This is a genomic window from Halalkalicoccus subterraneus (assembly GCF_003697815.1).
GTDB classification, from domain to species: Archaea; Halobacteriota; Halobacteria; order Halobacteriales; family Halalkalicoccaceae; genus Halalkalicoccus; species Halalkalicoccus subterraneus.
Window position 1 is genome coordinate 55783 of record NZ_RDQG01000025.1, and the last position, 56506, is coordinate 112288.

The following is a 56506-nucleotide window of genomic DNA, read 5'->3' on the forward strand; positions in this document are numbered from 1 at the left end:
CGGTACTCGTAATCGGTGATCCCACCCCAGTCGAAACAGCGGTCCCCGTACAGGAAGCGGATCTGACCGTTGATTAGGTGACCGTCCATGAGTGCGAGTTCGACCACCATGTGCTCGCCGAGAGCGTCCCAGAGACGGACGAAAAACGAGAACGAATGGGGGGGACTACCGAAATCTCGCATGTTCTCCAGATAGAGGTCGTAGTACCGCCGTAGATCCGTCTTCGAGGTCGCCCGCCGATACTCGACTCCGTTCTTTCGAGCCTTCCGGATATGGGTACGGTTCGAGCCGTCGAGCGAGTCCCACACCGCCTCCGCGCCGTCCGTCAACGGAATCTCGAACGTGACGAACCGGTTTTCCTTCTCGAAGCCGGGCGGATCGCCGAGGTCCCGCCCCCGAAGGCTGACGAACTCGACACCGAGTTCGTCGGCGAGGTCACGAACCGGTTCGAGCAGGAGGTGAATGGCGTCTTCGGGTGTGTCCCGAGCGCTCACGACCGATCCATACGCACTGTATGGCATCGAAACGAGTTGATCACCGAACAATCGACTCCTCATGTAGACGAGGGGAAGACAGGCGAGCAACTCCCCGTTCTCTTCGACCCCGAGGAAGTAGGTCCGGTGACCACAGGACTCACACAGTTTTCCCCACGCCCAACTGTCGAACACCGGTCCGCCGTTTCCTTCCACGAACGTTTCCCATCGATCCGTATCTGTCACTCTAACGACCTTCATCGTCTTTGGAATGTACTGTCCTCGTATAAATACGCTATTGTTGTCAGTTCTCTCATCAGTCTCTCCATCAGGTCAGCGTCTGAAGCCCGTCTTCAAGCGTGATCGTCGGCTCGTACCCCAGCCGACTACGAGCCTTCTCGGTTTTCGCACAACTACGGTCAATATCCCCGGTTCGACCCTCGATGTGGACGATCTCCGAGTCCGAGCCGGTGACGCTTTTGATCGTGTGGGCGAGTTCGGTTATCGTGACGGTTTTGCCCGTGGCGACGTTGTAGGCTTCGCCGACCGCGTCGGTCTCCATCGCTCGGAGATTCGCCTGCACGACGTCCGAGACGTGGACGAAATCCCGCGTCTGAGTCCCGTCACCGTGGACCGTGATCGGTTCGTCGTTTCGTGCCTGTTCGAGAAACGTGCTGATGACGCCGCTGTAGTCGCCGGCCGTCTGTCGCGGGCCGTAGACGTTGAAATATCGGAGCGCGACCGTCGGCAGGTCGTAGAGGTCGTTGTAGACGCGGGCGTACTGGTCGATGCTCAGTTTCTCGACGCCGTAGGGCGATTCGGGTGTTTTCGGTGCCGATTCCTCGATCGGCACCGACTCGGGCTGGCCGTAGATCGCCGCGCTCGAAGCGAGAACACACCGAGTGTCGTGTTGCCGTGCGGCCTCCAGCAGCGAGAGGGTCCCGTCGACGTTGACCGCGTGACTTCCGATCGGGTCCTCGATCGAGCGGTCGACGCTGACGCTCGCGGCCTCGTGGAAGACCACGTCGGCGGTCCCAACGGCCTTTTTGAGACGGCGCTCGTCACGGATGTTCCCCTCAATAACGGTCGCGGAGGAATGGACGTTCGAACGACGGCCGCTCGAGAAGTCATCGAGGACGGCGACGTCGTGCTCCGTGGCGAGCGCGTCGACAAGGTGGCTCCCGATGAACCCGGCTCCCCCAGTAACAAGTACGTTCACGGACGGATAATAACGTCAGCAAAGAAAAAACTATGTATTGTTGATGGATATGTACTGAACTGGTGTTGAAAAATCATACTCTTGGTATTAAACTAACAGTATCGGATGAGGACACCGGGCGAACCAACAGCGGCCGACACGTCCAGAAACGATCCGGGTTTTGAGCCGTCAGTCGTCGAAGACGGTCGTAACGAACACGTCGTCGTCCTCGCGGACGAGCCGCTCGGTTCCGTCGTGATCGGTGAGATCGCCCGCCGCGAGTTCCTCGTGGCGCTGTTCGATCACTTCGGGGGCGACCTTCTCGGTCACCTCGAACGTCGCGACCGGGCTGACGATACCCCACAGCGCCCCGATCGAATGGGCCACGAACGCGATCGGCGTCGCGACGACGAAGACGGGCCACAGGATCGGGTGTTTGCGGTAGCCGAGCAGACCGACACCCATGTAGACGAACAGCATGCCGAACAGTGCCAGCGAGATCGGACGGTACCACCCCATCGTCGGGACCGTCGCCGGGAACAGCGCCGCAGCGAACACGAGAAGCGGGACCAGCGGCGAGAACGCCCACGCGATGATGCGGGTGAAATACAGCGGCCGGTATCGCAGCGGGAGCAGCCCGCCGTCGGCGAGCGTCCCGGAGATCCAGCGACGGCGCTGTCTGATCATCGCCCGGATGGAAGGGGGTGCCTGGTTTCTGAACCGCGAGTCGACGACGGCAAAGGAGATCGACTCGGCGTCGGCCGCACGCCAGATGAAGTTCGTGTCCTCGGTGATCGTCGAGACGTCCCAGGTCACCCGCTCTTCGAGGGAGGCACGGACCGCGACGCCGCCGCCCCACGCGTACAGCGGGTATCGCAGCCGGTGAAAGCCGAACTGCTCGAACTGGTAGCCGACGCGAAACACCTCACAGAGATACGTCACCCGCGAGCCGGTGTAGATCGGCTTCTCGGTGAACTGGATCACGTCCGCGTCGGGAAGCCCCGAAAAGCCGGCCATAACGGTGTCCTCGTCCAGATACAGCACGTACTCCCTGCTGCAGGGGACCGTTTGACGCGCCCACTCGACGGCCCGACCCTTGTTAGTTGCGTCACACTCGAACCCGTCGGGGACGACGTGGACGGCGGCCCCGTCGATCGAGATCGGCGCCTCGGCGATCACGTGGACGTCATCGATGGCCTCAGGGACGGCGTTGACGGTCGCCTGGACCACGGACTCGGCGTCGATAGTCAGGATCCGCACCTGGATCTCATCGAACCCTCACTCGGCCTCGTCGGGATCGACGGCATACCCGCGCGCGAGGACGACCGTCTCGACGAGCCACCAGACCGCAGAGAGCCCGTACAGCGCCAGCGCGATCCACAGCGAGAGGACGACCAACGCGAGGACCGGAGCCCCGAGGAAGAAATCAGTCATTAACGTGACGTGTTAGTTTCGATCTATATAAAAATTCGTGTGGGCTTCGAGGAGGATCGTCGCCCGGTGAACGGACCGACGGGGAGACACCCTTTTGAGGCGAGATCCCGTCGGGGCGGACAACGTCGATCGATGTGGAGTTCCCGGCGGCGCGCGCTTCGGACGATGGGGATCGTCGCAAGCAGCGGCCTCGCCGGCTGTCAGGGGTTCGGGCGGGATCACAGGATGCTCGTCGGCGTCTTCCCCGGCGAAGGGGACCCCCAAGAGCAGATCCGCTCGCTCGGCCGTCACGAGGAGTGGCTCTCGATGCGGCCCCCAGTCGTGACGCTGTTTACCGGGACGGACCTCACTGAGCGATGGACCCGCGAGCGGATCGAGCGGGCGATGACCGCCGTCTGGGAACGTGGACAGATCCCCCTGCTCACGTGGGAGCCGTTCGTGTCGGACGGCCCAGAGGGTCCCCTCGAACGGCGAATCCACGAGGGACGCTACGACGGCCTGCTCGGAGAGTGGACGGACCTGCTCGAGTCGTGGGTCTTTTCCGGCGACCAGCGGCGGCGCTTTTACTTCCGACCAGCCCACGAGATGAACGGCGACTGGTATCCGTGGGCGACCGTCCACCCCGACGCCACTCCGGAAGACTACGTGCGGATGTGGCGGACGCTCCACGATCGGCTGGGCGAGACGGCCCTGAAGCCGACGCACGTTCAGTGGATCTGGTCGCCCAACTGGGAGGACGTCGGCGGCCACGCCGCCGAGGAGTACTACCCCGGCGACGAGTACGTCGACTGGCTCGGCGTCGACGGCTACAACTGGGGGGCCAGCCAGGAGTGGTCCACGTGGCGATCAGCCCGGGAGGTCTTCGAGCCGATGATCGACCGGTTGCGGGCGCTCGCCGGCAACGACGCCCCGCTTTCGATCCCCGAATACGGGAGTTCCTCGGCGGTCGAAGGCGGGTTCGACCCCGAGCGAAAGGACGAGTGGATCGCCGAGACGTTCGACTTCTTCGCCGACGCGGACGTCCGGATGGCGAACTGGTTCGACTTCGACAAGGAGACGGACTGGGCGGTGTTCGACGGCGTGCGCGGGACGGCGACCGTACGGATCGACGGCGAGGACCGGCCGACGTACGACGGCTACCGGAACGCAGTCACGGAGTCGATCGACACGACCGAGCCCGAGGACCCGCGGGTGCTCACCGACGACCAGTTCGCGGGTCGGCGGTAGTCGGCATTCTCCTTCGAGGTGGTGATCTGAATGGCGTATCCAAATACTGATTACAATCAAGGAAGAGGACCATCACAATGAACATCGCAGTCGTCGGCAGCGGCTACGTCGGGACGACGATCGCCGCCTGTTTCGCCGATCTGGGCCATCAGGTGACGGCGCTCGACATCGACGAGGAGGTCGTCGAGCGGCTCAACAGGGGGGAGGCACCGATACACGAACCGGGGCTGGAGGAACTCCTCGAGGAGTACGCCGGCAAACGTCTGCAAGCGACCACCGACTACGAAGCGATTCGGGAGTGTGACGTGATCTTCCTCGCGTTGCCGACGCCTTCTCGGGAGGACGGATCGATCGACGCTTCAATCATCGAAACGGGGGCGCGCTCGGTCGGAAAAGCGCTCGCGGGCGGCGATCGCGAACACCTCGTCGTCGTCAAGAGTACGGTCATTCCCGGAACCACGGAGGAAACGCTGATCCCGGCGATCGAGGACGGCGCCGGCGAGGCCGTCGGCGAGCGGATCCGGATCGGGATGAACCCCGAGTTCCTCCGGGAGGGCTCGGCGGTGACGGACTTCCTCGAACCGGACAAGGTGGTGCTCGGCGCCGCCGACGAGTGGGGCCGCGAGCGGCTCTTCGAGGTGTTCGAGCCCCTGATCGAGCGGGCCGACCCGGCCGTCGTCGAGGCCACGATCCGGGAGGCGGAGATGATCAAGTACGCGAACAACGCGTTTCTGGCCTCGAAGATCAGCCTGATCAACGAGATCGGGAACATCTGCAAGGAGTTCGGGATCGACGCCTATCGGGTCGCCGACGCGATCGGGCTCGACGACCGAATCGGCGAGCAGTTCCTCCGCTCGGGCGTCGGCTGGGGTGGCTCGTGTTTCCCCAAGGACGTCGATGCCCTGCGCGCTGCGGCCCGGCAGGTCGGCTACGAGCCCGAACTGCTCGATTCAGTCGTCGCAGTCAACGACCACCAACCCGAGCGGATGCTCGAACTGCTCGATCGACACGTCGACGTCGAGGGCGCGCGGATCGCCGTCCTCGGGCTGGCGTTCAAACCCGGCACCGACGACATCCGCAACTCGCGGGCGATCCCCGTCATTGAAGGGCTGGCAGAACGCGGGGCCGAGGTCGTCGCCTACGACCCGGTCGCGACCGGGAACATGCGCGAACGGTTCCCCGAGGTCGAGTACGCCGACTCAGCCGCCGAGGCGCTGTCGGACGCCGACGGCACGCTCGTCGTGACCGACTGGGACGAGTTCGCCGCCCTCGAAGAGGCGTTCGAGACGATGGCCACGCCGGTCGTCATCGACGGCCGGCGGATCGTCGAGCCGACCCCGGCGATCACCTACGAGGGGCTGACCTGGTAAGCGCCGGTAGAGAAATGTAATTGGTTGTAAATTCTGAATGGAATATAAATAGCGGCGGGGTTCGCAAGTGAAGGGATCATAGGGATCGCGTTCATACTCGTAGGGGTGGGTCGAGAGTACGTCTGCACGGAGTGTAAGTGGTCGGCGCGGGAAGGGACGATCGACTCGCGCTCGCCGATGGAACGGGCGATCGATCACCACATCGAATCCGACCACCACGTCGAGCGGGTCGGGAACGTGGCCGACTTCCGCGTGCGGGGATCGAGGTTTCACAGGTAGGGACCACAGCGAACCCGCGCCAACGAGGTCTATATCCGTCTTCGGGTACAACCGGGGCCCATGGCTACTATCGCCGAAATTCGTATCCCGGCAGACGAATTCGCACTGAGTTATACGCTCGATACGCTCGACGAGGTCAACTTCGAGATCGAGCGGATCGTTGCCCACGATCCCGAGCACATCATGCCGTACGTCTGGTCGACGGGCGCGGATCCCGACACGCTCGAAGCGACGCTGGAGGACGATCCCAGCATCGACACGGTCGAGCAGATCGCCGACCTGGGCGAAGAAGCGCTCTACCAGATGGAGTGGATCGACTCCATCGAGACGCTGATCCACATCCTCATCGAGGAGGAGGGGACGATCCTCGCGTCCGAGGGACGACAGGACGGCTGGTTCATACGGATCCTCTTTCCCGACCGGGATGCCCTCTCGCGGACCTACGATTTCTGCGAGGAGAACGACCTCTCGATCGACATCCAGCGGATCTACAACGTCGACCGGGGCAAGCAGGGCCGGTTCGGGCTGACCGACGAGCAGGAGAACACGATCGCGGCGGCCTACGAGTACGGCTACTACGACGTCCCGCGGAACGTCTCGCTGTCGGACTTCGCGAGCGAACTCGACATCTCACATCAGGCACTCTCCGAACGGCTGCGTCGCGGGCATAAGACCCTGGTCGAGAACACAGTCATCGTCGGCCGGGGCGGCGAGGAGGGATGAGGACCGTCCGGATGGTGATCGACCGAACGGGCAAACGGCCATTTAAGTGGTTCTCGCGATAAGGAGTAGATACGACGGGAAGCCCGGTTCTGCCGACGGTGTCACAGCGTTCAGCCGTGGCTCTCGCCCTCGAATCCGGGATCGACTTCGTCCAGTCGCCGTGACAGGTGGTCGAGGGATTGAACTACGGTCGGCTCCAACGGGACGGCAATGGGCTCCGACGCCGACCCCGAACCCGAACCGTCCGCGGAACACGGGTGGGAAAGCGGGTTCGACGGCGCGGAGTGGATCGATACCCGGTCGGGATCGGGATCGTTGACGCGCGCGGAAGCACAGCGGGACGGACTCGTCCGCCGCTGGGACGTCCTGACGCCGAGCGCGACGATCATCGGGCGCGCCGACTCGCCCGAAAACGACCTCTCGGAGAACGTCCGGCGACTCCACGACGAACAACACCCGGCGACGAAGGGCCATAGCACCCGCACGCACTACCTCGACCGACTGCGAACGACCCATGCACTCTGTAACGCGCTCGATCTCACGCCCTGGCAGCGCGACCGTGCCCTCGGCGTGATGGAGGACCTCGACCTCACCGCCTTCGGGAGCCAGCGGGCGATCCCGAAGGTCGCGCTCGTGGTGATCCGCCATATCGTCGACGTCGAACGCCGGAGCTACCTCGGGCTGGACGACCTCGACGCGAGGGCGATCACCGAATCGCGCCTCGAGGAGCTGTTCGGCCAGTACAAGGCAAACGACATCACTGACGAGCCGGCGTTCCGCCGACTCGCGGCCCAGCACGACCTCGATACGACGAGCCTCAACCGGCTCAGGCGCACGTTGAAGACGCAACTCGGGGAAGGGATCGGCGCGACTCCCTACGGCCGCAACCCGCATCGAGATCCCAACCTGCCGAGCGTGCGGGACGCGAACGAGACGCCGGACGAACCCAACGAACGAAACCCAAACGAGTAGCGCCCGTCAAACGAACGGCATTCGGCGACCCGGTGCGGTGTTGCAGACCGCTCCAATGGCAGGGGAACCGTTCAAGCGCGAACGGGATCGAATTCGTCCGTCATCCCTCGAAATCGTCTTCAACGGCGTTAGATGCGTCGGCCCAGCGACCCCGCTCATCGCGAAGTGAGAAACGTGTGATGGCCGCGGCGGGCCAGGACGGACAGTCCGGGCTCGCCACGGCCATAAAGTGGGAGCGGGCCGTTCGGTGGGTGGTTCGGACCCGAACGGCCTGAGCCATGGAAGTTGACAACCACAATACCCTCATACTGTACCACCCGGAGGGTACCGTAACCGACGGAGCGTTGTTGTATAGTTATTGATGCGTTAACCGATTTCGGATCGGGTCACGGGTGGAGTGAGGGAATCGCATCACCCCGATCGCTCGTCGAGCAGCCGAACGATCCCCGCGACAGCGCCCGCAACGAGTGCCGGCCAGCGGTCGGTACTCAGGTAGAGGCTCGGCGTCGGCGGCGCGTACTGGGTCAGCGGCCAGAGGATCGAATACGAGTGCCCCGAGAGGCTGACGAGAAAGAGGTCGATAGCGTGGTGGGTCGCCACCCCCAGAGCCAGCACCGAGAACACCCGGGTGCGATAGCGCGGGGCGACCAGCAGCGAGCCGATCGCGACGGCGAGGAGCGAACCGCTGAGAAAGTGCAGCGGGCTCCACGAGAAGGGGATTCCGAGAAGGGCTTCGACGGTGTGTTCGCTGATGAGGAGCTCGAACCGGTTGAGATCGGGGACGAACGATCCGATCATGGCGAGCGTCTTGTACTGTGGCGTGATCCACGACCAGCGCCACGAGAGCAGCGTCGCGAGCGCGTAGGCGATCAGTACGTGGGAGAGCCACTCGGCCATCAGTTCCACCCCCGAAGTCCCAGCGGAGTTTTCCGCTGGACGAACGCCCACTCGTCGGTGTCGATGCGCCAGCCACGGATGAAGCGGACGAGCGTCCACGTACCGCCGAGCAACGAGACGACGTACATGTAGCTCGATTCCCAGGGTTCACGAACCAGCGTCCGCTGGGCGGCGATCGACGTATCGGACTCGACGGTACCGAAAACCCGCAACTCTTCACCCTCGGCGACCGGCTCGTTGACGTTCGTGACCCGGAGTTCGAGCGGGTCACCGGTCGGGTTCTCGACGGCGATCACGACGGGATCGACGGCGACGACCGCGCCGGAGAGTTCGACCTGCTGGCCAATGGCATCGTCCGGGTCCTCGATCAGGAGCCGTTCGTTCGGGTAGTCGTTTCGCGTCGGGTCGGCCGTCGTCGCACCGTAACCGACGAAGAGGGCTCCGAGCACACAACAGAGGGTGATCACGGCGAGCACCCGTGCGGGCGGCGAATCGAGCATCAGTACAGTCGAATCCGGCCGGACGGGAGAACGTTCCGCTTGGCCCGAAGCGCGTTCCCGTCGCGCTGGTAGACGAATGGTGGTATGACTACCATACGCGAAATTCAACGAGCGCCTTTCCTGCAGTGAACGTCTCCATCCCGATGTTCGGAATTGGATATATATCAGAGCATATTGTATTAATTTCAACCACACGAAGACGATCTACATCAACATGGGACTCGTGACGGTGCTGTACACGCTAAGACAGGGACGCCGTACCCACGCGACGACCAGCCCGAGCGTGCCGACGGCAGTTATCTCGACGACGAGTACCCGGGTCAGTTCGAGTTCACCGATGCCGATCCCGGAGTCGACGGTGTCGACGCGGTTCGTGGTTGGCCGTGCGTCCGACCGGTGTTAGACCCCTAGGCACTCGATTCACGGGCGAAACGCCGACGGAATCGAGAGACGGGAGGTCACTCCTCGTGGGGCAGGCGAAGCGTGAGCAGCGTGATGAGGGCAACGAGCCCCGCGAGGACGGCGTAACCCTCGTCGAAGTATCCTCGCTGGGCCACGGCGCCGAACAGCACCGGCCCCATCGCCCCCATCATCGAGGCGAACGACCGAACCGCGCCGAGTCCGGTGCCCTGGATCTCCTCGGGGATCGTATCCGAGAGGTACGACTGGGTGATCGCCCCCGAGCCGAGCATCGTACTGACGAGTACGGTGACGACGACCAGCGAAGCGATGCTCTCGACGACCGGCAGCAGCGAGAACCCGACGATCGCCCCGGCGAGGACGACCGGCAGCGAGCGGCGGATCCCGATCCGATCGTAGGCCGTGCCGGCCGCGGGTTTGGCGACGATCCCGACCGCGAAAAACAGACCGAACAGCGTGCTCGAAACCGCCGGAGAGAGCCCCTTCTCCTGGATCAAATAGGTGGGATAGAACGCCGAGAACGTCTGGAGGATCCCGATATAGAGAAAGAGGATCACGGCCATGAACAGCAGTGTTGGGTCGCGAAGCTCCGCGAGCACGCTCCGCGCGCCGGCGATCGAGAACCCGCCGTTTTCCTCGGTCGCGCCGTCCGCGGCCGCCGGCAGGGTCAGCCAGATGGTAACGCCGACCGCCACCAGAACGGGAATGACCAACCCGAGGCCGACCTGCCAAGTCAGCACGCCCGCGATCGCGCCGGCGACCGGCGGGAGGACCGTCTGGCCGGTGTCGCCCGCCGCCATCGTGATGCCCAGTGCCCGCCCGATCCGCTTTGGATACAGCTCCGAGAGGGCGGTGATCCGGGCGACGGGGTACAGCGACAGCCCCAGCCCGAACAGCCCGGTCGCGGCGAACAGCGCGACCGCCGTGGGGGCGAGGACGACCAGGAGCAGGCCGGTCGTGGCGATTCCCACGCTCGCGGTCATCACCGCCCGCTCGCCGCGCCGGTCGGCCAACACGCCCCCGGGAACCTGGCCGATCGCGTAGCCGAGCCAGATGAGCGTCACCAGAAAGCCGGCGGTGGTGAGCGTCAGGTCGAAGTCCGCGCTGAGCGACGGGAGCAACACCGGGAAGATCATCCGCGTGCCGTTGAGCAGTCCCCACCCGAGCGCGATTACGATCAGCAGCTTGCCCCTGCCGCCCGCCCAGAGCCCGCTTGCCTCCCGCCGGAGGGATGCCAGTCGATCCATCGCGAGTCCCTAGGCGGGAGTCGAGTCGGGGGGAATAACCCTTTCCTGTCCACCCTCGTCTGCCGGTTTCTCAGCCCAGATACCGCCATCCAGGGCGTCCCATAGCGGTACGGCTTCCCACCCCTCTCCCTTGTTTAGGTCTGCCTAATAATCGAAACGACTTTATATATTTAGGCAAGCCTAAATCCATGGAATGCAAACTGGCGTGCCCCGGAGGAACGACGCGGCGTGAGTACCTGGCGTACGGCGGCGCGGTCGTCGGTGGCAGTCTGCTCGCGGGCTGTATGGGCGAAACGAGCGAGGCGGACGAGGGGTCCGCAGGAAGCACCGGGAACGGGGATTCGTACACGGTGACGATGTCTCCCACCGGCGAGGTCACGTTCGACGCACCGCCCGAGAGCGTGTTCACGCGGCTGACCCACCATGCCGGCATGGCGTTCGCCCTCGGGCGCGGCAACGGGGTTAACGCGATGCACGCGCCTGCACACTACGACGCGCTGTGGAACCAGTTCGTCGAGCGCCTCCCCGGCGTCTCGCTCGACTGGTCGGGGGTGTACTCCTCGTGGGAGCCCGAAAAGGAAGCGCTGTACGAACTCGACAGTGACGTTCATCTCGCGGATCCAGCGGGGGTCGCGCGGGACACCGGCTGGAGCCGGGACGACTTCGACGAGATCGCCGAGAACGTCGGCCCCTGGTTCGGCAACTCGCTGAGCGATCTCCACCAGGAGCCTCCCGAGGAGTGGGCGGACGGCTACGAGTACTACACGCTGTGGGAGCAGTTCGAGCTCGTCGCGGAGGCGTTTCAGGAGCAGGCCCGATACCGGGAGCTCGCGGCGATCCGCGAGGAGGTGCTCGGGGCCGTCGAGGCGGATCTCCCGCTGGCCGACGAGCGCCCGACGCTCGCGCTGGTCGGCCTGAGCGATATCGAGGAGATCTACGTCTACGCCACCGATGCGCCCGGGTTTCTGTCGTCTCACCTCCGTCCGTTCGAGCCCGACGACGCGTTCGACGGTGCGGTCACCACCAACGCCCAAGTGGACATGGAGGCGCTGCTGGAGGCGGATCCCGACGTGATCCTCGCGCTCGGTGGGATGGCTCCGGAGACGGAGATGGCGACGATCCGGGACGACCTGCGTGATCACCCGGTCGCCCGCGAGATCGCCGCGGTCGAGAACGACCGCATCTACGCCCAGGGCGCACGGTACCAGGGCCCGGTTCTCAACCTGTTTCAGATCGAGATGGTCGCGAAACAGCTCTACCCCGAGCGGTTCGGCGCGTGGCCGGTCTACGAGAGCGGTCCCTACCCCGAGATCCCACGTGACGAACAGCTGTTCGACCGTGAGCGAGTCGCGGAGATCATCAACGGGGAGATCTGATGGCTGGCGAAGTCCACATCCGATGCGGGTCGCCGACACGGCGCGAGTACATGGTATACGGTAGTGCAGTCGTCGGCAGTGGTTTGCTTGCGGGGTGTACGAGCGATACGGACGGAAGTACGACCGCGAGCGGTGACGGGGGGACGGACGATTCCTCGTACTCGGTGACGATGGAGCCGGTCGGGACCGTCGAGTTCGACTCCGTTCCCGAAACGTGGATCCCCTACACCGGGGACTACGCCGACATGGGCGTCGCGCTCGGGCAGGGCGACGGCCTGTCGGCCATCGGCGTCAGTGCCCGGTTCGGCTCGCACCTCTACGAGGAGCTACCCGGCGTTTCGGTCGATCAGGACGGGATCACGGAGCTGTATCAGGACGGTACGGGCAAGGAGATATTCTACGAACTCGACGCCGACGTCCACGTCATCGACCCGAACTTCATGGTCAACCGGCTGCAGTGGGACGAGGCGGACGTCGAGGAGATCCGCGAGAACGTCGCCCCGTTTTTCGGCAACACGGTCTTCTCGCAGGTGTACGACTGGCACGACTACGAGTACTACACGCTCTACGAGGCCTTCGAGAAGCTCGCGGCGGTGTTCCAGCAACGGGAACGCTACACGGCCTTCGAGGAGTATCACGACGAAGTGCTCGCCGATGTCCAGTCACGCCTCCCCGATGAGACGCCGAATATCGCGGTGCTGTACCCCGAGGGTGTCCCGCCGGAGGCGTTCTACCCGTATCTGATCGGATCGGGAACACAGTCGAAACACTGGAACGACCTGAACGTCGGGGACGCGCTGGCACAACACGACATCACGGACGCGCAGGCCGGCAACGGCGGCACCATCGATTACGAGACCCTCTTGGAGATCGATCCGGACGTCCTCGCGATCAGACTGCAGGGCGAGATCACCGACGAGTACTTCGAAGAAGAGATCGCCTCACACCTCCGAAACCACGACGTCGCGAGCGATCTGCAGGCGGTCGAAAACGACCGTATCGTCTACGGTGGGTTGACCTACCAAGGTCCGATCATCCACCTCTTCCAGCTCGAACGGGCTGCACAAGGACTTTATCCCGAGGAATTCGCCGGAAGCGAGTTGTTCGATCGCCAGCGGGTCGCCGACATCGTCACGGGGAAGTTCTGACCGTGAGCGAACACGACGTCACCCCTCGGACATCGGGCGACGGAGCGTCGAACCGGGCGTCCCCCGTGCCCTCCACGGGAATGGGCGCCAGAGTGTGGGCCATCGCGTATCGCTACCGCGACCCGGCGGATTACGGAATCCCGACGCTTCCGGGGTGGACGGTCAGCCGGACGGAAAACGGCGGTATCGCGTTCCACGCCACCGACGGAGAGCCGTTTATCCGAGCCGACAGACCGGTATCGATCCGACGATGAGTAGTACCGACGCCACCGCAGAGCGCACCGCGTTCGAGTACGACGTCGTCATCGTCGGCGGCGGTCCTGCGGGCTGTTCGGCGGGCGTGTTTACCGCCCGATACGGGCTCGAAACGGCGATCTTCGACCGTGGGAACTCCTCGATTCGACGATGTGCGCACCTCGGGAACTACCTCGGCTTCCCCGCGGGGATCGATGTCGAGACCTTCTACGGGCTGATCCACGATCACGCCGAGGAAGCCGGCTGTACGGTCATCGCGGACATGGTCGAGTCCGTCGAGCGAACCGACGGCGGCGGATTCCTGATCGAGACACAGGACGGCAGAACGGTCAGGACCGAACGCGTCGTCGCGGCCGCGAGATACGACGCGGAGTACCTCCGACCGCTCGGCGACGGGAAAGCGATGTTCGAGACGCACGAGCACGGCGGGGAGACACACGAACAGTTCGACCGCGAGTATCCGAACGAGGACGGAACGACGCCGATCGACGGAGTGTACGTGGCAGCACCGGCGACGGACGCGGAAGCGCAAGCGATCACGTCGGCTGGTCACGGTGCGCGCGTCGGCAGGACGGTTCTCGCGGACGTCAGACGTGATCGCGGGTTCCCCGACACCATCGCCGAACAGTACGACTGGATCCGCAGGGAGTCGGACCTGAGTGGCGAGTGGGCCGACCGGGGGCGGTGGCGCGAGTGGTTCGACGAACGGGTTCCGGACGATCACGACCTCGACGAGGAACGGTTCCTCGACCTCCGCGAGCGGGAACTCGACCGGAAGTTCGACGCCTATCTCTCCACTAGCGAGATCGAACGACGGACCGAGCGCGCTCAGAGACGGCTCCTCGACCATCTCGATGACGAGCTCGTTCTCGAAACCGCGCGCGAAATCGAAGCCGAACGGGAGAGACGGGAAGCGAACGAATAACTCCCCAGCGGGAGTCAAAGAGCAGTAGTTGTCTCCACGGGCCACGAACAGTGGACAGCAACCCGTATCTGTGGTCTTTTCCGTCTTCGGGGGCTACGGATCGCTATGGGAATCGAACCCGGCGATCAGGCGACGATCGAGTACACCGGACGACTGACTGACGAGGAGGGGACGGTCTTCGATACGTCCCACGAGGAAGTCGCCGAGGAATCCGGGCTGGCCGAATCCCAGCCCGAGCGAGAGTACGAACCACTGACCGTCGAGCCCGGCGCGGGCCAGCTCATCGAAGGGTTCGACGAGGGGCTTATCGGGCTCGAGGAGGGCGACACCGAGACGATCACCGTTCCCCCGGAGAAGGGCTACGGCGCGGAGGACGAGGAGCAGGTCATCGAACAGGAGCGCGACGGGTTCGACGAGATGCTCGGCCAGCCCCCCGAGGAGGGGATGATGATCCAGACCGAACAACAGCAGGTCGGGGAGATCGTCGACGTCACCGAGGACGTCGTCCGGATCGACTTCAACCACGAGCTCGCCGGCGAGACCCTCGAGTTCGACGTCGAAGTCGTCTCGATCGACTGAGAGCGAGCCACACGACGTGAACGGCGGAACCGGAACGGTCGGTTTTTACCTCGCTACGGGCAGAGGTGAAGTATGAACGACGCACCCGAGCTCGGCGAGCTCGTTCCGCCGGATCGAACGCTGATGGGTCCCGGTCCAAGCGACGTCCACCCGCGCGTGCTCCGCTCGATGGCGACGCCGCTGGTGGGGTATCTCGACGACTACTGCGTCGAGATCATGAACGACATCCAGGAGGGGCTTCGCTATCTCTTCGAAACCGACAACGAACACACGCTGGCGGTCAGCGGCACCGGTTCGGCCGCGATGGAGACCGCCTTCGCGAACCTCGTCGAACCCGGTGAGACGGTTCTGGTCCCCGATAACGGCTACTTCGGGGCGCGCATGGGCGAGATCGCGGAGCGCGCCGGCGGCGAGATCCACACGGTAAGCGCGCCGTGGGGCGAGCCGCTGGATCCCGCGGACGTCGAGGCGGCCTTCGACGAACACTCCCCGACCGTCTTCGGGTTCGTCCACGGCGAGACCTCGACGGGTGTCCGACAGACGAACGTCCCGGAGCTGACCGAGATCGCCCACGCGAACGACGCCTACACGATCGCGGATACCGTCGCCTCGCTCGGTGGCGTGGAGTTCCGGACCGACGGGTGGGACGTCGACGTCGTGTATTCGGGCTCCCAGAAGTGTCTCTCGGCGCCACCGGGTGCCAGCCCGATCACGTTCACCGATCGCGCGATGGAGAAGGTTCACGCCCGCGAGGAGCCCGTCCGGTCGTGGTATCTCGACCTCGAAGGCGTCTGGGAGTACTGGGGCGACGAGCGAAACTACCATCACACCGCCCCAGTTTCGACGCTGTACGCGCTGCGCGAGGCGCTGCGACTGCTCGCCGAGGAGGGGCTCGAAGCGACGTGGGACCGCCACGAGCGCGTCGCGGGCGCGCTCGCGTCGGGCGTCGACGCGATGGGCGTCGGCCTGAACGTCGCCGAGGAGCACTGGCTGCCGACGCTCAACCCCGTTCGTGTTCCAAACGGCATCGACGAGGGCGAGGTCATCGACCGGCTCGTGGACGAACACGGGATCGAGATCGTCGGCGGGCTCGGCGCGCTCGACGGCGAGATCTTCCGCGTCGGCTGCATGGGCCACTCGGCCCGACCGGCGAACGTCACGCAGTTCATCGCCGCCTTCGGGTCGGTGTTGGCCGAAGAAGGAGCGGACGTCGACCCCGAGGCCGGGGCCGGAGCCGCGGCGAGCGCGCTCGGGCCGGACGCACTCGAAGAGACGATCTAAGGGACCGAACAGGGAGTCCGCACTTAGGCGGCGCTCGCGGCGGCGAGTACGGCGCTGATCAACAGTGCGATCGAGCTCCATGCGAACCCGATCGCCCCGAGTACCGCTCCGATTCCGACCGGGGAAACCGGTGAAGTCCACGGGGTCACCACACCGATCAAGACGCCCGCGAACAGGGCACTCCCCGCGGCGGCGAGAGCCAGCGCACGCGCTACCCGGATCGCACACGCTCGATCCTCGGCGAACGGCTCGCGACGCCCGTAACCGGAGAGTATCGACATGATTTTATTACTTTTACTTAGTAAAGATAGTATATAATAAACTTTCTGCTGATATCGGAACGGTGGGAACGACCGATGCCGGAGGGGCAACGGGGTGATCGGAACACCGATGAGTCGACGAACGGAGGATTGATGCCGACCCGATCGGAGGGGAAGCCATGATCGAGCGGGCACGAACGCGGATGTTGGCCGTCGTCAGTAGCGCGCTCTTTCTGTCCGTTCTCGTCTGGTTCAACTACTCGGCGGTGCTTCCCGCGATCGTCGCCGACTGGGGGCTTTCAGGGACACATGCCGGGATCGTCTTCGCCGCGTTTCAGGCGGGCTACCTCGCCGCGATCGTCCCCATCGGGATGCTCGTCGACCGACGCTCGCCGCGAGGGGTAATCGCCATCGGCGCGACGGTGACGGGCGGGGCGAGCCTGTTGTTCGCGCTGTTCGCGACGGGCGTGATCAGCGGGACTGCCCTCCGATTCATCGCCGGCGTCGGTATGGCAGGGGTATACGTCCCCGGGATGCGGTTCGTCGCCGAGTGGTACGTCGAAGCCGATCGCGGGACGGCGATGGGCGTCTACGTCGGAACCTTCTCCGCGGGCAGCGGGTTGTCGTTCCTGTTCGCGGGGACGATCGCGGCGGCCCTCGACTGGCGGACGGCGATCGCCGCGACGAGTATCGGAGCCCTCGGGGTCGCCCCCGTGATCCTCGGCTTAGGACGGGATGCTCCCGGCGTGGACCGAGCGGAGGGTGGCTTCGACCTCGGTGTCCTTCGGAACCGTGCATACCTCGCCGCTGTCGGCGTCTACTCGTGGCATAACTGGGAGCTCTTCGGGATGCGAAACTGGCTACCGGCGTTTCTCGTGACGGTGCCGGCCATCGCCGCGACCGAATCGCCGGCGTTCACCGCGAGCACGCTCGTCGGAACAGCCGTCGCGCTCGGAGGACCCGGTAACCTCGTCGGCGGCGCACTCAGCGATCGGGTAGGACGAATTAGAGTGATCGCGATCGCGTTAGTAGTAAGCGGGCTGATCAGCGCTACTCTCGGGTTGCTGGGCGGACTCCCGATCGCGCTGCTGGTGGCGGTCGTGCTCGTCTACGGGATCGCGATCACGATGGACAGCGCGCCGACCTCGACGACCGTGACCGAAGTCGTCGCCCCCGAACGGATGGGGACGGCGCTGTCAGTCCAGTCGTTCATCGGATTCAGCACGACGGTCGTCTCGCCGGTCGTCTTCGGCTGGGCGCTCGATCGGGGCGGCTACGAGCTCGCGTTTCCGACGCTTGCGGCCGGTGCGGCCGCGGGACTCGTCTGCGTCGGTACGTTGTGGGCCGCCGCTCGATAATGTGGTGCCGTGCGCGAATCCGGTCCACGTCGCGACCGTCACTCGATGTCGTACCCGAGCTCGCGAGTGGTGATCTCGATCCGTTCGCCCGCGAGGACGTCCTCGTCGTATCTCACCATCACATCGCCGCTGTCCGCATCGGTTTCGACGCCCATCACGCCGTCGAGCTCCCCCAGCTCGTCGGTGATCGCTCGGCTGTTCTCGGAGTCGAGGTCGACAACGGTGAAGCTCACAGTGCTCTGTGCCATAGGCAGATGTAGCACGGCGAAACGGAAGACACTGCTGGCGCGGAGCTCACCGGTCACTCGGCTCCGTCCCGCGATACCGCTCTCTTACGGCTCATCGGGGGAATCGACGCCGACACCGGGATCGGCGTCCGAACTCGTGGCACTACGATAGCGATCGCTCGCGGTTCGGATCCGCTCGTCGTACTCCTCGCGGGTGATCTCGTCGGTCGCGAGCTTCGCCTGTGCGGTCTCGACGGCATCGATGAACGCCGCCTCGGCGGGAGGGAGTTCAGGGTCGTCCGATCCGAGTTCCGCAGCGAGGTGAGTGGTGTCCATAGGTGTTCTAGAGCCGTCAGGGGTAAAGGCGCGCGTTCGTCGGCAGAATAGGAGGAACATTCCGGGAGCCCGCCTGTAGGAGGAGAACCACGAAACGGGTCGGCTCAGGCAACGAGGGAGACTGTCTCGCCGGTGCGCGTGACCAGCCCCTCGCTTTCGAGCGTCCGAAGGACGGGAAACAGCGAGAGCTGTTTCATATCCAGCGTCGACCGAAGCTCGGTAACGGTCGCCTCCTCGCGGGTGCTCATGTAAAGGTAGACGAGCTTCGAGTTGCTCGACTCGAGAGATGTCGGGAGTGGGTCGGTGGTTGTGCCGTGATCGTAGTTGGATCGGGTCGTGCTCATCGTCCTGTCTGTAACGAACCCGTTCTGGTGTATAAACGCCACCCATATATAGTTCGATTAGATAGTATGTCATAATATGTCCCTAATATAGATCTGTCAGGACGCCGCGCCCACGAGGGACAACGGGAGTACGAACGGGGACCGGAGCGCGATCAGGCACTCACGGCGAGCGACGGCTGTTCGTCCTCGGTTCCGGTCTCGAACGTCACCGACTGGGTCGCCGTCGTTTCGTTGTCGAAGACGAACGTTTCGGATCTATCGTCGTACTCGACGGTCACTTCGGTCTCCTCGGCGTAGTGGAACTGGCGATCGTAGAGCGCGGTGCCGTTCTCGTCCGTCGGGGTGGCCTGCCCGTTGAACGTCACCGTCTCGCCTTCGACGGGATCGCCGCTCCCGTCGACCACGGTTGCTTCGACGGTCGCCCAGTAGACGTGAAAGCGGTCGACTTCGACGGTGTGCTCGAGGTCGTCGCCGTCGATAGCGATCGTCTCGCTGTAGCCCCAATCGCCGCCCGTTTGGTAGACCAGCAGTTCGTACTCGCCGTCTTCGAGGCCTTCGAACGTGGCCATCTCGCCGGAGCGGTCCTCGCCGATGGTCTCGTTGTCCTGCTGAAGGCGGTAGGTGGCGTCAGTCGCGGGCTCGCCGGTCACGACGTCCTCTGCGTATACCGTGAGCGTGTGTGTCTCGTCACCGGAGACGGTGACCGTCTCGGTCGACTCGCCTTCCTCGAGGAAGACCGATCGCTCCTCGTCGCCGACCTGGACGATCATCTCGATCACGTCCGTCGGATCGGAGCTCTGTCCCTCGAGGACGACCCGGCCGTCCTCGTCGGTGGTGTACTCGTCGGCGGTATCGGTCGCGCCAACGGCCCACGCGGTGATGGTCTCGCCCTCGATCGGGTTGCCGTCCTCGTCGACGACTTCGATGGTAGTTTGAAGGGAGTGCATCTCGGTGCCGTCGTCCCCGCTCCCCTCGTCGGATCGAACGTCTTCGTCGCCGTCGTCTGTCGTGTCGTTCCCGTCCGTCTCGTCGGTCCCATCGGAACCGTCCTCGCCGGCATCGCTGTCGTCGGTATCGTTCTGTTCGCCACCGTTCCGGGACTCGTCGGTCCCACCGTCCGCATCGGTGCTGACGTCGCTCGACGTCGCTTCGTCGTCCGAATTGTCGACAGCCGATTCGGACGATCCCTCGTCGTCGGAGGTCTCATCGGACGCGTCGTTGCCGGTGGTATCGGTCCCCGACTCGCCGGTACCAGCACTACCGTTCGAGGAGGATCCCTCACCGTCCGCCCCGTCCGCACCCGCTACGACGCCGGCCCCGGCCTGGTCGTCTCCGCTGTCAGCGTCTTCGAGTTCCCCCTCCCCATCGGAGGCGGGATCGTCAGTATCGGCTGGTCCGTCCGTCCCCCAGCCGGCACAACCGGCCATCAGTACGGTGAAACAGACGAGAAGGAGTATAATCGTGTGTCGTGATCGTCCCATGAGATATTACTTGCATGTTTTTATTTTCGTAACTAAATAGGTGTTACTTCAATAAATCGAGAGGAACGCATCGCAACGAGGTAGGTCGGTCTCGACTGGAGAGACGAGGCGGCCACGAGGGGCCCAGTCACGACCGCCTCACGCAAGCGCTCAAGGCCAGTCGGGTTCGATCCCGACGATGTCGGCGCTGACGCGCCAGAGGCGCTCTCGGAACTCGGGCTCGGATGCGACCGGTGCCGGATCCGTCGGTCCGTCGTCGCTGACGTACTGGCCCGAGCGTTCCGCGTACTCCGTACCGGTTGCGAGTTCGACGAGTCGGTCGGCCCCCGCCTCGACCGTCGTGCCGATACCGGGAGCGAGCGACGCGAGGCGGACGAACAACCGCGTGGGGAGCGACGCGCCCCGAAACAGTCCCGTCGAAGGGATGAATCCCGGATGAAAACAGTTCGCGACGATGGCGTCATCGACGGTTTCGAGGCGATCGGCGAGTTCGAGAGTGAACGCGACGTTCGCCAGTTTCGAGCGGGCATAGGCGTCGATCGCGCTGTAGTCGCGCTCCAGTCGGAGATCCTCGAAATCCAGTTCCCCGCGGGAATGGACTCCGGAGGCGGTTATGACGACACGCGCACGGTCGCTCTCGCGGAGCAGGTCCATGAAATCGTGCGTGAGCAGGTACGGCGCGAGGTGGTTGACCGCGAACGTCAGTTCGACGCCGTCGTCGGTGATGGTGCGGTCCGGCGTCGAGAGTCCGGCGTTGTGGGCGAGCACGTCGAGGTGGTCATACGCGCGTGTGATCTCGGCCGCCAGTTCCCGGACCGCGTCCTGGGTCGCGAGGTCGGCCCGATGGAACGCGACCGACCCGGTCGTCGATTCCGAGAGGTCCTCGGCGAGTCGGTTCCCCCGGTCGGCATCTCGTCCGACGATCGCGACGGTCGCCCCCCGTGATGCGAGTTTGCGGGCCGAAACGGCACCGATCCCGCTCGTGGCGCCGGTCAGAAGCACCGTCGAGTCGCCGTCGATGAACTGGCTCATACGTCGTCTTCGTCGAGCAGCTACAAAACGAACGAGGAATCGTACGGGCCACCGTATCCGAGGGAGACGTTCGGTTCGTCGACTCGTTTCGAGCCGACGCTACGGTCGAAACCGACGATAGCGCTCAGGACCTCGTGAGGACGACGTCGCCGGGATCTGATTCCTCGACCGGAAGCCAGTCGAGCCGCGGCGGTCGATGGTGGGAGACCGTTCCCGTGACGAGTGCTTGGCGGGCACAGTCCGCAACCGAGTTCCGCTGTTCCGGGAGACACGCCAGTCGTGACTCGGCGTCGTACTCGATGGCCCCGCAGTCGGCCAGCGCCGGAAGGTCGCGCTCCCGGATCGTCTCCGCGACAGTCGCTGGATCGCCACCCACCCGCGGGGCGATTCGCTCGGCGAGTTCGTCGACGGAGGCGGGGTAGGTACAGGCACCGAGGTATCGAAGCACGTACCAGCGATGACGGTTCGGTTCCGGTGGAACGGGGTGGGAAACGATCGCGCCGCATCCCGGGTCGGATTTGGACATGCTATATCACGACATTGACGCCGAAGTATATAGTAGTTTGGGCACTAATAGATCGTAATTGGTAGTAATAGGAAGATAATTGGACTTATTATAGGATGTTCGTTTTCTACTTCGGATGGAAACTAGATGTTCCTCGGAAAGAATTGGACTCAGTCCGGTGGTTCGCAACGGGATACTCGGCTCGTCGTTTCGCGCAGTATATACTGTACACGCACGTGGAACGATCCATGCGCCCGGACGATGTTCGTCAGGATTGGGCCGACCGATCCGGACGGTTCTCACCGGAGTACTACGCCCAGCTCGGACCGAACGAGGTGAGCGAGACGCTCGCTGACGTGCTCACACACTACGTGGATGACTCCGCCGCGATCCTCGAAGTGGGATGCGGGTCGGGCCGCCATTTGGCGTACCTGCTGGAGCGGGGCTTCGGGAACCTCACTGGGATCGACATCAACGGCGACTCGTTTTCAGTGATGGCCGAACAGTACCCACGCCTCGCGAACGCGGGGACGTTTCATACTGGCGCCATCGAAACCCACCTTCCGGAGTTCGACGACGACGCGTTCGACGTCGTCTACTCGGTCGAGACGCTCCAGCACATCCACCCGGACGACGAGTGGGTGTTCGAGGAGTTCGCCCGCATCACGGACGACCTGCTCGTGACAGCGGAAAACGAGGGGAACGGACCGACGCGCGGTCGGGCGGAGACGCCCGTCAGCTACGTCGACGACGAGTTCCCCCTGTATCACCGCGACTGGAAGACGGTCTTTACCAATCGGGGGTTCGTCCAGTTGATACGCGAGCCCACGTCACGGGACACGATACGCGTGTTTCGCGTGATGTAACTCCCCGATGGTCCGCGTTCGGAGAACGTCGCTCCTCAACAGGCGCGTCACACGTGAACGGACCAGCGAAATAGCGAGTCTACACACGTAGCTTCTCGGGAAGGATAAAAAAACGGAATGCGAATCACGGGGAACGGAACGTCCCGACTTCAGAGGTCCTCTTCGGAGTCGTTCTCCATCTCGGAGTCGTTGCCGAGGCCCTCGGAATCGTTCTCGGAGTCGTTCTCCATCTCGGAGTCGTTGCCGAGGCCCTCGGAATCGTTCTCGGAGTCGTTCTCCATCTCGGAATCGTTCTCCATCTCGGAACCGTTCTCCTCACCGAGGCCTTCGGAGTCGTTCTCGGAGTCGTTCTCCTCACCGTCTCCGTTACCCTCGGAGTCGTTGTTTGTACAACCGGCGAGCGCGAAGACGCTCGCTGCACCTGCCGCTTCAACAAACCGTCGTCGACTGAGTTTCTTCTGCATAGCTGAGTGCCTCATTCCGTCTGGACGCCCTTGGCGCTTTACTACCCGCAGTCTAAACCGTTGATTTTGATTTCACGTCTGAATATGATTCTGAAAACGTCTGAATACGGCCGAATACATAATATTACTTATGTATGTATTTTACTCTGATTGGACTTCAGTAACGGGCTTTCGTATCTCGTTATTGCTATTATATAAGTAATCAGTATTAAATTTGTATAATATATTGTATTTTCTGATCAGGGATGATTCTATCGGCATATGAACGGGGTACGGAAGAGTCAGTGCCCGAGGATCGAAGGAGTATCCGACGGATCCGAAAGGTCGATAGTCGAAAGGGGGCTTCGTTGAGGAGATGGGGGGTCGTATCTACAGCATCGACTCGATGCGGATCGTCGCGATGGCGTTCATCGTCATGATCCACACGGATCCGTTCAGAGGCGTCGGCGCGTACGGCAACGTCGTCAATTTCGTCATCGATACCTCCGCGCGGTTCGCGGTGCCGTTCTTTTTCGTGACCGCCGGCTATTTCTTCGCGCTCAAGATCGCTGAGCGCGATCCAACGCGGTATCTCGCCCGACGAATAGCGACCATCTCGTCGTTTTACGTGTTCGGGTTGCTGCTCTCGGTTCCGGTATTTCTCACGAGAACGGCTGTTCGTGCCAGCGTCGACGGGGAGAGCCTCGTATCGAACGTCGCCGCCCGGTCGGTCGAGTTCGTATCGCCACTCGAATTGGTATACTACGGTGATTCCGTCTCCGAGATCCTCTGGTTTCTCCCGGCGCTCGCGTTCTCGCTTGCGCTCATCTACGTCTTCGTGGAAGTCGGCGCGGATGGATACGTCCTGCCGGTGGCACTCGTCCTCCACGTCGTCGGCCTGCTTGGGACGAGCTACACGATGTTCGTCGACGTGGCGTTTCCGACCAGGGACGCGCTGTTCTTCGGGTTCTTCTATACCGGCCTCGGGTATCACATCTACTCGTCCGGCTGGCAGCCACGAGCCGACCGAAGCGCGCGCTATCTCTCCGCGACCCTTCTGTTCGGGGCGCTCCATCTCGGCGAACGGTACGTTCTCGGGTACGTACTGACGGGGGAGACGTTCCAGCAGGGGGTCTATACGGCGAGCTATACGATCACGACCGCACTGCTCACGATCGGACTGTTCGCGTTTCTCCTTTCGAAACCGAACCTCGGGAACGCCACGCCGCTGCCGGCTTGGGGGCACTACGCCGTCGGAATCTACGTCGTCCATCCCGCCGTGTTGTCCGCCTTGAACGGGCTCGGCAACGCGCTCGATGCGGCGGGGTACGACGCGACGGGTTCGATCCCGTGGCATCTCGCATTGACGCCGGCGACGTTTTTCGGGGCCCTGCTCGTCTATCTCGGAGCGTACCGAGTGGGCGTCCTCGAGATCGGCGAGGCCCCGTCGCTGCGACCGGACCGGTTCTGAGATCCCGACCGCACGTCGAGTCGACGAGGCGAAAACGAGCGATAGGGTCCGCCTGCCACCCTTTGATCACCGACCGATGAGGGTTGACGAGGGTCCATCCCGTCCACATCGAATCAATAGGGGTTAGTACCTGTAGTGTCATCAGTAAATGCACACACGGTGATATTCGATGGATTCACAGGGGGCGGAGGGGAGGAGGGAAGCGGGTTCGGGGGGTGGCCGATGAGTGGCAGCCCCGTCGGAACCAACCGGGAATGAGTCGGTCCGAGTACTACGCCGACCGTCGGGCCGAACGCTCGCGGCTCATCTACACAGCGATCGGCCTGCTAGTGTTCGGGTTACTCATCGCCCTCACGGGAATACTCGTGTGGCACTGGCTCGGGTGAGCTTCGTCCGGCGGTTCGAGGCGATCGCCAGTCCCGGATGGTGAACGTAGCCGAGTGGCCATGAACGGTAAAGGGCTGCGTGGAACGGGAGGACAGTGTCGTTTCGAACAGGGCCACCGTCAGCTTCGCCAGTACGAGGGGGTCAACAGGACGACGACGGAGAGGATCTCCAGTCGTCCGATCCACATGAGAAACACCATATAGAGTTTCGCTGGCGTCGAGAACGACAGATAGCTGTCCATCGGTCCAACGGCTCCGAATCCGGGGCCGATGTTCCCGAGCGTCGCCATCGCGGCGCTCATCGCTTCGAGAGTGGTGAGTGACATCCCCGTTTGCGTCGCATCAAGGAATAGTACAACCGTCGATATCGCGAAGATGACGAAAAACGAGAATGCTAGCACGAAGATACCACGGATCGTACTCTCATCGAGAACTCTCCCGCCCATGCGAATCGGCTGGATCGCTTCCGGATGAACGGTGTTGAATAGTTCTCGCTTCGCCGAGCGCCCGATCACGTACCAGCGAACGATCTTGATCGATCCGGCGGCGGAGCCGGCCGATCCCCCCAGAAACATCGCGAACAGAAGCAGGGTCTGTGTGATTGGGCTCCACGTGTTGAAGTCCATACTGGCATAGCCGGTCGTGGTGACGATCGCGACCACCTGGAACAGCGCCTGTCGCAGCGAGTGTTCAGCGTCGCCCGGAATCATCGGAACCTCGGCGGGCGATTGCACAAGGCCTACATCGACGAACAGAAGCAGGCCGATAAACGCGCCGAGAACGCCCATTGCACCGAGATAGAGCCGGAATTCACTGTTCGTGAGTAATCGCCGAGGCTGTCCTCGGATGGCATACCAGAGCAGGGCGAAGTTCGTCCCGGCGATGATCATAGAGGGCATCGCAATCCATTGAATGGCCGGCGAGAACGCTTCGACACTTCTCGCCTCCGGGGAGAACCCGCCGGTCGGAAGGGTGGTGAGGGCGTGGGCAACCGCATTGTACAGGTCCATCTGTGGGGCGAGCCCGACGAGATGCAGCCCGTAATACAGGAGACAGACCACAGCGGTGAATCCGAAATAGATCATCCAGAGCGCCCGTGCCGTCTCGCTGATGTGTGGTTTGAGCTTGTCGATTCCGAACCCGGGGGCCTCGTGTCTGACGAGTTGGGCACCACCGACGGAGAGTTGGGGCAAGATGGCGACCATGAGGACGATGATACCCATACCGCCGAGCCACTGGGTCAGCTGACGCCACATCAACATCGAGTGCGAATGTGTCTCGAACGAGATGTCTCCGAGAACGGTCGCACCAGTCGTCGTAAATCCACTCATCGACTCGAACAGGGCGTTGGCGGGCTGAGCAACCGCCCCTTCGCCGGCGATGAGATACGGGAGAGTGCCCAAAAACGGGACCGCCAGCCAGGTGAGCCCGATGAGGAGGAACCCCTCACGGTGACCCAGGTCCGGATCGGGGTCGAGGTGCTCGAGTGCCGTCCCGATCAGAACGGCTATGAGAATCGTCGTCACGAAGGGGATGACGCTCTCACGATAGAACACCGCAACCGTAATCGGGAACACCAGCGCTACCGCGATATATTTGAGAACGGTCCCAACCAGACTCAAAGACGCTCTGTAATCGACGTGGATATTCATTCTCCTCGTAGTACGTCCGAATACTGTCTCATCAGTGGATTCACGGTGGTCATGGCCGATCGCGTTGCACGGCTACGAAGGATCGGCACGCGTGCCTACGGTCCCTCTGTTTAGAACGGACCTTTATCGTTACTACTTGGAGACGAAGCCCGATTCGCCACTCCGGTATCACTAGTAGCGATCTGTCTTCTCTAATCCCCGGAACGAAGCGTCTAAAGTCCTAAAACGAACGGTCGAGAATTCGAAGGCTCGCCCAGATCACCCACACGATGACGGCGATTCCAACGACGACGAGTTCCTGCCTGATGAGCAACTCACCAGTTATCTGCAACACGAGATACTCGAGGAGGACATAGGCGAGGAGCACAGCTAAGATGTCCCATAGTGATTTCGGATTCCTGATGTGTGGGCCTCTCATTTGCCAACCCCGAGTGTGCTCTCCGACGGTTATAGAGAAGGCAACTACATAACACTCCGGTCTCTCGAAACGAGTCACGCGAAACAGTCTCATCTGAGAGGGGAGCAAGCGAGGTTCACCTGATATGGCGGGTGTGAAGTCAGGATCCGGCCGTCTCCTGTTCGAACTTCTGGATCATCGTGTCCGTCCCCGCGACGAGGACGGTATCGTCGGTTGCGATTCGAGTCGTCTCATCCGTCTGCATCGTTCCATCGTGCTCGACACCGACGATTACCCACCCGGTTTCGGCCTCCGCATTGGCCTCCTCGATCGTTTGATCGGTAAACGAGGCCGCATCCGTGCGGACGAGTCGGATCTGACCCAGCGGCGAGACGACGTCCTCGCCGTAGATCTCGCGGGCGAGCAGCCGCGCAGTTGCCTGTTGGATCGATAGTACGTAGTCGGCGCCGGCATTGAATGCAGTGTGGACCTTCTCGTCGCTGGTCACCCGCACGAGTATCTCGATCCCGTCGGTAAGCGAGCGCGCGAGGGCGATCGTCAGCAGTGCGGTCGCGTCGTCGTCGACGGTAACGATCAGTGCCGTCGCGTCCTCGATTCCCGCCGCGAGTAATGTCTCGGGGTCGCCTACGTCACCGACGACATCGACCCCCTCGTGGTCCTCGTGATCGATCGTCGTGATCGACACGTCGTTCGACAGCGTGTCGATAGCGGCTTGACCGCCCTCCCCATAGCCGGCAACGACGACGTTCGTGTGACCGCGCGAGGAGCGAATCCCCGAGACCTCCGTGCGGACCTCGTCGATGACGTCCGGCGGACCGGCCACGAGCAATACCGTGTTTCTCGTGAGGCGATCTGTCGGAGCCGGCGGGAGCCGAAGTTCCCCTTCGAACCAGCCGGCGATCAGCGTGAGATTCGGATGGGTGAAAAACGGCGTCTCGCGCACCGCAGTACCATGGATCGGGCTTTCGTGACGAACGAGAAGTTCCCTGATCTCGATGTCCTCGCCGATGGACGTTCCCTCGGAGACTTCGACCGCCGCGGTGGCCTTATGCGCCAGTCGTTGTCCGATGAGCGAGTGGGGCGAAACGACGGTGTCGACGCCGATCTCGGTGAGTGCGCGGTTCTGGCTCGCGGATTCGGTCAGACTCACCATTCGCAGATCGGGATTGAGATCCAGCGCCGTGAGAACGATACTGGCGTTGCGGTCACCCGCGTCCGTGATCACCAGGGCCGCGTCGTCGATCATAGCGCGTTCGAGCGTCGCAGCCTCCTCGGGATCGCCGTTGATCACCTGATAGCCGTCGTCGGAGAGTCGTTGAGCCTCCTCGTCGTCCGAGTCGATCAGCACGTAATCGATCCCGAGGCGTTCGAGTTCGTCGAGAAGGGTGCCGCTGTCGCGTCGGTATTCACAGATGACGACGTGATCGTCCTTCGACGTCAGGCGGCTTGCCAGATCAAAGGACGTCCGCTCGAACAGGGGGATGACGAGCAATCGAAGCGTGAAAAAGCCGATCGCGATCCCCGAAAGCTGCATTAGGACGACGAACACGTTCATCCAGGGCGTCGACCACGGGGAGTCGGCACCGTAGCCAGTCGTCGTCATCGTCTCGACGACCGTCTGGAACGAGCGGAAGATCGTGTGTGGTTCGCCCTCCAGCGTCCGCATCCCGGTGTTGTACAGGAGCGTATAGAGGAGAATAACCGCCACCAATCCGACGGAATACAGGATGAGAAGTCGTTGATGGCGCGATAGTTCATCGGGGGAGTCGGCGTCGAGAATACCTCTGAGAACCATGATCTACTACAGACGTGACTGTTCGTTCGGAGTATAAAAACCACTGTCTCACGCTCGGTTTTCCGCTTGTGAACGCGAATGGAGTCGATCGGAACCCCGGTCAAAACCGCTCGATATCGCTCGAAAACGAGCGCGTAGTGCTACGACGGTACCGTCACGGTCGATGGAGTCGCAGGTCGGTGGCATCAGCTACACAGTCGGTTTCCCGGCTCGACAGCCGCATCTCGATCGACGGGCGCGTTCGGAACGAAATCATATCGTGCTATAGGGTATCGGTTTTCATCGGACGATGCCGACCACGACGAACGTCTCCACCCTCGTCGTCGCCGTATCGATCTCGAAGTTGCCGTCGTCGAGCGCGGTCACTACATCACCCGCTGTATAGCGCTCGTCCGTCGGCGGGCCGCTCTCGCCGGGCCCGTCGGCGGACCAATCGACCAGCACGAGTCGACCGCCGGGGCGGAGAGTGCGTGCGAGCTCGTCGATCGAGTCGTCGCTCGCGAACTCGTGGTAGGTCATCGTCGAGAACGCCCCGTCGAGCTGGTTCGCCTCGAACGGGAGGTCCGCGACGTCGCTCGTGACCAACTCGACGTTCGGCGGAACGCCCTTCTCGCGGTACGCCTCGTGCATCGCGTCCTGCACGTCGACCGCGTAGACCTGCCCGACGTGCGGGGCAACGTCGTCGGTGTAAAATCCGGTCCCGCTGCCGAGATCGGCGACGACGTCCGTGTCGGTCGGTTCGAGCGTTCCGACGAGCTCCTCGCGCGAGAGGTATCGGTACCGCTCGGCCGCGTTCTCCAGTCGATCCGCGTTCGTCGCGTCGAACGTGTGATAGCCCATCTGGTAGACGTTCGTGAGCGAGGGTATAGGCGATGCCGCTTCTTCGACGGGGCCGCGAGTTCGAACACCTCCCCGACGGTTTTCGACGTCGCGTGAGCAGGGAATTCAGAACGGCAGATACTCGAACGCATTCAGACAGCTTCGACGCGTTCGAAGAGGTACGTACCGATACCGACCATCAGGGCCGACGAGACCGCGAGCGCGCCGAAGTCCACGACGAGCGGGTACGCCGACGTGCCCACGAGAACCGCCCGCAGACCGTCGACGCCGTACGTCAGCGGGTTGATGAAGGCGAGTAGCTGAACGGGGGTCGGCAGACTCGCGATCGGGTAGATCGCACCCGAGAGGAAGAAGAGGGGGAATATAACGAACTGGATGATCAGGCCGAATCCCTCGCTGTCGCTGAACTGGGAGGCAAGTGCGACGCCGAACCCGACGAACGTGATCGCGATCAACACGAGGAAGACGGCCGCCAGCGGGGCCAACAGCGGGCTGGTGATCCGGAACCCGAGCGGGATCGAGACCAGCAGGATGAGGGTCGCCTGGACGAGCGCCGTCGTCGAGCCGCCGGCGATCCGTCCGAGGACGATCGACGTCCGGCTGACCGGGGCGACGAGGATCTCCTTGAGGAACCCCACGTCCTGATCCGAGAGGATCGACATCCCGGCGAAGGACGCCCCGAACAGCATCGTGAAGCCGACCATCCCGGGGACGAGATACTGGAGGTAATCGACGCCGTCGGGGAGCCCGGGAATCGCGGCACCGCTGAAGCCGAAACCGAGGAAGACGAGGAACAGAAGCGGCATCGCGATCGAGCCGACGATCCGTGAGGGCGTGCGGAGGAACCGCTTGACGTCGCGCAGCCAGAGCGCGTAGATGCTCTGTGGATCGACGAGCGGGATGGTTCTCGCGAGTCGGCGCTCGGGCCCGGTTTCGGGTTCCGTCTCGGACCTAGTCGCACTCATTCGTCGTCCCCCGTCGCCGCGACCCGAACGGGTCGGCCGGTGTCGTCTGCTGAGCCGTCCGCCGACACGTTGGATCCGCTCTCGGCGAGCGTCGTCCCCGTGACCGAGAGGAAGACCGTTTCGAGGTTCGGCTTGTGGATATCGACGGCAGTGATCGTCACGCCGGCACCGTCGGCCAGTCGCACGAGATCGGCTATCCGCGCGTCCCCGCGCTCGACCGTGACGCGAACGCCGGCGTCCGTCTCGGTATGTGCGCTCACCCACGGACAGTCGTCCAGCCGGGTGCGAAGCTCCGCGATGGGTCCCTCGACGTCGAGGGCCACGACGTCGCCGCCGAGCGCGGACGTGAGCGCGTTCGGCGAATCGAGGGCGGCGATCCGTCCGTCGTCGACGATGGCGACGCGGTCACAGAGCTGTTCTGCCTCCTCGATGTAGTGGGTCGTCAGCACGACCGAGACGCCCGTCCGCTCGTTCATCCGCTGGATGTATTCCCAGGTGTCGCGGCGGGTGCGTGCGTCGAGCCCGACCGTCGGCTCGTCGAGGAACAACACGGCCGGCTCGTGCAACAGTCCGCGACCGATCTCCAGACGACGTTTCATCCCGCCCGAGTACGTGCCGACGGGGTCGTCGCGCTGCTCGCGCAGCCCGACCAACTCGAGGATCTCGTCGATGCGCTCCTTACGGACGGCCTTCGACTGGCCGTACAGTCGCGAGTGGAACGCGAGGTTCTCCTCGCCGGTGAGTTCCTCGTCGAGCGCCGGCTCCTGGAAGACGATCCCGAGGCTGTTTCGGACGCCGCCGGTTTCCTCGACGATGTCGTAGCCGTTGACCGTCGCCGTGCCTGCGCTCGGGCGCAGGAGCGTCACGAGCATGTTGATGAGCGTCGATTTTCCCGCGCCGTTCGGGCCGAGCAGCCCGAATATCTCGCCGTCCTCGACGGTAAAGGAGAGTCCGTCGACTGCGGTGAGGTCGCCGAACCGTTTCGTTAACTCCGTCACTCGTATCGAAGTCATTCTGATGTCACTCTTCTACTAACTAACCGATCAGGACGTAAGTACTCGCCGGCGACAACCGGCAGAAACCCTGAATCGCGGGCGAGGGGATGACTCGCCATCGACACGACTCGTCCGGTATCAGCTCTCGGACCGTACCGACGATCGCTGATCGAACCAGCTGGTCTCGCTGAGGATCGCCGCGATACGGGCGATCGGTCGGTCATCGGGGCGGCCTCATCGGCGGGTTCCGGACGTGATTATCGACGCGACGTCCGTGAGGATCCGCCAGAGTTGACGGACGATGATCTTCAGGTCGAACCGGAAGGACTGTTTTCGGATGTACGTCAGATCCCACCGTACCTTCTCCTCGGGAGTCTCGCTTGAGGCGTCGTTGATCTGGGCGAGTCCGGTCAACCCCGGTTTCACGAACCACCGTTTGCGCCACGTCCGGGTCTCTTCGAGGAGGTGGGCCTCCTCGGCGGTCCAAGCCGCACGCGGGCCGACGACGCTCATATCGCCACGGAGTATGGACCAGAGTTGCGGGATCTCGTCCAGATGGGATCGCCGAAGGAACCGACCGACGCGGGTGATCCGATCCGCGTCCGCTCCGGGCGTCGTCGCTTCGCTCTCGGGGAGCATGCTCCGGAACTTATAGACGTGGAACGTCCCGCCGAAAAGCGCCGTCCGTTCCTGTCTGTAGAGAACGGGTCCCGGGCTGTCGAGTTTGATGGCGATCGCGATGAGACACACGGACGGTAAGATGACCAGCAGGGTGATAGCGGCGAACAGGACGTCGAACACGCGTTTGCAGAGCCGGTCCTGAAGGTCCCACGGCTGGAGGTCGATACTGGCGAAGCCGGGCGTTCGCTGCGTGCTCACGTCCCGGTCCTCGCTGAGGAGCACGCTGTCCCCGTACCCGTCCGGCACCGCTACGTTCACCCCGTACTGATGGCAGGTTTTGAGCACACCGAAGAACTCGGCTCGGTCGGCCTGAGCCAGGATCGGGATGACGGTCCCGATGTTCGACTCCTCCAGGATCTCCTCCAGTCGTGAAAGGCCGACCAAATACTCGTACTCCCGACCGTTCGATCCGACAGCCCCGTATCCGCCATCGGTGTTGACTCGCTCCCCGGTGGCGCTGCTGGCGTGGATCGGCGACGCATATCCCACGACGGGATCGGTGGTACGGTGGCTCGCGGCCTCGATCCGTTCGGGATCGGTTCCGATGATGAGCGTCCGGCCGTTCCCGTCGAGATATCGGTGCTGCAAGGCGACGAACCACGTAGAGAGCCCGAATCCGAGAAGGACCGTCACGAACAGCAGCGTCGTTCGCGGGAGTCGATACGGGAACCCCAGATAGCCCAGGGTCGCGAGAAGGAGGACAGCGAGCGATACCGAACGCAACGTCGCGGCTATCGTATCGAGGATGCGCCGCGAGCGTGGCTTGTACAGCGGTTGCATGGCGATCGTCGTTATGACGATCGTTACGGCGAGTACGAGCGCGAGCGAGGACGGGGCAAGCGAAACGGACGGGGTGCGCCCGACCACTGGGAGAGCGGCGAGGACGGCCTGTATCCGGATGGAGTTTCCCGAGAGGACGGCAAGGGTAGTGGCCGCGGCCGTTCCGACGACCCCCAGCAAGCGGTACAGCTGTTCGGGACGCATCGTCACTATCGGGCGTGTGCTATCCTCGAAATAGCAGGCAGTTGCTTCGAGAGACGTCCTCGCGCCGGCCGCAGGCGTCGCTGCCCTCGAACACAGAACGCGGTGGTCCGCCCTCGTCCGTCCGCCGAACGCTGAAACGATCCGGTCACTACTGTTTTTAGGTCCACCTAAAATAAAAAGATGTGGGTTTCCCGTCTTCGATCCTTCGATAACGGTTTCTCGGTTCGTGGAGGGACCCGTACGTCGTCTCTCTCGTGAAGATATAAAGATTTTAGGTCTACCAAAAAAACGGAGAGGTATGGACAAGCGAAACGACGGACAAGGGGCCCAAGGGCCGACGCGGTTGTTCGATGGTCGCCGCGAGTTCTTGAAGCGGGCGGGTTCGGTAGCCGGGGTACTCGCCGTGGCGGGATGTACGAGCGGTGGCGGGAACGATGGGGACGACGGGGACAGTAGCGGCGACGGCAACGGAAGCGGTGGCGGGAACGGGAGCGATGACGAGGAGACAAACGAGTCGAACTCGACGGAGTCGGGCCCGGAAGAAAAGACGTACACGGAGGACGAACTCTTCAACATCGACGATTGGCGTGGAGACGGGCCGCTCGTTCAGGACCGCCCCAGCGAGTACACGGGCATCTCGATGCTGGATCTGCCCGATCTCAGCGGCGAGCTGACCGTCTATCTCGGTGGGGGCGAGGGGGGACTGTATCAGAGCCTCATGCAGCGGCTCCAGTCCGCCTACGAGGAGTTTTCGGTCTCCATCCGTTCCGGGCCGTCGGCACAGCTGGCCAATACGATCATCGAGGAGGCGACTGCTGGGTCGAGTTCGGCGGACGTCTTCTGGGCGATCGACGCGGGCTCGATCGGCATCGTCGCCTCCAACGACGCGACCGTCGAACTCCCCGAGCGGGTCGTCTCGGGGGTCCCGGACACGTTCCACCCGACCGACCAGTGGGTCGGGATCATGGGACGTGCGCGGAGCATCCCCTACAACACGAACGAGTTCGACGCCGAGGACGTTCCGAACGACATTATGGCGTTCGCCGAGGACGAGCGGTTCCAGGACGCGATGGGGTGGGCGCCCACATACGGGGCGTTCCAGTCGTTCGTCACGGCGATGCGGCTCATCAACGGCGAAGAGGAGACGCGACAGTGGCTGAATGGAATGCTAGACCAGGGGATCCAGACCTACGACAACGAGCTGGTCGTCGCGAACACGGTCGCGAGCGGCGAACTCAGTGCGGGCTTTTCGAACCACTACTACTCGCGACTGGTGTACGAGGAGCGTCCGGACGCCCCCCTGGACCTCGCCTTTACCCAGGGCGACGCCGGCGCACTCATCAACTGTTCGGGGACGGAGATCATCCAGGGAACCGACGAGGAGGAACTCGCGGCGGACTTCATCCATCACCTGCTCAGCATCGAGGCCCAGGAGTTCCTCGGGACGCGGGGCTACGAGTACCCGCTCCTTCCGGGGGTCCCGCCGATCGGCGATCTGCCGACGATCGACGAACTGAACCCGCCGGACCTCAATCTCGCGGAGCTTTCGGACATCGAGCCGACCCTCCAGCTGCTCCGTGAGGTCGGCGCGCTGTAGCATGTCCGCCGTCGAGAAACTGATCCAACCGTTCGATCGGGAGGGAGAGAACAGCCACCCGATCGGGTTGACGCTGCTGAGCGGCGCGATCGCCGCCGCGGTGCTCTCGCCGCTCGTCTGGATCGTCATGCGGGTCCTCCAGGTCGATACGGAGTACGCGCGCTCGATCCTTGCGCGTCCGACGACGGTCGAGATCCTGCTGACGAGCCTCGGTCTCGTCGCCGCCGTCACCGGTGCCTCGATCCTCCTCGGCGTTCCGCTTGCCTTCCTGACGGTGCGGACCGACCTGCCCTTCCGCCGGTTTTGGACCATCGCGGTGGCGTTACCGCTGGTGATCCCGAGCTATCTCGGCGCCTTCACGTTCGTCATGGCGTTCGGGCCCAGCGGGGAGTTCGCCGACGCGCTCGCACCGCTCGGGATCGAGTCGATCCCTTCGATCTACGGGTTCTGGGGAACGACACTCGTCCTCACGCTGTATACGTATCCGTACGTGTTCATCACGACGCGGGCGTCGCTGCTATCCTTCGACCAGGGGCTCGTCGAGGCCGCCCGAACCCTCGGGACGTCGCGGTGGGAGGCGTTCAGGCGGGTAACGCTCCCACAGCTGCTCCCGGGGGTCACGTCGGGGGCGCTTCTGGTCGCACTCTACGCCCTCTCGGACTTCGGGACGCCGTCGCTGATGCGCCTCGACGTGTTCACGCGCGTCATCTACGTCGAGTACAACGCGTTCGGGCGTGAAACCGCGGCGTTGCTCTCCCTCCAGTTGCTCGCGATCACGGCGGTGATCCTCGCGATCGACTCGCGGATCGGCGACTCGACGCAAGGGGCGTACGTCGGGACCAGTCCGAACGAGAAGAGCGATACGATGGTCCCCCTCGGGAGGTGGAAAGCGCCCGCGCTCGGATTCTGCTCGCTTGTCGTCTGTCTGAGTCTCGTCCTCCCGATCGGAATCCTGCTCCAGTGGCTGGTCCGCACTCCCGAGGGCGCCACGCGGATCGCCTCAGGGTTCCGGATGGGCTTTGCGATCAACTCGGTGAAGGTATCGTTGGCGGCGGCGCTCGTCTGTGCGGTCGCCGCCGTCCCGATCGCGTATCTCGCCGCACGATACCGCTCCGGGCTCGCGGAGCTGTTCGACCGCGCGACGTATATCGGCTACGCGATGCCGGGGATCGTCCTCGGGCTGGCGCTCGTGTTCTTCGGCGTCTGGTACGAAGCGACCGCGGGCGGGGTCTCCGAGACGCTTCTCGGGAGCAACATCGCACCGGGGCTCTATCAGACGCTTCCGCTGTTGATCTTCGCGTACGTCGTTCGATTCCTCCCGCAGGCCGTCGGCGCGACCCGCTCGTCGGTCCGGCGCGTCGACCGGAGCCTCACCGAGGCCGCACGAACGCTCGGGCGCTCCCGGTCGGCGGCGTTCCGCCGGATCACGCTGCCGCTGATCGCGCCGGGCGTGATCGGTGGGAGCGCGCTCGTCTTTCTCACGACGATGAAGGAACTCCCCGCGACGCTGTTGCTCCATCCGACGGGATTCGAGACGCTCGTCACGTACATCTGGGGGCTTCGCGAGAGCGGGGACTACGGCGCCGTTGCCGTGCCCGCGCTCGCGCTCATCGTCGTCTCCGCACTCTCGATGGTCGTCATTCTCTCACAGGAGGACTAACCCATGACAAGTAACACCCACGACGAACGCGTCCTCGACCCGGCCGAACCGACCACCACGTCCGCCGAAACGAACCCCGGTCCGGAGGGGCGAACCGTTCTCGAACTGGACGGGGTCGTCCGCTCGTACGTCTCCGAGACCGCAGTCGAAGACCTCTCGCTGACGGTCGGCGACGGTGAGATCCTCACGCTTCTCGGCCCCTCGGGCTGTGGGAAGACGACGACTCTGCGGTTGGTCGGCGGTCTCGAACGGCCCGACGCCGGCAGCATCACACTGCGCGAAGAGGTCATCGCCGACCCCGAGGGCGACACCTTCGTTCCCGCTGAGGAGCGCGGTATCGGACTCGTGTTTCAGGACTTCGCCCTGTTTCCCCACATGACCGCCGCCGAGAACGTCGGGTTCGGACTGACCGATCGCAGCGAGGAGGCGAAACGGGAACGCATCGACGAGTTGCTCGCCCTCGTCGACCTGGCGGACCACGGTGAGGACTATCCCGGTGAGCTCTCGGGAGGCCAGAAGCAGCGCATCGCGCTCGCGCGCTCGCTCGCGCCCGAACCCGACGTCCTCCTCTTGGACGAGCCCCTCTCCAATCTCGACGTGAGCCTCCGGGTCTCGATGCGCGAGGAGATCCGGCGGATCATCGACGAAACGGGCGTCACGGCCATCTGGGTCACCCACGATCAGGAGGAAGCGCTGTCGGTCGCCGACCGCGTCGGCATCATGAACGACGGGCGACTCCAGCAGACCGGTCGCCCCGAGGAAGTCTTCGAGCGTCCAGCATCGCGGTTCGTCGCGTCGTTTCTCGGACGGGCCGGGTTCCTCTCGGGTAGGGTCGATGGAAGCGCTCTCGCGACCGATCTCGGCCGGATCGACCTCGACCGGATCACGGACATGGATCCGTCCCGGGAGACGGCCGTCGACGTCCTCGTTCGCCCCGATGACTTGCGGGCGACGCCGACTGAGGGGACTGCTCACGGACGGATCACTCGCCGGCAGTATCAGGGTCCGTCGTTCGTGTACCGGGTCGAGACGACCGGCGGCGATACGATCCACTGCCTTCACAACCATGTCGAGAGCTTCGAGGTCGGCCAACCGGTGTCCGTCGACCTCGTCGCCGGTCACGCACTGCCGTGGTATCCGACGGAGTGAGGCGAGTCCGCACGGCGCTGTCGTAAGTAGCCCGCGGTCCGAGCCCACTTCTGCAGACAGGCGAGGAGATACCACAGGAGGAGATCGGATCGCCGTTCGGGTCGCTCGACGAGCGATTCGCGGAACCGAAACGGGTCGACCGGGAGGTAGTTCCGTGGCTCGAACACCCCCCGAACCTCGAATCGATCGCCGTGATACCGTCGTATCTGCTCCCGGCCGCGGCCGATACGGACGTTCTGTGCGATGACGTCACGGAGCGTCGAGCGGGCCGGATGATGTAGCGTGATGGTCGGCTCGTAGTGCACCGCGAACCCCGCCTCGTGGGCTCGGCGACCGAACTCCAGGTCCCCGTTCGAGACGAGCCGAGCGTCGAACGGGCCGATCTCATCGAGGAGACGCCGGCGAACGACCAGACAGCACGTCGGGGCGAAGTGGTCTTCCGTGACGTATTTCTCGATCGGGAAACCGCTGGCTTGTCGATAGCGCGAGACGATCCCGCTACCGGCGACGAGGTCGACGTCACACCCCAGATACGCCCGGCCCGCCATCGCCCGCGTGATCGACGAGACGTAGTCGTCTTCGACCCACATATCCGCGTCGACGAAACCGATAACGTCACCGGTGGCGGCCTCGATACCGGCGTTGCGCGCGGCGTACGAACTCTGCACGTCGTCCTCGATGACGTGACGAACGCGGTCGGACTCAGCGAACGACCGGGCGACCGCAGTCGTCCGGTCGGTCGAGCCGTTGTCCGCGACGACGACTTCGTAGTCCGTCGCCCGCTGATCGAGGAGCGATTCGACGGTGGTCGAAAGCCCGTCGGGGTCGTTGTAAACCGGAACGACGACGCTCGTCTTCATCCCTGCTCCCGTCCGACGAGCCGTTTCGTGAGCGGCATCTCGAGGACGGTCACCAGCCGGTAGAGCTCCTCTGCGACGTTCATCTCACGGGATCGGTGGCTCCGGTACATCTCACGGGCCGCCTGCGGGTCGATACACGACAGGGAGTCGAGAGTGTCCTCGTTCGCGTCGAGCGCGTCGCCGACGAGGTCGTGCTGGCGGATCACCTCGTTTTTGTCCTGCCACGGACCCCCGGTTCGATAGGACCGCGGTCGGTCGAGCTTGTCAAACTGGTTCGACACCCGTGTCCCGACGACGTGTGCCGCTTTCGGATAGGAGAGAGGGAGTCGCGTCGAAGAGTGGGGTATGCGAGCCAGAGCCGGGCTGAGCGATCGGATGCCCGCGTACACCAGGTCGTGGCGGAGTCGGTATCGCAGCGGCATCGAGAGGTGGAGGTCGACCAGGCGCCGGTCGAGGAAGGGGTTGCGGGTCGGGGCGATTTGCAGCGCGCTGTAGAGGTCGAAGCCGATGCCGTTCGTGATGGGGAACAGCGAGGAGTTCATCGCCAGCTGGGTGATCGACTCGTAGGCGACGCCGTGGAAGTCGACGCGACCGTCCCGGGTGCGGAGGTTCGCCCGTAGCACGTCCCCGTATGGGGGCCCCGTCAGGTACGGGGGCTGTCGGGTCGGCCCGGCTTCGAGTTGTGCGGCGACGAACTCCTCACCGCTCGTCGGTCGGTCGACGAACGGCGGGTACAGCGTGACGCCGAAGGGCAAGTCGATCTCCTGTTGTGGGACGCTCCAGGCGCCGAAGAGGTCGTCGCTGTAGAGCCCGGTCAGGAGGGTATCGACCTCCCCAGCGATCCGCTCGGCGAATCCGAGCGCGTGACCGGTGTGAAACGGGCCGATGAACTCCATGATCGGCGCGGCGCGCTCGAGAAGTCTGGCGTGGTAGTCGGGTCCCCGATCGAGGCGGTCGAACGACGCTCCCGCGGTCGCCGCCGACCGTCGGGCGATCTTCGCCTCCCGGTTGGGCCCGTCACCCAGATGGAAGGTTGTGAGCGGAGCGTCCGCGGCGGCGAGGACCGCCCGGGAGTCGCTGCCACCGCTCAACAGCAGCCCGTGGTCGCCCTCGTCGGCGGTCCGATCCGCGACAGCGCGCTCGAAACGGTCGGCGAACTCCCGGACGAAGTAGTCGAACGGCTTGGAAACGGGCCGGTATCGTGGTTCCCAGTACTGGTGGTGGTCGATCGCTCCCGTCCCGAGGTCGTACGTCAGGACCGTCGCGGGGGGAAGCTGTTCGATCCCCGAAACCGGCGTTTTCGTGCCGAAGACGCGCCGAGCGTAGAGGTACTCCGAAAGGAACGCGTCGTCGAACCCGAACCCGACGTCCGGGGGCTCCGGCACCGTCTGGACGTTCGTCGAGAACGCGAATCGATCGTCGCCGACGGCGAAATACAGCGGCCTCGCGCCGAGGCGATCGATGAAAAACGTAGCCGTATCGGCCGTCGGGTCGTAGATACAGCCGACGAACTCGCCGTCGAGACGCGAGACGAAGTCGGTGCCGTGTTCCGCGTACTCCGCCGCGCACACGTCGGCGGTCCGGTTCGGGTCGACCGTCCGTCGACCCCGGCGGTCGTCCGTGACGCTGTAGACCTCGCCCCAGACCCAAAGGAGGCTCCCGCCGGCGGTCTCGACCGGCTGGTCTACCGTCGTTCCGGCGTGAAACGCCGCATGGACGGCGATATTCGCGTCACGATATGCCGTGTCGGTTTCGCCGCCCGCCACGGTCGGCGGGATCGTTTCGGGATCGTGTTCCGCCGCGTCCGTTCCGACGACCCCCGAGAGACCGACCATCGTTAGTTGGATCTCCCCGCTTCGGGCGGTGACTCGGTCAGTCGTCGGCCGCCGCGTTCGGCGATGAACTCGCTGACCGTGAAGCTCTGGAACGTCTCCGCGGGGCTCGTGTCGTACACGTCGGTGCCGGCGAGTCGATTGAGTATCACGGCGTTCCGGTGTGGTCCCAGACCCAGGTCCGGTGTGTTGACGCCGTGTGTGTGCATCTCCGCGTTCTGAACGAAGATACGGCCGTCCAAATCGGTCCGGAGCCGGTAGTCGCCGGTGACCGAGAGGCGACCCAACTCGTCGCGCCGGATGTCGTCCTCTAACGGCGCGAGAAACGGCGGATCGTCGCGACAATACCCGGTCGCCAGAACGACAATGTCGCTCGTATGGACGAATCGTTCCTCCTCTTCGTACTGCTCACAGAGCAACTGATAGGTGTCCGGTTCGGAGTCGACCCCGCCGATGGCCATCACCTCCGTCGCGGCCAGTAGCCCCACGTCGAGCTCCGTGGCTCCGATCGATTGCTCGTAGAGGAGGTCGTATATCTTCGCGCTGGTCCCCTTGTCGATGCCCTTGTAGACGAGGTCCTGCTCGCCGAGCAGTTCGTCTTTCGTGTCCTGTGGCAGGTCATAGAAGTAGTCGGTGTACTCGGGGGTGTATACCATGTGCCCGAGTTTGCCGTCGATCATCTGGTAGAACCCCGGCGAGCGGGTGATCCAGTCGAGGCTGTAGGCGTTGTCCGGTTGGCGTTCGAGGAGGTCGCGAAACACCTCGGCCGCGCTCTGACCGGAGCCGACGACGGTGACCGAACCGGCGTCCAGACAGCGCTCACGGTGGCTCAGATACGAAGCGGAGTGAAAGACGTCCCCCCCAAGAGAGTCCTCGAACTGTTCGGGGACGTGTGGGCTGGTCCCAATGCCGACGACCACGTTCTCCGCGGTGTAGGACTCCTGATTTCCTGTTCCCGGATGGACGGTCGTGACTTCGAAGACGCCCGCTCGCTCGGTGATGTCGGTGACGCGGCGGTCAAACTGAAGCGTTTCGAGCGAATCGGCCACCCATCGGCAGTACGCGTTGTACTCCCGGCGGGGAATGAAGAACTCCTCGTAGAAATAAAAGTCATAGAGACGGTTCACCTCGTGGAGGTAGTTGAGGTAACTGTACCGGTTCGTCGGATCGACCATCGTGACCAGATCCGCCAGGAACGGAACTTCGAGGGTCGTACCGGCTATCAGCGTGTCCTCGTGCCAGTTGAACTCCGGGTTCTGCTCGAGGAATCGAGCGTCGAGGTCGACCGGGGCTTCATCCAAGAGCGCCGCCAATCCGAGGTTGAATGGGCCGATCCCGACGCCCACGAGGTCGTATTCCGCGTCGGTCATCCGATCTCCCCCTCGAACCGCTCGCGCGTGCAGAACATCAACAGACCGGTCTTATCGGGCAACTCGACCTCCCCTTGGGGCTCGAAGCCGCATTTCTCGAAGACGTGAATCACCGTCTCGTTTCGGATGTCCGGCTCCGTGACGATGCGTTCGGTCTCGGGGTGCTGGAACTGGAAGGCGACCAGCGCTTTCACCAGCGGAGCCGCGTAGCCCTTGCCGAGATACTCCGTGGGACCGATGAGGAGATGGACACCCTGGTCCGCCGGATCAGCGTCGTAGTACTCGCCGATCCGATCCTCGGCGGCCCAGTAGGACTCCCAGTAGCTCATCGGCGTGTGGTCGAGATACCCGATGTAGAGCGTCTGGTGCGGGTCCGACGCACGTTTTCGGAGCGTTTCGTGAACCCGTGGCAGCGGGTCGTTCTGTTGCCAGTACGGAAGGACGTGATCGCTGTTCAACCAGGTGTGGAGGCGACCGAGATCCCGTTCGAGGTCGACCTCGCGGAAGCTGATGGCCTTGCCCAACTCCTCGTCGAAGGTGTGAAAACTGTACCCCGAACGAACCGTCTCACGGTGTCCGGTCATCGGTCCGTCGCCCGCTTTGCGTCCCCCGGGCTGGAGCCGTTCCCCCCGGCCCTCTCGTACGATCGCTCGGAACCACCGGTTGATATATTTGTGACACTTGATAGCATCGAAGGCTCTCCCTTGCCCTGTACTTTTTAGGTTGGCCTTAAAATACTTTCCTCTGGATACCGGGCCCAGCCGGGGCAACGTCGACCGGGACGAGCGCGTCGTCGATCGGAGCCATGGTCACCGTCACGGAGCACGCGGAGCGAGTACGGTGTTGGTTTTTCGGGCCGATCGTTGGAGTGGTTTAGCGATCCCGATTAAGACCTTTCGTAAATGAATGCGTTTATGCATGGCCCATAGTATCCTCCAAACGATTTAGGTTCCCCTAATCCATGTCAACCTCCGACTCACCGCCTGCTTCGAGACGGGAAAAGATCGACGCGATGACGAGCGTCCTCAGGTACAATCCACGGCTTACGGGCGGGATCATCGCGCTCGGCGTGCTCGCCGCGACGCTAGAGGGGGTCGGACTGAGCTTCATCCTTCCCATCATCGAGTTGGTCCAGTCCGAGGGCGGAACCGCCACGGACGGGATCGCGGGCGTCTTCGTTGCCGTGTACCGCACGGTGGGCGTGCCGTTGACCCTCGGAACGGCGGTGGCGGGCGTGGTACTCGTCATGAGCGTCAGATTCACCGCGAGTTTCTTCGTGGCGTGGTTCCGGGAGGCGTTACGCACCTACTACATCCGAGACCTCCAGACGGAGGCGTTCTCGAACGCCTTCGACGCGAAGATCTCGTACTTCGATGAGGAGGGCTCCGACGACGTGCTGAACGCGATCATCACACAGACGTTCTACGCCGGGCGGGTAATCGAGAGCTTGGTGCTCTTCTTCGAACAGTCGCTGCTCGCCGTCGCGTACGGAGCCATCGCGTTGGTCATCTCGCCGGTACTCACCGTCGTTACCGCCGTGGCACTCGGGGGCGCGACGTACCTCTCACGCAGCATGGTAGAGTCGGGCTACGACGTCGGGGAGTCTGTCGCGGACGCGAACGAACGGCGCCAAGAAGCGGCACAAGCGGGGACACAAGGGATGCGGGACATCCGTATCTTCGGCATCGGCGACGAACTCTACGCCGACTTCCGGCGGGCGGTCGAGCAGTACACGGACGCCCGGATCACGCTGCGTCGCAACGAGGCGTTGATATCCAACTTCTATCAGTTCGTCGTCGCCGTCTCGGTCTTCGGACTCATCTATCTCTCCCTGACCCTCGTCGAGTTGAGCCTGAGTTATCTCGGACTGTTCCTCTTCGCGATGTTCCGGCTCGGCCCGAAGGCCAGTCGCGCCAACGAGTTGGTGTACCAGATCGAGAACGACCTCCCGCATCTCGTCCGCACGCAGGCGTTCACCGCCGAGTTGGCTCGACACACCGAGCCCTCGATCAGCACTCACCCGGTCCCGAAGACGGTCGACTCGCTCACCGCCGACGGCGTCGAGTTTTCCTATGACGGGGAAACCCCGGTCCTGCGTGGGATCGACTTCGAGGCCCGGAAGGGCGAATCCATCGCGTTCATCGGCCAGTCGGGCGCGGGGAAGTCCACGATCGTGTCGTTGCTCTCACGGATGTACGAGCCGACCGGCGGAGAGATCCGGGCGAACGGGACCTCCATTCACGGGATGGACATCGACGAGTGGCGCGAACACATCGCGGTCGTCCGACAGGACCCCTACGTGTTCAACGACACGCTCCGGTACAACCTCACGATCGGTAACCGGAACGTCTCCCGGAAGGAACTCGACAGGATCTGTGCGGTCGCCCGTGTCGACGAGTTCCTCGACGACCTCCCGAACGGGTACGAAACGTACGTCGGTGACGAGGGCGTTCGCCTCTCTGGCGGCCAGAAACAGCGCGTCGCGCTCGCCAGAGCGTTGCTCGACGACGCCGACGTACTGATACTGGACGAGGCGACGAGCGATCTCGACTCCAATCTCGAACGCGAGGTCCAGCGAGCCATCGAGACGATGGACCACGACTACATCGTCGTCACGATCGCACACCGACTCTCGACGGTGAAGAACGCGGATCGGATCTACACGCTCGAGGAGGGTCGAATAGCGGAAGCGGGTGATCACAGCGAGTTGGTCGAGAACGACGGGACGTACGCCGACCTCTATGCGATCCAGACGGAGGGCTAATGGTCCGTCCGGCGAAGGGTCCAGAGCACGCCGGGGCGAGGACCGTCAGCGGCTGAGACACTGCTCGTAGAGGGCCTCGAACTGGGGGATGACGACGTCGGCTCGGTACTCCTTGATCCGCTCTCGCGCTCGAACGGACAGTTCGGGCAGGACCCCGTCTTGGACCGCGCCGGTGATGACGTCCACGAACCCTTCGACCGACCCGTCCGTGGTTCGTCCCCCGTCGCCGACGATCGTCGCCACGCTCCCGACGTCGCTTGCGACGACCGGCGTGCCGGTCGCGAGCGCCTCGAGAAACACCCGGCCGAACGGCTCGTCCCACTGGCCCGGATAGACGAAGAGGTCGTGGGAAGCGAAGACGGCCGGGAGATCCTCGTTGGGGAGCCACCCGGTGAACGAGACCGCGGACGCGACGCCCTCGTCCTCGGCCCGTCGTTTCAGCTCCGATCGCAGTCCCCCGTCCCCGACGACCGTCAGGCGGAAATCGACCGCCGAACGGCGACGGAGCGACGACAGAACCGGGAGCAGGCGCTCGACGCCCTTGTGTTCGTCGAGGGAGCCCACGTACAGCAGCTCGTACGGCTCCGTGAAGTCGCTCCCGTGGCGTCTGTCGAACCGTTCATCGGCGAGGTTCGGGATCACTGTGAGCCGTTCTCGGGGAAACCCGAACTCCGCGTACGTCTCCCGGAGGTGCGGTGAGAGCGCGTGGTAGCCGTCGATACGGTCGGCCACCGCCTCGCCTCGCCGTATCAGTTCCAGATACCCCATTCTGCTCGCCGCACGGTAGGACGCGCTGTACTCGTCGTGACCGCCGCTGGTGGCGATCGAACACGCGGTGCATTTGGCGAGCCCGTTTGCGGTACACGCGTTCCGGTCCAGATACCGGAGGTCGTTTTTCGGACAGATCGCGCCATAGGCGTTGAGCGTCACGACGGTCGCCACGCCCGTGTCGGCTACGGCTCTCCCCAGCGCCGGCATGGCGTTCATGACGTAGCTGTGGACGACGTCGTAGTCACCGAGCTCCCCGGCCCGTTCGCACAGCGCGTCGTTCAACTGAAACCCGGTGTGGTAGGGGTACCCCGACGGGTCGAGCGGGCGAACGGAAACCCCGTCACCGACATCGGCGTCGGCACCCTCGGGCGGTCGCTCGCGACAGTAGACGGTGACCTCGTGGCCCCGCTCGGCCAGTTCGAAGACGATGCGCGAGGCACTGTGAGTCGCACCCGTCCCCTCGCTTTGGGGGTAGCTCGGGTGAACGAAGGCGATCGTCAGTGACATCTCCCCTGAGCCAGTGTGCCGGTCATTCCGCGTATCCGAGGTTTCGTAGGCGATCGGTCACGACGTTCTCCTCGACGGTTCCCGCCCGCTCCTCGACGGTGCCTCGGGTTATCCGCCGCCGTGGTCCGGACTCCGAAACGAGCCACGGAACGTCGACGAGCTCGTCCGTGTAGATCCCCCGGGGGTGGCCCCACTCGCGAAACGGGACGGGAAACGCCCGTTCGCCGATCATGTTCCCGTGATCGGCTGTCACGACGGTCTTTCCGTCGAGTTCGGTCAGGAGCTCCTCGACCGACGGGAGCACGCGTTCGAGGTTTTCGTCGTAGAGGCGCCATATTTCGCTCCGGTCGAGGTCGAGCGTCCCCTGCAGGAGACGGTTCCAGACGTTTTCGGCCTCGACGCCGGTCCCGTCGAGATGGCCCTTATCGAACCCGGCGTCCGACCCCAAGAAGGGGTAGTGTGGCTGCATGTAGTGCACGACGAGTCGTTTGTTGGGGTGTCGCTCCACCGCTTGCCGGGCGTACGCCGTGAGGGTCCCGGGGAGAACGGTTCCATGGTCCTCGTCCCAGCCGTCCTCGCGCCAGACGTCGACGACTTCGTGGAACGCGGGCCGTATCGACGCCCGATGCTGGTAGAGTTGGGGGTTGGCCGTCACGTACACGGTGTCGCTGAGATCACGGCCGGCGACGTTCGCCTGAAGGAACTCCACGGTCGTCGATCCCCGCGAGCGGCGGCGTTCGAGCCGTCCCGGGAGGTCCGCACAGCGCTCGAACATATCGTAGCGACAGGCATCGAGGAGGATCAGCGTGTCCCAGTCCGCCGCGAAGACGTCGATGCCGTCGGGATTGTACTCCCGAGTCCCGAGGCGACGGTAGAACAGCCGGTTGATGCCGCGCAGGAACAACACCGGGTTGTGCAGCGCGCGGCGCAACCGTGAGCGCGTCTCCATTCGGTTCGGGATCGACCGAGCACCGAGTTTAGCCTTTCGTTGAAGGGGAAGATACTAACTCGTGCCCACGATCGGGGTCGTATGCACGTGTTGCTGGCGACGAACAACCTCTTTCCCGACCCCGAGGCGACGGGTTCGGGCCGGTACAACTACGAGGTCGGGCGTCGGCTCGCAGATCGGGGCCACCGCGTCTCCGTCCTCACGAGGCGACGGGGCGAGACGCCGACACGGGAGACCGTCGCCGGAATGGACGTGCGCCGATACCGGGCGTCGATCCCCCGTCTTCCCCTGACGCTGCGCGAGATCGCCCAGCACGTCGCGGCCGTCGAGGCGGCGAAACCGGTAGACCTCCTGAGTGGTCACGGGGCGTTGAGTTCGTTCGGCGTCGACCGAGCGATCGACGCTACGGTTCCCAGAACGTACACGCTACACGGGCTGTGGGCCGTCGAATACGACCAGCGGGCGTCGTCAACCCCGGCGTCGGCACCGTGGCACTGGCTCAACCGACGTATGCGACACCGGATCGAGGCACGAAACATCGCCCACAGCGGGGTCGTCGTCGTGCTCAGCGAGTTCATGGACGAGCGTCTCGAACGGTTCCATCCCGAGGCCCCGCCGAGCACGATCATTCCCGGTGGGGCCGATACGACACGCTTCCGGCCCGGAGCAGCCACGGAAACGAACGCCTTCTCCACGACGGGGCCGAACTTCCTCACCGTCCGCCGGCTGACGCCGCGAATGGGGCTTGAGACGCTGCTCGATGCCTTCGGATCGGTCGTCGAGACGACGCCGGACGCGCACCTCTATATCGGCGGGAGCGGTCCGCTCCGCGAGGATCTGGAGTCGCGTTCGGAGCACCTCGGGATCGATTCGGCCGTGACGTTCCTCGGCTACGTACCCGAGGACGAGCTCGCAGCGACGTACGCCGGGGCCGACGTGTTCGTCCTGCCGACCCTAGAACTGGAGGGGTTCGGGCTCGTCACGCCGGAGGCGCTGGCGGCAGGTACGCCGGTCATCGGCACGAACGCCGGCGCGACGCCGGAGATCCTCGGCGATCTCGAGCGAGATCCGAACATCCCGGAGCCCCTACTGGTCGCCCCCGGGGACACCGAGGAGCTGGCAGCACGGATGACCGCCTGGCAGGCGCTGTCGCCGGCCGAGCGGGCGGCGGCGGGCGAGGCGTCTCGAGCCTACGTCACTAACGCGGGCTACACCTGGGAGGCAGTCACCGACCGCGTCGAGGCGCTCTTCGAGCAGCAGGTCCAACGCACAACGTAAACAGTTATTCGCACTGCGATCCCTCCCCCGCGTGTGCACATCGTAACGGCGATCCGCGACTCGCGCGTCTATCGTTGGGCCGTCGACAGCGTCGTCGTCTCGGTGCTAAGCGACGAGCGCGTGCTGAAAGGGCTAGTCGGGGTGGTCGTAGTGGCGAGCGTCGTGTCGGTGCTCGTCTCGAGCCTGGGGGTTGGCATCAAATTCCTCGGCGTTCTCCTCCTGTTTACCGTGCTGCGGTCGGCGACGGAACGCTGATTCGATTCGACGGCTGATGGACCGGTACCACGTCTCGAGTACGGGCGCACTGAAGATGCAGAGGAGGAAGACGAAGATGCTCCGGTGACGGATCGTCGTGCCGAAATTGGCGTCGACGAGCCCGTAGCCGACGATACCGGCGACGTAGAACGTCGCGAGCATCACCAGCACCACGTATCGCGTCTCGGTCCGCCGGATCGAGACGAAGGCGGTCGCCGTGACGACGACGAGGGCCGGCAACGAGAGCACCGCCAGCATATCGAAGGTCGAGCTGACGTGGAAGGGAAACGGCGCGAACTGGAAGTACACTGCCCGAATGGGGGCCGCCAATACGACGTCGAGCCACGATCCGTACTCCATCCCCTCGAGGTAGGCGGCGCCACCCACCGCACGGTACTGCAGGCGGCGATCGAGGGAGTCGACCGGGAACACGGTCGCGAATAGGGCCAGTCCAACGATCCCGGCCGGAGCCGCCGCCAAGAGCAGCGATCGTGGGGTGACCTCGCGGCGGGTGAACACCTCGATGCAGACGACACCGATACCGACGAGCGCCGCTAACACCGCGAGGAGGGCCAGTTCCTCCCGGAGGAGCAACACCGCCCCCCAGAGGGGCACGGCGGACAGGCCCGTCCAGTAGTCCCACTCGTCGAGTGCGCGAACCACGATCGCGAGCAGCCACATCGCGAGCAACGTCGATAGCGCGTCTCGCATCGGGAGGGAGGCGAACAGGAAGGGAAGCGGGAAGAACAGCAACACGACGAAAAGCCCGTTCGTCGGATCCGTCTCGGGATAGAGCCGCCGAGCGATATCGGCCGCCGGAAGCGGGATCAACACGGCGAGAAGGCCGTTGACGATCGAGAGCGTCGTCGTATCGGCGCCGAAGACGGCATACACGAGCGCCTGGAACGTGGCGAAGGCATCGACCGCCGAGAAGGGACCGGTCGGGTTCCCGGCCAGAATGCGGAGGGCGTTCTCGTGAAACAGCGCGATGTCCCACTCGTAGGGAAGCACCGGAAGGACGACGACCGAAAAGAGCAGGTGTCCGGCGAGGGCGAGAGCGCCGGCGTACCGGTAGACGGCCGGGTACGGTCGGCTGAGAAGCGTGAAGAGGAGAACGACTGCGATGATCGCGAGGAGCATTCCTCGATCCGAGGTTGCGGGGGGTGAGTCATATACCTACGGATCACGGACCGCCGTCGAGGACCTCACGGTACACCCGTTCGGTCTCGCGAAGCATCCGGTCGCTGCTGAACTCACGGCGGACCCGCCGCTGTGCGTTCACGGAGTAGCGCTCATAGCGCTCGCGGTCCTCGAGTAGCGTCTCGATGGCGTCGGCGAGTGCCTGAGGATCACCGGGAGCCACCGTCAGACCCGTTTTCCCGTCGACGCTGACGTAGGGGACGCCCGTTGGAAGCGCCGTGTTGACCACGGGAAGCCCCTGGCTCATCGCCTCGAGTTGCACGATTCCGAACGACTCGTTGGCCTCCACCGATGGAAGGACGAACACGTCCGACTCGCCGTAGAGGTGGGCCAATCGGTCGTCGGAGACGAACCCCTCGAACGTCACCGTGTCGGCGACGTCTTGGGCCGCAGCCTGTCGTTCGAGACGCTCGCGTTCGGGGCCCGTTCCGACGACTGTGAGCGTTCCGTCAACCCCGCGCATCGCCGAGACGAGGTGGGTGACACCCTTGAACGGGACGAGGCGCCCGACGAACAGCACCCGCCGTCCGGACGGTCGGCGAGGACTGATCGGCGTGTCGTCGGTGTCGACGCCGAGCGGGATCACCGTCGTCTTGTCGGCGAACGGCGCGATGCGAGAGCATTGATCGCGCATGTTCGGTGACGTGACCAGCACTCGACGAGCACTCCGGAGGAATCGATCGAGGACCGGCTCGTAGGGATAGACGACCGGGCCCTTGCCGATGACGTCGTCGTGAAACGTCGCCACGACCGGCGTGTCGGTACGGGCGAGCAGATGGCTCACCGGTCCGACCGGGAACGGGAGGTGGTAGTGGACGAGGTCCGCCCACCGGAGTTGCTCGCGCAGGCGGAGCGGGAACGTCGGAACCAGCGGCGTCGATTTGATGTTCCCGAGGTTTCCGGCGCGAACGACGGTCACGCCGTCCACTTCGTCGACGCGTCCCCGACCGCGTTGAACCGCCGTCAACACGCGGAACGAAACGTCGTCGATGCCGGTGACCAAACGGTTGACTACGTTCTCGACGCCGCCGGTAAACGGGTGATAATGTTTGCAAACGTGGAGCACACGTATCCGCTCGTCCGATTCGGAGGCGCTCCTCATTCGCTCCTGACAGGGGTTCCCAGGAGAACCGGGTGGTCTCGCCGCGTATTTCGATCCCGACGCATCGTGTTCATCGGACACGACATCCCCTATAAATCGTTCGGTGGAGGACAGCTTTCAAACGAAGGCACCGTTGCTCTCCTAGCTGAGCCGCCGCTATTCATCGTCAGCATCGTCAACGGTACCGACAGGACTCGTATTTTGCCCGTCTCCAAATCGATCCCGGTAGCAAGGAAGTTCCATTCCATCCTCTCAATTCTTGGCCGTCGTCCGCGGGGAAAATCCCGATCGTGTCAGTCCCAGAACTGGGGAACCGTCCCCTCGATCTGATAGCCCTCGCCCTGGTTGCTGTCCGAGAGGAGCATTCGACACTCACCATCCATCGACAGCGGGCCCATAACATTTGTCAGCAGGATCTCGCGGGTTTCGGTGCGGTGGAGTTCGTACCACTCGTCGCCGTCGACGCTCGCGAGGAGGACCGAATCCTCCGCGGTGTCGTTCATCGGCGAATATCCGAAGGGCATGAGACAGAGTTCGCGCCCCTCCTCGAGGTTCTCTCGGATGTGCCAGCGTCGCCGAGCGTACATCCCCATCGTGTCGTCGTCGGGATCGGTCTTGATCTGGACGTGCACCCGTTCGAAGTCGCTCGCCTGTTCGGGGACGTCGTCGGGACCGTCGCGCTCCCACCGAAGGATCCCTTCGGGCGACCCGTCCGACCCGAGCGTCACGCAGTCCTTGAAGGCGGCGACCTGCGTGACCATCGTGATCGCGCCCCGTTCGTCGACCGTCTCCCACGATTCGCCCACGTCGTCGCTCCAGAAGAGTTGCGAGTTGCCGTGATCTCCCATCGCGACCCAGATCCGCTCGGCGTAGGGGTCCCATTCGACGTCGTGAATGTGGTTGTTCGCCGCCTCGGTGCTGTTGACCTCGGGCTCGAGGATCTTCTTGAATGACTTCCCGCCGTCAGTCGAGAGAATGACCTCGTTGCCGTGCAATCCTTCCTCGTAGTCCGAGAGTTCGTAGCACGCCAGAAGTACGATGTCCTCGTACGTAACGTGGTTGAGGCTGTTCGAGACGCGCCCGTAGTCGAACTGGTAGAGGAGTTCGTGATCGGTGTGATCATCGGTGAGCCGATAGACGCGCCCACCGTCATCGTACTCCTGGCCGCCAACGGCGACGATGATCTCCCCGCTGTCGGGCACGACGACGTTTTCGACGCGACCGTCCTCGTCCTCGAACGTGTACAGTTCCTCAGTTGTTTTCCACCAGTCGTCGCTCACAACCACGCTGAGATCGTCACGACCGTAGACGCGCTCGTTGTGGTCGATCCACACCGGCTGTCCGTTCTCGCGTTCGTCGCGAACGTCGAGATCGTAGTGATAGAAGGGTTCGCCGTCGCCACCTTCGGGCTCGGGTTCGGGGTCGCTATCGCTGTTGTCGTCGTCCTCTTCTCCGGCGGACTCATCGGTATCGTTCTCCTCCGACGGTTCGGTTTCCTGCCTCCCGAGACACCCCGCGAGTGCGGCACTGGTCGTACCCAGCGCCGAGAGTTCGATAAATCGTCGACGGTTCATATCTCGATACACCGTCTCGAAGCAGATAGTTAAAAATCTGATAAGTAAATGGATATGATATGAAATGGAACCGGGGAACACGGATGTCAGCAGGAATTGATCGCGGGCGGTAGTGGAGAAGAAAGGCGGAATATCACCGTCGAGAAATCCCTCTCAGCCCGCGATCGGTCGGGAGGACGTTCGTTTTAGGAATTTAGTAACAGTTGCCGTCCGATCCAGAGAGAGGACGTCTATACGGTCGTATAAGTAGATATTAGACCGGTATTTCGACCGCAGTAGAGAGAGTGACTCGGGAGGGGTCTCTGTTAGTTTAGACAGTGATTTCACTGAAATGTGGATGGATCGTTCGCCGTGCGGGCGATCGATTCAGTCCGATACTGAACCCTTGGGGCCACCTCTCCTCGATCAGCAGTCCAGTAGTACTCGGGAGGGGAAAGAGGTTTTATCGGCGGACTTCGTTGCGTGTTATCATGGGTTATGTTGTCAAGATGCCGAAATTGGGACTCGAGATGGAACGAGGGACGATGCTCGAGTGGTATATCGACGAGGGAGAGTCGGTTACGGAGGACGAGGTGATCGCCGAAATCGAATCGGAAAAGAGCATCGGCGAGATCGAGGCCCGTGAGGACGGCGTCCTCCGAGTCAGAGCGCTCGAGGAGGGCGACTCGATTCCGCCGGGAACGCCGATCGGGATCGTCGCCGGCGCCGACGAGGACATCACTGAGTTGGAGGCCGAGTTCGATACCGACGAGGAGGGAACCGACACGACCGAGGTGGATAAGTCGGCATCGACCGCTACGGCGTCATCGAATACCGATACGGGAGAGGCTGCGAGCGCAACACCACGCACGGAGACGGACGAAAGTGCGGACGTGAAGGCCTCCCCACGGGCGGAACGTCGAGCAAAGGAGCTCGGTGTCAAGCTCGCCGACATCGGGGGGAGCGGCCCACAGGGTGCGATCATCGAAGCCGACGTCGAAGCGGCGGCTACCGAGGACACGGGAGCGAGCGCAGCGGCGACTGCCGAACAAGTCAGGGCCTCTCCACGGGCGAAACATCGCGCCGAGGAGCTCGGGGTCGATCTCACGACGGTCGATGGGTCGGGTCCACAGGGAGCGATCACCGAGGACGACATCGAAACGGCGGCCGACGGGACCGAGACGCCGACGGCAGCTATCGATGCTGCGGGCGCCAAAGACGAACACGCAGTCGCCCCGTCGGGTCGATACCGAACCGCGACGCTCGTTATCGAGGGCGAGGCGGCCGATACGGTTATCGAAGCGGTCGATCTCGCGGGGCAGGCGTTCGACGTCGAGCCCTCGCTGGTGGACGTGTTGACGGTGGCGGTCTCGGCGACGGTACGTGATCGGCCCGAATTCAACGCGACGGTCGAGGACGAAACCCACCAGCTTCGCACCCAACAAGACATCGCCATCGGGACGACATCCGACGGCGACCTGCTCACGCCCGTCATCGAGAACGCCGGCGAACTGTCGTTCGCAGAGCTCGTCGAGGCTCGTCACGAGACGGTCGATACGGCGATCGCGAGCGGCGTGGCCGACGGCCGCGCCACGTTCGCACTCGGGCTCGAGGAAGAGATCGACGCTCCAGTCGAGTCACTGCTCACGGCGCCGACGGTCGCCGGTCTACTCGTGAACAGCTCGCGCCGACGGGCCATCCCGGCCGAAAACGGCGTTTCACTCGAACGATGTCTCTCGCTGTCGCTCGCGTACGATACGCGTGTGCTCGGTGATCGAGACGCCGAGATGTTCTTAGAGACGCTTCTCGAACACATCGACAACACACCCGAACTCGTGTTGCGAACCTACAGCGAACGGGTTCGATAAGATCGGATAGTTCCCACAGACCGCTCGGCTAGAGGGGGGAGAAACGCGAGTGATCGTCGTCTCGACGGGCGCTTTCTGAACTGACGGACGGATTCAGGATGTCCTCATCGATGGGCGAACAAGCCGGACTGGGCGGTTTCTTCGAAGAACGCCTCGAAGGAGACGAGCCGCGGGCCCGAATCGAGCGCTCGAAACGCGACGACCTCATCGACGACTTCGAGCTCGCGCTCGCCGTCGGCCCCGAGCACGCCCTCGGTGACGTCGACCGTCATCGACTCGTCCGGTGAGAGTCGTCGGCGTTCCTCGACGCCGAGGTCGGCCACCATACCGGGAGCGACAACCGCAGTCGCCGTTTGTGGGGCCGTCTCGGCGTCGGCGAGCCGAAGTCCGACCGCGTCCGGATCGTCGGGTGCAAGCGAGCCGAACGCGCCCGCAACGCTACTGAGGCCGATATCGGCCGGGTTCGCCCGCGAGACGATCCCGCCGGCCAGATCGGCTGGGTCGATCATCGCACGGGTCCCGATAAACGTCCGGTCCGAGAGTTCGACCGAGGCAAGCCCGGTGACGCGCTCGTCCGATGTAGTCCGGGCTTCGACCATGCCGTGGTGAGTCGTGACCGCCTCGGCGTCGACTCCGCCGGTCGCAATGAGTGCGGCGGCCGCCCCGGCGAGCGTGCCGTCGATGGCGGTCGGGACGACGTTGTTCGTCCCCGTCGAGACCGAAAGCAGCGGGACGTCACCGCACTCGAGGGCGGTGTCGCGGCTCGTCCCGTCGCCGCCGAGGACGACGATCGCGTCGGTCTCCGCACGAAACCGCGCCGCGGCCCGGCGGGTGTCGGCGGCGGTCCCCTCGATGGGGAGATCGAGCAACGCAGTCTCGACGTCGGGGCTTTCCTCGGCGGCGCTCGCGGCGATCCCGGCAGTGTCGGGCATCAAAAGCGCTTCGGGAGGGTTCGAAACGGCCTGCAGCCCTTCGAGAACGCATTCGGCGACCCGGCGCTTCGCGTAGTTGTCGACAACCGTCGCACCGCCGGTCAGTCGCCGAATATCCCGTCCAGCCGAGGGGTTGACGATCAGTCCGATACGATCGCCCACCGCTAGACGATCCGCTCGATGGCATCCCTGACCTCTTCGCCTCCGGGGAGGACCTCCCCTTCGAGCGGCGGGCTAAACGGCATGTGCGTATCGGGCACGCCTACCCGCTGGATCGGCGCATCGAGACTGTAGAAGGCGTTTTCGACGGCTCGAGCCACCACCTCGGCGTGCGTACCGTACGAAAGGGGACTCTCGTCGGCGACGACTAATCGTCCAGTCTTGTTCAGGCTCTCGACGATGGTGTCGGTATCGAGGGGATAGAGCGATCGCAGGTCGATCACCTCGACGTCGGTGTCGCCCTCCAGATCATCGGCCACCGAGAGCGACTCGCCGACGAGCCGTTGAGTCGCGACGACGGTCACGTCCGAGCCCTCACGTTCGACGTTCGCCTCTCCCAAGGGGATGGTGAACTCCTCGTCGGTGGGCACCTCGCCCGACTGCTCGTAGATCATCTTGTTCTCGAAGAAGAAAACGGGGTCATCGGAACGGATCGCCGACTTCAGCAGGCCCTTCGCGGCCGCGGGCGTGCCCGGTGCGACGGCCATCAGGCCGGGGAAGTGGGCGATCCAGGCGTGGACGGTCCCCGAGTGCTGGCTCGCCGCGCCCATGCCCCCGCCCTCGGTGGTGCGGACGGTGACGGGCATCTCGGTCTTCCCGCCGAACATGTAGCGCATCTTCGCCATCTGGTTCATCGTCTGCTCCATCGCGACCCCGATGAAATCGGAGAACATGAGCTCGACGACCGGGCGCGAACCGGTCGCGGCCGCGCCGGTTGCCGCACCCATGAACCCCGATTCGCCGATGGGAGTATCCCGCACGCGGTCCTTTCCGAACTGCTCGTGGAGGTCGCCGGTCACGTCGAGCACTCCGCCCATCGTCGCGATGTCCTCGCCCATGAGGAAGACGTCCTCGTCGCGGTCGAGTTCTTCACGGAGCGTCTCGCGGATCGCCTCCCGGACCGTCATCGTCTCGGTCTGCTCGGCCTCGAGTCCCGCGCTCGCCATCAGCGCTCACCTCCGTTGTCGTGATCGGGCCCACCGTCGGCACGCACCTGCTGAGCGAAGCGCGTAAGCTCTGGCACGTCGGCGCCGAACATATCGTCGTAGGCTTCCTGTGGGGTCGGTTCCTCGGCATCCAAGGCGTATTCGAGGGCCTCCTCGATGGTCGATTTCGCCTCTTTGGTCAGCTCCTCGAAACCGTCATCGGTGAGTTCACCTCGGTCCATCAGGCGCTCGGCGAAGGAATCGATCGGATCGCGGGCTTCCCAGCGTTCGACCTCGTCGTCCTCCCGGTAGAGCTCCTCGTCGCCCTCGAAATGGCCGTGGAACCGGTAGGTCTCGGCCTCGATGAACGT

At 63.8% G+C, this 56506-nt stretch carries 53 protein-coding genes and 1 pseudogene (2 of these 54 running past the window's edge); 21 read left to right on the plus strand and 33 right to left on the minus strand.

The window, feature by feature from the left end; all coding sequences use genetic code 11:
- The 3 genes and pseudogenes from EAO80_RS07370 to EAO80_RS07380 all read right to left on the minus strand — a co-directional run.
- Positions 1-734, minus strand: the 5' portion of a protein-coding gene (locus EAO80_RS07370; RefSeq protein ID WP_122089277.1) for a lipid II:glycine glycyltransferase FemX. 298 nt of this gene lie to the left of the window's left edge; the window shows 734 of its 1032 coding nt (coding positions 1-734); the start codon lies at positions 732-734; its stop codon lies off the left edge, out of view.
- A gap of 67 nt (positions 735-801) precedes the next feature.
- Entirely contained in the window at positions 802-1692 is an 891-nt protein-coding gene (locus EAO80_RS07375) for an NAD-dependent epimerase/dehydratase family protein (RefSeq protein ID WP_122089278.1), read from the minus strand.
- Between the two features lie 168 nt (positions 1693-1860).
- A pseudogene (locus EAO80_RS07380) lies at positions 1861-3105 on the minus strand (glycosyltransferase family 2 protein).
- Positions 3106-3237: 132 nt separating this feature from the next.
- On the opposite strand from EAO80_RS07380, the gene EAO80_RS07385 reads away from it, so the two are divergent.
- From EAO80_RS07385 to EAO80_RS07400, 5 genes are all read left to right on the plus strand, one after another.
- Complete coding sequence (locus EAO80_RS07385; RefSeq protein ID WP_122089279.1) at positions 3238-4332, plus strand: glycoside hydrolase family 26 protein; 1095 nt, start codon at positions 3238-3240, stop codon at positions 4330-4332.
- Positions 4333-4409: 77 nt separating this feature from the next.
- Complete coding sequence (gene aglM / locus EAO80_RS07390) at positions 4410-5702, plus strand: UDP-glucose 6-dehydrogenase AglM (RefSeq protein WP_122089280.1); 1293 nt, start codon at positions 4410-4412, stop codon at positions 5700-5702.
- Between the two features lie 105 nt (positions 5703-5807).
- Positions 5808-5981: a hypothetical protein gene (locus EAO80_RS19585; RefSeq protein WP_162993918.1), complete on the plus strand. Its 174-nt coding sequence runs from the start codon at positions 5808-5810 to the stop codon at positions 5979-5981.
- Positions 5982-6041: 60 nt separating this feature from the next.
- Positions 6042-6704: a helix-turn-helix domain-containing protein gene (locus EAO80_RS07395; RefSeq protein ID WP_122089281.1), complete on the plus strand. Its 663-nt coding sequence runs from the start codon at positions 6042-6044 to the stop codon at positions 6702-6704.
- 210 nt (positions 6705-6914) lie between these two features.
- On the plus strand, positions 6915-7676 hold the full coding sequence (locus EAO80_RS07400; protein WP_122089282.1) for a DNA-directed RNA polymerase subunit epsilon: 762 nt from the start codon (positions 6915-6917) through the stop codon (positions 7674-7676).
- A 411-nt stretch (positions 7677-8087) separates the two neighbouring features.
- Here EAO80_RS07400 and EAO80_RS07405 read toward each other — a convergent pair whose 3' ends face one another.
- The 3 genes from EAO80_RS07405 to EAO80_RS07415 form a co-directional block, all read right to left on the minus strand.
- The gene (locus tag EAO80_RS07405; RefSeq protein ID WP_122089283.1) at positions 8088-8573 is read right to left on the minus strand and encodes a metal-dependent hydrolase; all 486 of its coding nucleotides are present in this window, start codon (positions 8571-8573) and stop codon (positions 8088-8090) included.
- Positions 8573-9073: a hypothetical protein gene (locus EAO80_RS07410; RefSeq protein ID WP_122089284.1), complete on the minus strand. Its 501-nt coding sequence runs from the start codon at positions 9071-9073 to the stop codon at positions 8573-8575. Before EAO80_RS07410 ends, EAO80_RS07405 begins: the two co-directional genes overlap by 1 nt.
- Positions 9074-9531: 458 nt before the next feature.
- A complete protein-coding gene (locus EAO80_RS07415; protein ID WP_211330661.1) occupies positions 9532-10740 on the minus strand; it encodes an MFS transporter in 1209 nt (402 codons plus the stop codon).
- A 188-nt stretch (positions 10741-10928) separates the two neighbouring features.
- Between EAO80_RS07415 and EAO80_RS07420 the strand changes: the two genes are divergently transcribed.
- The 6 genes from EAO80_RS07420 (at position 10929) to EAO80_RS07440 (ending at position 16304) form a co-directional block, all read left to right on the plus strand.
- Positions 10929-12116 carry an ABC transporter substrate-binding protein gene (locus EAO80_RS07420; RefSeq protein WP_122089285.1) on the plus strand — a complete coding sequence of 396 codons (1188 nt, stop codon included), beginning with the start codon at positions 10929-10931 and terminating at the stop codon, positions 12114-12116.
- 50 nt (positions 12117-12166) lie between these two features.
- Positions 12167-13264, plus strand: coding sequence for an ABC transporter substrate-binding protein (locus tag EAO80_RS07425; protein ID WP_122089335.1), 1098 nt, complete (start codon positions 12167-12169; stop codon positions 13262-13264).
- Positions 13265-13266: 2 nt separating this feature from the next.
- The gene (locus EAO80_RS19590; protein WP_162993915.1) at positions 13267-13518 is read left to right on the plus strand and encodes a hypothetical protein; all 252 of its coding nucleotides are present in this window, start codon (positions 13267-13269) and stop codon (positions 13516-13518) included.
- Positions 13515-14444 carry an NAD(P)/FAD-dependent oxidoreductase gene (locus EAO80_RS07430; RefSeq protein WP_122089286.1) on the plus strand — a complete coding sequence of 310 codons (930 nt, stop codon included), beginning with the start codon at positions 13515-13517 and terminating at the stop codon, positions 14442-14444. Before EAO80_RS19590 ends, EAO80_RS07430 begins: the two co-directional genes overlap by 4 nt.
- A 105-nt stretch (positions 14445-14549) precedes the next feature.
- Positions 14550-15023 (plus strand): FKBP-type peptidyl-prolyl cis-trans isomerase, encoded by a 474-nt coding sequence (locus EAO80_RS07435; RefSeq protein WP_122089287.1) that lies wholly within the window; start codon positions 14550-14552, stop codon positions 15021-15023.
- 72 nt (positions 15024-15095) lie between these two features.
- Positions 15096-16304, plus strand: a complete 1209-nt coding sequence (locus EAO80_RS07440) for a pyridoxal-phosphate-dependent aminotransferase family protein (protein ID WP_122089288.1) — start codon at positions 15096-15098, stop codon at positions 16302-16304.
- A 23-nt stretch (positions 16305-16327) separates the two neighbouring features.
- Here EAO80_RS07440 and EAO80_RS07445 read toward each other — a convergent pair whose 3' ends face one another.
- The gene (locus EAO80_RS07445) at positions 16328-16585 is read right to left on the minus strand and encodes a hypothetical protein (protein ID WP_122089289.1); all 258 of its coding nucleotides are present in this window, start codon (positions 16583-16585) and stop codon (positions 16328-16330) included.
- Positions 16586-16743: 158 nt separating this feature from the next.
- Between EAO80_RS07445 and EAO80_RS07450 the strand changes: the two genes are divergently transcribed.
- Complete coding sequence (locus EAO80_RS07450; protein ID WP_245998521.1) at positions 16744-17922, plus strand: MFS transporter; 1179 nt, start codon at positions 16744-16746, stop codon at positions 17920-17922.
- Positions 17923-17960: 38 nt separating this feature from the next.
- Here EAO80_RS07450 and EAO80_RS07455 read toward each other — a convergent pair whose 3' ends face one another.
- The 6 genes from EAO80_RS07455 to EAO80_RS07480 all read right to left on the minus strand — a co-directional run bounded on the left by EAO80_RS07455 (position 17961) and on the right by EAO80_RS07480 (position 21868).
- Positions 17961-18170 carry a heavy-metal-associated domain-containing protein gene (locus EAO80_RS07455; RefSeq protein WP_122089290.1) on the minus strand — a complete coding sequence of 70 codons (210 nt, stop codon included), beginning with the start codon at positions 18168-18170 and terminating at the stop codon, positions 17961-17963.
- A gap of 84 nt (positions 18171-18254) precedes the next feature.
- Positions 18255-18485: a hypothetical protein gene (locus EAO80_RS07460; RefSeq protein ID WP_122089291.1), complete on the minus strand. Its 231-nt coding sequence runs from the start codon at positions 18483-18485 to the stop codon at positions 18255-18257.
- A gap of 104 nt (positions 18486-18589) precedes the next feature.
- A complete protein-coding gene (locus EAO80_RS07465; RefSeq protein WP_122089292.1) occupies positions 18590-18829 on the minus strand; it encodes a TrmB family transcriptional regulator in 240 nt (79 codons plus the stop codon).
- A gap of 152 nt (positions 18830-18981) precedes the next feature.
- Positions 18982-20256 (minus strand): hypothetical protein, encoded by a 1275-nt coding sequence (locus EAO80_RS07470; protein ID WP_122089293.1) that lies wholly within the window; start codon positions 20254-20256, stop codon positions 18982-18984.
- 204 nt (positions 20257-20460) lie between these two features.
- Complete coding sequence (locus tag EAO80_RS07475; RefSeq protein WP_122089294.1) at positions 20461-21342, minus strand: SDR family NAD(P)-dependent oxidoreductase; 882 nt, start codon at positions 21340-21342, stop codon at positions 20461-20463.
- Between the two features lie 124 nt (positions 21343-21466).
- Positions 21467-21868, minus strand: a complete 402-nt coding sequence (locus EAO80_RS07480; RefSeq protein ID WP_122089295.1) for a DUF7344 domain-containing protein — start codon at positions 21866-21868, stop codon at positions 21467-21469.
- Between the two features lie 227 nt (positions 21869-22095).
- Here EAO80_RS07480 and EAO80_RS07485 point away from each other — a divergent pair, with 227 nt between their 5' ends.
- The gene (locus tag EAO80_RS07485; protein ID WP_122089296.1) at positions 22096-22713 is read left to right on the plus strand and encodes a class I SAM-dependent methyltransferase; all 618 of its coding nucleotides are present in this window, start codon (positions 22096-22098) and stop codon (positions 22711-22713) included.
- Between the two features lie 149 nt (positions 22714-22862).
- Here EAO80_RS07485 and EAO80_RS07490 read toward each other — a convergent pair whose 3' ends face one another.
- Positions 22863-23177, minus strand: coding sequence for a hypothetical protein (locus EAO80_RS07490; RefSeq protein ID WP_122089297.1), 315 nt, complete (start codon positions 23175-23177; stop codon positions 22863-22865).
- A gap of 355 nt (positions 23178-23532) precedes the next feature.
- Between EAO80_RS07490 and EAO80_RS07495 the strand changes: the two genes are divergently transcribed.
- Both EAO80_RS07495 and EAO80_RS20600 read left to right on the plus strand, forming a co-directional pair.
- A complete protein-coding gene (locus EAO80_RS07495) occupies positions 23533-24627 on the plus strand; it encodes an acyltransferase (RefSeq protein ID WP_122089298.1) in 1095 nt (364 codons plus the stop codon).
- A 254-nt stretch (positions 24628-24881) separates the two neighbouring features.
- A complete protein-coding gene (locus EAO80_RS20600) occupies positions 24882-25013 on the plus strand; it encodes a hypothetical protein (protein ID WP_281273015.1) in 132 nt (43 codons plus the stop codon).
- Positions 25014-25132: 119 nt separating this feature from the next.
- Here EAO80_RS20600 and EAO80_RS07500 read toward each other — a convergent pair whose 3' ends face one another.
- The 7 genes from EAO80_RS07500 to EAO80_RS07530 form a co-directional block, all read right to left on the minus strand.
- Complete coding sequence (locus tag EAO80_RS07500) at positions 25133-26665, minus strand: TrkH family potassium uptake protein (protein WP_122089299.1); 1533 nt, start codon at positions 26663-26665, stop codon at positions 25133-25135.
- Positions 26666-26885: 220 nt separating this feature from the next.
- The gene (locus EAO80_RS07505; RefSeq protein ID WP_122089300.1) at positions 26886-27083 is read right to left on the minus strand and encodes a hypothetical protein; all 198 of its coding nucleotides are present in this window, start codon (positions 27081-27083) and stop codon (positions 26886-26888) included.
- A 139-nt stretch (positions 27084-27222) separates the two neighbouring features.
- Positions 27223-28878, minus strand: a complete 1656-nt coding sequence (locus tag EAO80_RS07510; protein WP_394343432.1) for a potassium channel family protein — start codon at positions 28876-28878, stop codon at positions 27223-27225.
- A 279-nt stretch (positions 28879-29157) separates the two neighbouring features.
- Positions 29158-29718 (minus strand): class I SAM-dependent methyltransferase, encoded by a 561-nt coding sequence (locus tag EAO80_RS07515; RefSeq protein WP_122089301.1) that lies wholly within the window; start codon positions 29716-29718, stop codon positions 29158-29160.
- A gap of 131 nt (positions 29719-29849) precedes the next feature.
- The gene (locus EAO80_RS07520) at positions 29850-30620 is read right to left on the minus strand and encodes an ABC transporter permease (RefSeq protein ID WP_122089337.1); all 771 of its coding nucleotides are present in this window, start codon (positions 30618-30620) and stop codon (positions 29850-29852) included.
- A 59-nt stretch (positions 30621-30679) separates the two neighbouring features.
- The gene (locus tag EAO80_RS07525; RefSeq protein ID WP_122089302.1) at positions 30680-31696 is read right to left on the minus strand and encodes an ATP-binding cassette domain-containing protein; all 1017 of its coding nucleotides are present in this window, start codon (positions 31694-31696) and stop codon (positions 30680-30682) included.
- Positions 31697-31912: 216 nt separating this feature from the next.
- Entirely contained in the window at positions 31913-33343 is a 1431-nt protein-coding gene (locus tag EAO80_RS07530) for a sugar transferase (RefSeq protein ID WP_122089303.1), read from the minus strand.
- A 298-nt stretch (positions 33344-33641) separates the two neighbouring features.
- Here EAO80_RS07530 and EAO80_RS07535 point away from each other — a divergent pair, with 298 nt between their 5' ends.
- From EAO80_RS07535 to EAO80_RS07545, 3 genes are read left to right on the plus strand one after another with little or no spacing between them, the layout of a single operon-like run.
- Positions 33642-34940, plus strand: a complete 1299-nt coding sequence (locus EAO80_RS07535; RefSeq protein ID WP_122089304.1) for an extracellular solute-binding protein — start codon at positions 33642-33644, stop codon at positions 34938-34940.
- Position 34941: 1 nt separating this feature from the next.
- Complete coding sequence (locus tag EAO80_RS07540; protein ID WP_122089305.1) at positions 34942-36600, plus strand: ABC transporter permease; 1659 nt, start codon at positions 34942-34944, stop codon at positions 36598-36600.
- 3 nt (positions 36601-36603) lie between these two features.
- Entirely contained in the window at positions 36604-37749 is a 1146-nt protein-coding gene (locus EAO80_RS07545; protein WP_122089306.1) for an ABC transporter ATP-binding protein, read from the plus strand.
- On the opposite strand, the gene EAO80_RS07550 is transcribed toward EAO80_RS07545, so the two are convergent.
- From EAO80_RS07550 to EAO80_RS07565, 4 genes are read right to left on the minus strand one after another with little or no spacing between them, the layout of a single operon-like run.
- The gene (locus EAO80_RS07550) at positions 37719-38609 is read right to left on the minus strand and encodes a glycosyltransferase (RefSeq protein ID WP_122089307.1); all 891 of its coding nucleotides are present in this window, start codon (positions 38607-38609) and stop codon (positions 37719-37721) included. The two genes, EAO80_RS07545 and EAO80_RS07550, sit on opposite strands and share 31 nt — an antisense overlap.
- Complete coding sequence (locus EAO80_RS07555) at positions 38606-40444, minus strand: asparagine synthase-related protein (RefSeq protein ID WP_122089308.1); 1839 nt, start codon at positions 40442-40444, stop codon at positions 38606-38608. Before EAO80_RS07555 ends, EAO80_RS07550 begins: the two co-directional genes overlap by 4 nt.
- Positions 40445-40446: 2 nt before the next feature.
- On the minus strand, positions 40447-41811 hold the full coding sequence (locus EAO80_RS07560; RefSeq protein WP_122089309.1) for a lysine N(6)-hydroxylase/L-ornithine N(5)-oxygenase family protein: 1365 nt from the start codon (positions 41809-41811) through the stop codon (positions 40447-40449).
- Entirely contained in the window at positions 41808-42395 is a 588-nt protein-coding gene (locus EAO80_RS07565; protein WP_122089310.1) for a GNAT family N-acetyltransferase, read from the minus strand. The genes EAO80_RS07560 and EAO80_RS07565 overlap by 4 nt, the downstream gene beginning before the upstream one ends.
- Before the next feature lie 377 nt (positions 42396-42772).
- Here EAO80_RS07565 and EAO80_RS07570 point away from each other — a divergent pair, with 377 nt between their 5' ends.
- Complete coding sequence (locus EAO80_RS07570) at positions 42773-44575, plus strand: ABC transporter ATP-binding protein (RefSeq protein ID WP_122089311.1); 1803 nt, start codon at positions 42773-42775, stop codon at positions 44573-44575.
- Positions 44576-44620: 45 nt separating this feature from the next.
- Here the strand turns inward: EAO80_RS07570 and EAO80_RS19595 are convergent, their stop codons facing one another.
- Positions 44621-45853, minus strand: coding sequence for a glycosyltransferase family 4 protein (locus EAO80_RS19595; RefSeq protein WP_162993919.1), 1233 nt, complete (start codon positions 45851-45853; stop codon positions 44621-44623).
- Positions 45854-45875: 22 nt separating this feature from the next.
- A complete protein-coding gene (locus tag EAO80_RS07580; RefSeq protein ID WP_122089312.1) occupies positions 45876-46802 on the minus strand; it encodes an alkaline phosphatase family protein in 927 nt (308 codons plus the stop codon).
- A gap of 81 nt (positions 46803-46883) precedes the next feature.
- On the opposite strand from EAO80_RS07580, the gene EAO80_RS07585 reads away from it, so the two are divergent.
- Positions 46884-48080 carry a glycosyltransferase family 4 protein gene (locus EAO80_RS07585; protein WP_122089313.1) on the plus strand — a complete coding sequence of 399 codons (1197 nt, stop codon included), beginning with the start codon at positions 46884-46886 and terminating at the stop codon, positions 48078-48080.
- Positions 48081-48212: 132 nt separating this feature from the next.
- On the opposite strand, the gene EAO80_RS07590 is transcribed toward EAO80_RS07585, so the two are convergent.
- The 3 genes from EAO80_RS07590 to EAO80_RS07600 all read right to left on the minus strand — a co-directional run bounded on the left by EAO80_RS07590 (position 48213) and on the right by EAO80_RS07600 (position 52211).
- The gene (locus tag EAO80_RS07590; protein WP_122089314.1) at positions 48213-49475 is read right to left on the minus strand and encodes a hypothetical protein; all 1263 of its coding nucleotides are present in this window, start codon (positions 49473-49475) and stop codon (positions 48213-48215) included.
- Positions 49476-49518: 43 nt separating this feature from the next.
- A complete protein-coding gene (locus tag EAO80_RS07595) occupies positions 49519-50637 on the minus strand; it encodes a glycosyltransferase (protein ID WP_122089315.1) in 1119 nt (372 codons plus the stop codon).
- A gap of 293 nt (positions 50638-50930) precedes the next feature.
- Positions 50931-52211, minus strand: coding sequence for a beta propeller repeat protein (locus EAO80_RS07600; RefSeq protein ID WP_122089316.1), 1281 nt, complete (start codon positions 52209-52211; stop codon positions 50931-50933).
- Positions 52212-52681: 470 nt separating this feature from the next.
- Here EAO80_RS07600 and EAO80_RS07605 point away from each other — a divergent pair, with 470 nt between their 5' ends.
- Positions 52682-54058, plus strand: a complete 1377-nt coding sequence (locus tag EAO80_RS07605; protein ID WP_122089317.1) for an E3 binding domain-containing protein — start codon at positions 52682-52684, stop codon at positions 54056-54058.
- A 104-nt stretch (positions 54059-54162) separates the two neighbouring features.
- On the opposite strand, the gene EAO80_RS07610 is transcribed toward EAO80_RS07605, so the two are convergent.
- The 3 genes in view from EAO80_RS07610 to EAO80_RS07620 are tightly spaced (at most 2 nt apart) and all read right to left on the minus strand, a layout consistent with a single transcriptional unit that may run on beyond the window.
- Entirely contained in the window at positions 54163-55152 is a 990-nt protein-coding gene (locus tag EAO80_RS07610) for an NAD(+)/NADH kinase (protein ID WP_122089318.1), read from the minus strand.
- A gap of 2 nt (positions 55153-55154) precedes the next feature.
- Positions 55155-56156, minus strand: a complete 1002-nt coding sequence (locus EAO80_RS07615; RefSeq protein WP_122089319.1) for an alpha-ketoacid dehydrogenase subunit beta — start codon at positions 56154-56156, stop codon at positions 55155-55157.
- Positions 56156-56506, minus strand: partial view of a thiamine pyrophosphate-dependent dehydrogenase E1 component subunit alpha gene (locus tag EAO80_RS07620; RefSeq protein WP_122089320.1) — the 3' end only. The gene runs 702 nt beyond the window's last position; 351 of the gene's 1053 nt are visible here — the last part of the coding sequence; its start codon lies off the right edge, out of view; it ends in the stop codon at positions 56156-56158. The genes EAO80_RS07615 and EAO80_RS07620 overlap by 1 nt, the downstream gene beginning before the upstream one ends.

Bases quoted from the DNA above. Each gene is read 5' to 3' on its own strand.
- EAO80_RS07415 (WP_211330661.1), bottom strand. From the start codon at position 10,740: ATGGATCGACTGGCATCCCTCCGGCGGGAGGCAAGCGGGCTCTGGGCG.
- EAO80_RS07570 (WP_122089311.1), top strand. From the start codon at position 42,773: ATGTCAACCTCCGACTCACCGCCTGCTTCGAGACGGGAAAAGATCGAC.
- EAO80_RS07455 (WP_122089290.1), bottom strand. From the start codon at position 18,170: ATGGCACAGAGCACTGTGAGCTTCACCGTTGTCGACCTCGACTCCGAG.
- EAO80_RS07420 (WP_122089285.1), top strand. From the start codon at position 10,929: ATGGAATGCAAACTGGCGTGCCCCGGAGGAACGACGCGGCGTGAGTAC.
- EAO80_RS07490 (WP_122089297.1), bottom strand. From the start codon at position 23,177: ATGCAGAAGAAACTCAGTCGACGACGGTTTGTTGAAGCGGCAGGTGCA.
- EAO80_RS07525 (WP_122089302.1), bottom strand. From the start codon at position 31,696: ATGACTTCGATACGAGTGACGGAGTTAACGAAACGGTTCGGCGACCTC.
- EAO80_RS07465 (WP_122089292.1), bottom strand. From the start codon at position 18,829: ATGAGCACGACCCGATCCAACTACGATCACGGCACAACCACCGACCCA.
- EAO80_RS07410 (WP_122089284.1), bottom strand. From the start codon at position 9,073: ATGCTCGATTCGCCGCCCGCACGGGTGCTCGCCGTGATCACCCTCTGT.
- EAO80_RS07585 (WP_122089313.1), top strand. From the start codon at position 46,884: ATGCACGTGTTGCTGGCGACGAACAACCTCTTTCCCGACCCCGAGGCG.
- EAO80_RS07590 (WP_122089314.1), bottom strand. From the start codon at position 49,475: ATGCTCCTCGCGATCATCGCAGTCGTTCTCCTCTTCACGCTTCTCAGC.
- EAO80_RS07395 (WP_122089281.1), top strand. From the start codon at position 6,042: ATGGCTACTATCGCCGAAATTCGTATCCCGGCAGACGAATTCGCACTG.
- EAO80_RS07565 (WP_122089310.1), bottom strand. From the start codon at position 42,395: ATGACCGGACACCGTGAGACGGTTCGTTCGGGGTACAGTTTTCACACC.
- EAO80_RS07460 (WP_122089291.1), bottom strand. From the start codon at position 18,485: ATGGACACCACTCACCTCGCTGCGGAACTCGGATCGGACGACCCTGAA.
- EAO80_RS07535 (WP_122089304.1), top strand. From the start codon at position 33,642: ATGGACAAGCGAAACGACGGACAAGGGGCCCAAGGGCCGACGCGGTTG.
- EAO80_RS07600 (WP_122089316.1), bottom strand. From the start codon at position 52,211: ATGAACCGTCGACGATTTATCGAACTCTCGGCGCTGGGTACGACCAGT.
- EAO80_RS07445 (WP_122089289.1), bottom strand. From the start codon at position 16,585: ATGTCGATACTCTCCGGTTACGGGCGTCGCGAGCCGTTCGCCGAGGAT.
- EAO80_RS07470 (WP_122089293.1), bottom strand. From the start codon at position 20,256: ATGGCCGGTTGTGCCGGCTGGGGGACGGACGGACCAGCCGATACTGAC.
- EAO80_RS19595 (WP_162993919.1), bottom strand. From the start codon at position 45,853: ATGTCACTGACGATCGCCTTCGTTCACCCGAGCTACCCCCAAAGCGAG.
- EAO80_RS07605 (WP_122089317.1), top strand. From the start codon at position 52,682: ATGGGTTATGTTGTCAAGATGCCGAAATTGGGACTCGAGATGGAACGA.
- aglM (WP_122089280.1), top strand. From the start codon at position 4,410: ATGAACATCGCAGTCGTCGGCAGCGGCTACGTCGGGACGACGATCGCC.
- EAO80_RS07495 (WP_122089298.1), top strand. From the start codon at position 23,533: ATGGGGGGTCGTATCTACAGCATCGACTCGATGCGGATCGTCGCGATG.
- EAO80_RS07580 (WP_122089312.1), bottom strand. From the start codon at position 46,802: ATGGAGACGCGCTCACGGTTGCGCCGCGCGCTGCACAACCCGGTGTTG.
- EAO80_RS07500 (WP_122089299.1), bottom strand. From the start codon at position 26,665: ATGAATATCCACGTCGATTACAGAGCGTCTTTGAGTCTGGTTGGGACC.
- EAO80_RS07510 (WP_394343432.1), bottom strand. From the start codon at position 28,878: ATGGTTCTCAGAGGTATTCTCGACGCCGACTCCCCCGATGAACTATCG.
- EAO80_RS07385 (WP_122089279.1), top strand. From the start codon at position 3,238: ATGTGGAGTTCCCGGCGGCGCGCGCTTCGGACGATGGGGATCGTCGCA.
- EAO80_RS20600 (WP_281273015.1), top strand. From the start codon at position 24,882: ATGAGTCGGTCCGAGTACTACGCCGACCGTCGGGCCGAACGCTCGCGG.
- EAO80_RS07555 (WP_122089308.1), bottom strand. From the start codon at position 40,444: ATGGTCGGTCTCTCGGGGGTCGTCGGAACGGACGCGGCGGAACACGAT.
- EAO80_RS07400 (WP_122089282.1), top strand. From the start codon at position 6,915: ATGGGCTCCGACGCCGACCCCGAACCCGAACCGTCCGCGGAACACGGG.
- EAO80_RS07505 (WP_122089300.1), bottom strand. From the start codon at position 27,083: ATGAGAGGCCCACACATCAGGAATCCGAAATCACTATGGGACATCTTA.
- EAO80_RS07435 (WP_122089287.1), top strand. From the start codon at position 14,550: ATGGGAATCGAACCCGGCGATCAGGCGACGATCGAGTACACCGGACGA.
- EAO80_RS07545 (WP_122089306.1), top strand. From the start codon at position 36,604: ATGACAAGTAACACCCACGACGAACGCGTCCTCGACCCGGCCGAACCG.
- EAO80_RS07430 (WP_122089286.1), top strand. From the start codon at position 13,515: ATGAGTAGTACCGACGCCACCGCAGAGCGCACCGCGTTCGAGTACGAC.
- EAO80_RS07515 (WP_122089301.1), bottom strand. From the start codon at position 29,718: ATGGGCTATCACACGTTCGACGCGACGAACGCGGATCGACTGGAGAAC.
- EAO80_RS07540 (WP_122089305.1), top strand. From the start codon at position 34,942: ATGTCCGCCGTCGAGAAACTGATCCAACCGTTCGATCGGGAGGGAGAG.
- EAO80_RS07595 (WP_122089315.1), bottom strand. From the start codon at position 50,637: ATGAGGAGCGCCTCCGAATCGGACGAGCGGATACGTGTGCTCCACGTT.
- EAO80_RS07450 (WP_245998521.1), top strand. From the start codon at position 16,744: ATGATCGAGCGGGCACGAACGCGGATGTTGGCCGTCGTCAGTAGCGCG.
- EAO80_RS07480 (WP_122089295.1), bottom strand. From the start codon at position 21,868: ATGTCCAAATCCGACCCGGGATGCGGCGCGATCGTTTCCCACCCCGTT.
- EAO80_RS07405 (WP_122089283.1), bottom strand. From the start codon at position 8,573: ATGGCCGAGTGGCTCTCCCACGTACTGATCGCCTACGCGCTCGCGACG.
- EAO80_RS07425 (WP_122089335.1), top strand. From the start codon at position 12,167: ATGGTATACGGTAGTGCAGTCGTCGGCAGTGGTTTGCTTGCGGGGTGT.
- EAO80_RS07615 (WP_122089319.1), bottom strand. From the start codon at position 56,156: ATGGCGAGCGCGGGACTCGAGGCCGAGCAGACCGAGACGATGACGGTC.
- EAO80_RS07560 (WP_122089309.1), bottom strand. From the start codon at position 41,811: ATGACCGACGCGGAATACGACCTCGTGGGCGTCGGGATCGGCCCATTC.
- EAO80_RS07530 (WP_122089303.1), bottom strand. From the start codon at position 33,343: ATGCGTCCCGAACAGCTGTACCGCTTGCTGGGGGTCGTCGGAACGGCC.
- EAO80_RS07475 (WP_122089294.1), bottom strand. From the start codon at position 21,342: ATGAGCCAGTTCATCGACGGCGACTCGACGGTGCTTCTGACCGGCGCC.
- EAO80_RS07550 (WP_122089307.1), bottom strand. From the start codon at position 38,609: ATGAAGACGAGCGTCGTCGTTCCGGTTTACAACGACCCCGACGGGCTT.
- EAO80_RS07485 (WP_122089296.1), top strand. From the start codon at position 22,096: ATGCGCCCGGACGATGTTCGTCAGGATTGGGCCGACCGATCCGGACGG.
- EAO80_RS07440 (WP_122089288.1), top strand. From the start codon at position 15,096: ATGAACGACGCACCCGAGCTCGGCGAGCTCGTTCCGCCGGATCGAACG.